This window comes from Halogeometricum pallidum JCM 14848 (genome assembly GCF_000337095.1).
Lineage (GTDB): Archaea > Halobacteriota > Halobacteria > Halobacteriales > Haloferacaceae > Halogeometricum > Halogeometricum pallidum.
The window spans coordinates 108759-165249 of the sequence record NZ_AOIV01000027.1 but is presented as its reverse complement, the minus strand read 5'-3'; the positions used below and the strand labels follow the sequence as shown (position 1 = coordinate 165249).

Below are 56491 nucleotides of genomic sequence, written 5' to 3'. Positions count from 1 at the left end.
TCCACCGCCACGAGGTCGTATTCTCGGGCGTAGTGGTTCGACAACTTGTGCAGGAAGTCGCGGCGTTTCTGTTTCAGGTCGGCGTGACGTTCTGCCACGACACGGCGCTGTTCCTCCCAATTCGCAGAGCCGTGTTTCTTCCGCGAGAGGTCACGTTGGGCGCGTTCCAGTCGCTCGCGTTCGTCCGAGAGGTCGAGCGATTCGACGGCGGTCCCGTCCGTGTCGTGGGCGTACTTGAGAATCCCCACGTCGATACCGACGCATTTCTCGGGATTCTCCGGCTTCTCCGGCGGGTCGTCGGGCGTCTCGACGCCGAGAATGGCGTACCACTTGCCGGTGGGTTCTTTCTTGACCGTGACGGTCTTGATTTCGGCGTTGTCGGGCAGGTCACGGTGGAAGGTGAGCGGGATTTCTCCGAGTTTCGAGAGCCACAATCTCGTCCGACCGCTCGTGTTCTTGAGATTGAAGCCGTCACCAGAAAGCGGAGCTTTCTGGTTGCTAACCAGAAGCCGAAGGCTTCTGGTGACCGGATTGACTGTCGGTGACACTGCGGTACTCGCCCGGTGCTTTCCACTTGAGCGACCCCACGCGGTAGCCGTTCTCTTTGCGTCCGCGAACCGTCGAGAGATTGTCGTACAACCGTTGAACGACTTTCTGAAGGACTTTCGAGTGAACGCTCTTCAGGTCGTTCCACCACTTCTTGAGGCTCGGAAGGAGTTTCTGTTCGCTGTATGCCGACGTGCCGTCAGTGCGGTTGAGTCGGTGGAGGAAGTGGTTGTAGACCTGCCTACAGGTATCGACAGTCCACGCTAACTGTTCTTCGAGAGCGTCGGACGGTCGAAGCCGATACCTGTAGTTGTAGTTCATCTACGAGCGTTCTTCGATGAGTTCGTCAAGTTTCTCTTGGACGAACGACGAGAGGTTGAGGTGNAGCCGATACCTGTAGTTGTAGTTCATCTACGAGCGTTCTTCGATGAGTTCGTCAAGTTTCTCTTGGACGAACGACGAGAGGTTGAGGTGGTTCTGCTCGACCCACTCGGCTTGGTCGTCGCGGATAGAGATGTTCTTGCGCGTTGCTACACACAATATACACAAACTACACAAACGAGAGTTACGATTGCATGGGCCTGTGGGCCGAGCGCCGGTCGTGTTTGATACTCATGCGGCGTTCACGAGAGCTTTACTCTCGTGTGCGGACGAGACGCAGCGCGTCTCGTCAACGCTGTATCCCCACCCTACTCGCTCCCTTCGGTTGCTCGTTGAGGAAGGGGGCCTTAGCGCCTTAATTCAGGTAAGAGTCCAGAAAGCGCTCTCGGAAGCGGCGGACCGGCGGCGGCCGTGACCGTACTCGCAGTTAACGGGTCGAGCGGATCGCTTCGGCCGCCTCGGCCGCCGTCTCCGGCGTCGCCAGCGCCGTCGCTTCGACGACCACGTACCCGCTCAGCCCGTCCGTCAACCACGTGACGGACACCTCCTCCTGCTCGTCGTACCTGTGCAGTCGGTCCGCGACGTAGTCGAATCCCCCCGTCCGGAGGGCGCTCCGGACGAGAAGCGGATTCGCTGCGGAGTCGAGGGCGTTCCCGACAGCCTCGACCGCCGCCTCGCGGATAGCGCGGACGTCCGCGGCGTTCTCGACGGTCACGTACGCTTCGTTCTCGACGCGTTCGCGGAGCGACTCGAACGCCCGGATGCGAGTCAGCGTGCGGAGCGCCGAGACGACGACCCGCGCGCGCTGACCCGTCTTTCGTTCGTCTTCGATATCGTCGGCGTACTCGACGCTCCGTCGGAGGTCCGCGAGCGCGTGGGCGACGGGCGTCAGTTCGGCGTCCCCCTCGACGTACGAGGCGGCCTCCGACTCCGGGCCGGGGGCCGAGAGCGCGTCGCGCCGCGCCGCGAGCGTCGACGACAGCCTCTCACCCGCGGCGGTCAGCTCTTCGCGGACCGAGCGCGGACTCGCCAGCGACGACTCGAAGCGATCGAACAGGTAGCCGGCCTGCTCTACCGCCGCGCGCGCCGCTTCGAGGTCGGCCGCGAACTCGCCGACGCCAAGCGCGCTCTCTCCGGGATGGCGCGTTCGACCCGGCGCCCGGTCCAGCCTCCGGCCGGCGTCCGCGACCAGTTCCTCCAGTTTCGCGTGGACCAGCACGGCCCGGACGGGGTCGTCGCCGACGTACCGCCACCGCTCGCGAAACGACTCGTATGCCTCGCGGACGGTCGGAACTGACGCTTCGAGATCGGCGGCGGTGAGGCCCGAGTCGACCGCCGCCCACGCGGCTTCGACCTCCCGGATAGAGCGGCGGGCGTACCGGAGCGCCTCAAGCGCGTCGGCCGGCGACGCCGCATCGGACACCCGGTCGAGCGACTCGGTCGCCCGGTCGTACAGCCTCCCGAACTCCTCTCTGATCATCCCGTTCGGTACCTCCCCGGCGTCGAAGGGCGCGGGAATCGACGAGAGCGACTCGCGCGACTCGGCGACCCGCCGGTCGACGTAGGCGGCCTCCACGTCCACCGGGAGTGGCTCGGGTACCGTCGGCGTCTCCCCCGAGAGCGCTTCTTCGAGCGCCGAGGCGTCTATCGTCGGCGGGTCGTCCTCACCGAACGGGTTCACGCCGTCCAGTCCGCTGCACCCGGCGAGACCCGCGAGAGCCGCACTGCTCGCGAGGGCGAGGACGCCGCGGCGCGAGCGGGTCGGCCTGTGCGGCACGTCGTCGTTCATCGGTCGGCCTCCGTCGTTCGGGTCGACGTCCGTGGCGGCGTAGCCCGCGTCGACGCACGGGTCGACGTCCGTGTCGACCGTCCGTCGTCGGCCGTCTTCGGACCGAAGTTCGGCGGTTCGGTCGTCCGTTCGTCGTCCCCTGGCGGCCGCCGCAGACGACATCCCCTGCTGTTCAACCCGGAACCGTAGCTGTTGACGGCATCCGGGTCGAGCGCCTCGGGGACGCGTATCAGCGTCGAGACGCCGTCCCTCGCGTCGGCCTCGCAGGCGACGTCGGCGTCGCGGTAGGTGAGTCCGTAGTCCGTGTGGATGCTCGAATCGGTCCACGAGACGCCGCACAGCGACAGCGTTCGACACTCCGGGATCGATTCGGTCTCGACGTACACCGTCTCGTTCTCGAAGTCGGTCGCGGCGACGAACTCCCGAACCGCGTCGGCGCCGTCGACGTCGGCGAACCGGAGGCGGTCGGCCGTCGCCTCGTCGGCGACGAATCCGCGCGTCTCGCGCATCCGGTCCGATACCGTCCCCCGTTCCGCCGTCGACGCCGCGTCGGAGTCGGCGAACCACACCGGCGGTTCGTTCCCGGCGTTCCTGAGCGTGTGGTGTTCGGGGACGGGCCCGGCGTCGAAGCGGTTCGATTCGTCGCTCGCCGTCGAGGTTCCGTACGCCTCGCCGTTGCATCCGGCGAGACCCGCGAGGAGGGTCGCGGCCGCACCGAGGAGGAATCGTCTGCGCGTGGAGGGCATCGTGTAATTGTCTCTCGCTGACATTCCTAAATGCTTGGTGGTCCGCTGGCGGCGACCGTAGCGAGGAATTCATTTCGTATCGCGTCATGTAGTTTACCGACCCCGACTCGCGGCCCTTTTAGGCGTCGCGGGCGTCGGTCGGGTATGGTGCGGAACGTCGCGGGTGTGATGGCGGAACTCGAAGCCGAGGATTTCTACCTCCTGTCGGGCGTCGAACAGGGGATGCGCTTCGGCGAGTGGGTGAACCGCGGCAAACTCCCCGAGCTCTCGGGTCTGACGGCCGAGAACGTGGAGTACCGACTGAACCGCTGTATGCGCCGCGACCTGGTCGAACGCAAGACCATCCAGTACGAGGGGTACAAACTCGCCGTGGAGGGGTACGACGCCCTGGCGCTTCGAACGTTCTCGAAGCGGGATACGATACAGGGCGTCGGCGCCCCACTCGGCGTCGGCAAGGAGAGCGACGTGTTCGAGGTGCAGTCGTACAAACCCTTGGCGCTGAAGTTCCACCGCGAGGGTTACACTAACTTCCGCGAGGTGATGCGCGAACGCGAGTACACCTCCGAGAACCAGCACGTCTCGTGGCTCTACACCGCGCGGAAGGCCGCCGAACGGGAGTACGAGGTACTCGAAGACCTCTACCCGGACGTGGCGGTGCCGCGACCCATCGACCAGAACCGCCACGCCATCGTGATGGACAAACTCGCTGGCGTCGAACTCGACCGGGCGAAACTGGAGGCCGACCAGGTGGTCGGCGTCTTCGACCTCGTGGTCGACGAAGTCTCCAAGGCCTACGAGGCGGGGTACGTCCACGCCGACATGAGCGAGTACAACGTCGCCGTCGCGGAGAACGGCGTCACCGTCTTCGACTGGCCGCAGGCGGTCGCCACCGAACACGACAACGCGCGCGAACTGCTCGAACGCGACGTGAAGAACCTCCTCGACTACTTCCGCCGGAAGTACCCCTCCTCGATGCCCGACGACATCGACTCCCCGGCGTTGTGCGACGCGGTGGCCGCCGACGAGTTCGAGACGCTCCGAGCGTTCGCCGAGTAACACCGCGTCTCGACCCGGGCGTTCATCTTCTTTATCGCCTTTCGAGCCCTGTAGATCTCGACTTCGTGAGTTTCGGATGTTGGGCTCGATTCCGTTCGTAAATCTCATACCGCGATATGAAATGGCGAGAGCGGGACTTACGCCCTGAAGGCCGACCGACCGTCGAGTCTCCGCGCGACCGACGCGAACCGTTTCGAGTCGGGAAGATGCATCTGGCCTTGGGCGCCACGTGCTCAGATACCCCCGCTCGCCGTGGACGGGTGCGGCCTCGTCCTCGTCGCTCGGATTCGGTCGCGCAGTCGAGGCTCGAACGGTTTATTCAGCATAGCGGGTTCCTTGTCGAATCAAACGGAAAAGAGTTCGATCAGCCGTACGACCGCTTCCGGACGGTTCTCTCGTCTCGGCTCCCCCGTTAACTCGTCGCGGCGTGGCCGGTACCCGCCTCGCCGCCGAGCCGTCGTTCCGCCAGGGCGAGCAGACCGTCGAGGGTGACGGCGAGCAGTGCACCGCTGACCGCGCCGGCGATGAGTTGGGGCGTGTTGAACAGTTGGATTCCGCCGATCACCCACACGCCCAGCCCCCCGCCGCCGATGAAGAACGCGAGGTATGCGGTACCGACGTTGAGCACCGTGCTGGTCCGGATGCCGGCGAATATCACGGGCAAGGCGAGCGGCAGGCGGATCTTCCGCAGGATCGTCCAGTCGGACATCCCCATTCCGCGTGCCGCCTCGACGGTTCCGCCGTCGACGTTCTCGAGGCCGACGATGGTGTTCGTCAGCACCGGTAGCAGGGCGTAGACGAACAGCCCCACCAACGCGGGGAGAAAGCCCAGCCCCAGAAGCGGGAACATGAGCGCGATAATCGCGAGCGTGGGGACGGTTTGGGCGACGTTTCCGACCGTCTCGACGACGCGCTTCACCCGGTCGTTCCGCGTCGCGAGTATCCCGAGCGGAATCGCGACGGCCACCGCCATCGCCTCGGAGACGAACACGAGCATGAGGTGCTCGCGGAACAGTTCGAGAAAGCGGTCGGAGTTCGCGAGGAGGTACGCCCACGTCGCCGCGAGCAGTCCGAAGACTCCCGTCATGCGCCCTCCGACTGGCGGTTCCTGATTGCCGATTCGGTGACGACGCCGACGACGGTCGAGTCCTCGACGACGGGGAGCGCCTCCACGCCGGCTTGGATGCACCGCGAGAGCGCGACCTGCGCGCTGTCGGTGGGGGCCACCGGCACTATCTCGCCGCCGTCGGCCACCACCGCGTCGTTCCCCTGGAAGGCGTCGACGATATCGGCGTACTCGTCGGGTACTTCGGGCCGCATGACCTCCTCGACGCGGAGCACGCGGAGCCGTTTCAGCGTCCGGTCGGGACCGACGAACTCCTCGACGAACTTCGTCTTCGGTTCGTCGAGCAGCGCCGTCGGCGTGTCGTACTGGACGAGTTTGCCGTCCCTCATGATCGCGATTCGGTCGCCCATCTTCAGCGCCTCGTTGATGTCGTGGGTGACGAAGAGGATGGTCGTGTCGATCTCCCGCTGGATGTCGATGAACTCGTCCTGCAGCTCCTCGCGGGTGATGGGGTCGAGCGCGCCGAACGGCTCGTCCATCAGCATGACGTCGGGGCCGGCCGCGAGCGCCCGGGCGACGCCGACGCGCTGGCGCTGGCCGCCCGAGAGGTCGGAGGGGTGTCGCTCCCGGTACTCCCCGGGCGGGAGTCCCATCAGGTCGAGCAGTTCGTCCACCCGCTCGTCGGTTCGGTCGGCGTCCCAGCCCTTCAGTTCCGGCACCGTGGCGACGTTCTCCCCGACGGTCATGTGGTCGAACAGACCGATGTCCTGAATCACGTAGCCGATCCGCCGGCGGAGTTCGGTCGCTTCGAGCGCTTCGACGTCCGTTCCGTCGTAGTAGACGGTTCCGTCGGTCGGCTCCTCCAGCCGGTTGACGAGCTTCATCGTCGTCGTCTTCCCGCAGCCGGAAGGGCCGACGAGGACGGTCGTCGTGCCCTCCTCGACCTCGAAGTCGAGCCCGTCGACCGCGTGCGTTCCGTCGCTGTACCGTTTGTGGACGTTGTCGAATCTGATCATGAGAGTCGTGCGTGAACCGCGGCGAGCGTTCGAGTCAGGACCGCCCGGTCGACCTCCTCGCCGTTGCGGAGCCTGAGCCACTGTTCGATCACCCCGAAGGCGTAGTCGAACGCGAGTGCGAGCGCCGAGAGGGCGACGGTGGTGACGACGATCATCGCCGTGTCGCCGGCGCTGATGCCGTAGAAGATGAAGTCGCCGAGGCCGCCGGCACCGATGAACGCGCCGATGGCGGCCAGGCCGACGAGGATGACGACGGCGTTCCTGATGCCCGCCATCACGACGGGCAGCGCCACCGGGAGCCGGACGCGTCGGAGGCGTTCGAGCCGGGTCATCCCGAGCCCCGTCCCGGCCTCGATGGCGGCGTCGTCCGCCTGCGTGAGCCCGATGTAGGTGTTCCGGATGACCGGCAACTGCGCGTAGGCGACCAGCGCGGCGATGGTCGGCGGGTTGCCGATTCCGAGCACGGGGACGAGGACGCCGAAGAAGGCGATCGCCGGAATCGTCATCAGCACCCCCGCGACCCAGAGGACGACCGTCGCGGCCCGCTCGTAGTAACTGATGACCACGCCGAGCGAGACGGCGACGGGGAGCGCGATGGCGAGCGTCCAGAGGGTGATGGCGACGTGTTCGTACGACAGTCGCGCGAGGCGGCCGGCGTTCTCCGCGGCGAACGAGAGAAGTTCGCCGAGAAACGACACGGCTGCGAGCATCTCAGATCAACCCCTCCGACCGGAGATACTCGCGCGCGACGGTCTGCGGGTCCCGTCCCTGCAGCGAGACGAGACCGTTGAGCCGCAGAATCGTCTCGGTGTCGAGCGTCGGTCCGATTGCGTTCAACACGTCGCGCATCGCGGGCATCGCCTCGAGGGCCTCGCCGTTCACCAGCGGCGCGGGGTTGTAGATGGGGAAGAACCGCTCGTCGTCCTCGAGCGTCTTCAGCCCGTACTTCCGGATCTTCGGGTTGGTACTGAACCCCATTCCGACCTCGGCGCCCCCCTCGCCGACGATCTGGTAGGTGAGCGACGAACCGACGTTACGGATGTTCAGGTTCCCGCGCATCTTCTCGAAGCCGTAGTGTTTCGCCAGCCCCGGCCAGCCGTCCGATCGCTGCTGGAACTCGGGGCCCATCACGACCGTAAAGTCAGTGTTGCCCCCGTTGACGTAGCTCGCGAAGTCGCTCATCGTCTGGACGCCCGTCCGTTCGACCCACTGAGGGTCCGCGATGAGGACGTACGTGTTGTTGAACGGCGCCCGGTTCAAGTACTGGAGGTCGTAGACGCGTTCGAACTCCCGCTTCACCGCCTGATACAGCTTCTCGGCGTCGGGGATGACGCGGTCGTGTTTCGGCGGAATCGTCGCCCACGCGCCGCCCGAGTACAGCCAGTACAGCGTCACCTCGCCGTTCTTGACGGCGCGGAAGTTCATGGTGACGCCGCCGAGTCCCGTCTCGTCCAGAACGGTGAGGTCGGTGTTCTCGCGCAGCGACTCGAGAGCCATGTATCCGAGGATGATGTCCTCGGTGAAGCGCATCGAACTCACCTTCACCGTGTTCTTCGTCTCGATACCGAGCACGCTCGTGCAACCGGCCGTCGCGGCTATCCCGGCGGCCGCACCACCGCGCTTGAGGAAGGCGCGTCGTGTCCTGGTCACTGTTGTATCTCCGTCCGGAGTTCGGGGTCTCTGCGCGTCGTCCGAATCGGTCCGGCCGACGGTGCCGTTGTCCGCACCGCCGCAAAGATGCGCTCTAATAATGACGGTTATCGCTGAAAAAAACTATGGCCAACGGTACCACGGCTCTCGGCACTCGCGGCCGCACTGCCCGGTCAGAACGGCCGGTGAGGAGTCCGGCTTCCCGAATTTGGACCCTTCGGGATGCCGTCGAACCTCTACATGGTGCTTCCTCGGAGAATCGTCCGCCATCGGACCGCGCCCGTCTCGGCCGGCGGGTGACAGGTGGCAGACGACGGGTGACGGACTACTCCGCGATCCGGAGTTCGACCGTCTCGGCCTCGAAGTCCTCGATGAACGCCCCGCCCCCGCCGACGCTGAACGTGCCGTCGTCCGTCTCGACGATGAGCGCGTTCTCCACGGGGAAGGAGTTGTTCGACGGTTCGAGCAGCCCCTGTCGGATGTCGACGACGACGCCGTCGAGTTCGGTCCGGCCGTCCTTGACGTGGACCGACCGGCCGGTGACGCGGGTGGCCACCTCGCGGCCCGCCCGGACCTGCATGGTCGCCTGCAGCGCCGCGTGGCGGAAATCGTCGTACGTCGTCGGGAGGGAATCGGGTTCGCAGGTGTACGTCTCGGCGGCCATCGGCCAGTAGTTGCCGAGGAACGACCCGACGAGCACCGGCCCGAGTTGCTCCTGCGCGAAGACGATGGCCTGCGCGCCGGTGTTCGACCGCGTGACCATCTCCGTCGGCGCGACGAGGCCGGCGCTCTGGTCGACGGTGAGCATCGTCGGCATCGGCGCCTCCCACGCCCGGGCGACGGACGCCAGCCCCGAGAGTTCGAGTTCGTCGGTCGGCCCGACACCCGTGACGATGAGCAGCACGAGGACGCCGCGGTCGACCGCCGCCCGGAGTTCGTCGGCCACCTCCTCGACCAGCGAGTACGGCATCCCGAGCGTCACCTCCGTCTCCGCCCGGGCGACGAGTTCGGAGACGCGCTTGATGACGGTCACTCGCGATTTTACCACCTCGAACCGCTCGGACCGGGGGGCCGCGCGGGAAAAGCGCGCTTCGAGGGCCGGCCCCATGTCGTCCAGGTCCGACGACAGCGAATCGACCACGTCGGCCGGGGGACGGGCGCGGATGGTCGTCGGCACGGCGTGGTCGTTCACCTCGACGAACCCGCGGCCTTCGAGTTTCTCCGCGATGCTGTAGACGTAGCGCTTCGAGACGTCCGCCTCGTCCGCGATGGTGCTCGCCTTCGCCTCGCCGAGTTCGAGGATGGTGAGGTAGGTGTCGATTTCCTTGTCGGAGAAGCCGAACCGCTTGAGTAGGTCCACGAGAGCCGCGTCGTCCATGAGGATACATGCAGAACACGGTCACTTATACTGTGGGCTACGGCCCGGAACGACGGCGTTTCGCCGGGCGAGACGGTCGGCCTCTCGGTTCGATCCCCGGACGTCTCAGTCACACCGGAGGATGAGGGCATCAATCCCTCGAACGTCACCGTCGCGGAGTCGTGCCGAAGTCATCCTGTGCGCTCGACCCCGTCTACGCTCTGGTCTCGGCGCATATCCGACCACGCTTTAGCCCTTGGACGCGTATCGCAAGAGAGTGACTGGCACGGGAGACGGAGACGGGCCGCGGACGTTCGTCCGCCGGCGGGACGAGGGCGAGGCGTACCACGCGCTGGGCGCGTTGGCACTTCGGAAGGTGACGAGCGAGGAGGCTGGCGGGGCGTTCGAGATGGTCGAGCGCCGGGGCGACGAGAACCGGGTGGTGACGCCGCTGCACGTCCACCGGTCGACGGACGAACTCTGGTACGTCCTCGACGGCGCGGTGGAACTGTTCGCGGACGGTGACCTGCTGTCCGCGGGACCGGGCGACACCGTGTTCGCGCCGCGAAACGTCCCCCACGCCTTCCGCATCGCCGCCGACGGCACCCGAGTGCTGCTGTTCGTCTCGCCGGGAGAGACGATGTTCCGCGAGGTGGGAACGCGCGTTTCGGAGGCGACGGTGCCCGCCGACGGCCCGGACGAGGACGAATTGGCCCGCCTCGACGCGTTCGTGGCGAAGTCGGACGTCGAACTGCTCGCCCCGCCGCCGTTCGACGTCTGAGCCCCACCCGACACTGTCACGCCTCGGCACGGCGTCGACCGATTCGAAGTCGTTAAAGGCGAACCGACGGTAGAGTCGGCAACTCGCTGGTCAGACGGGACGCCAGCGGGCACCCGAGCACTCGGGACGACATGTGGAGTGCGGTCGACGGTAGAGCGCCTCCGAATCGCAAGCGCCCGTGGTGAAACTATGGCACGAAGCTTCTATTCCCACATCAAAGACGCGTGGAAGAACCCCGGCGACGGCAAAGTCGCCGAACTACAGTGGCAGCGAAAGCAGGAGTGGCGCGACCAGGGCGCCATCGTCCGCGTCGACCACCCGACGCGCCTCGACAAGGCGCGCGAACTCGGCTACAAGGCCAAGCAGGGCATTATCGTGGCCCGCGTCTCCGTCCGCAAGGGCGGCGCGCGCAAACAGCGCCACAAGGCCGGCCGTCGCTCGAAGCGGCAGGGCGTCAACCGCATCGGTCGCCGCAAGAGCATCCAGCGCATCGCCGAGGAACGCGCCTCGCGCAAGCACCCGAACCTGCGCGTGCTCAACTCCTACTGGGTCGGCGAGGACGGCTCCCAGAAGTGGCACGAAGTGATCATGGTCGACCCCGAACACGCGGCCATCCAGAACGACGACGACCTCAACTGGATCTGCAGCGACGACCACAAGGGACGCGCCTTCCGCGGCCTGACGAACGCCGGCACGTCCAACCGTGGTCTCAAGACCCGCGGCAAGGGCGCCGAGCACACGCGACCCAGCATCGGCAGCGGTCGACGCCGCGGCAAGTAAGCCGCCTCGCGACGGGCCGAGAGCCGATTTTTTTTCTTGCGACGCGACGGCGCGAGCGAAGCGTCCGCTGGTCGCTCGTTCGAAGGCGAAACGAGAACGGAGTTCGGCGTCCGGCGCCTCTCAGGCGTCGTGTCCGGACGCGACGGGGCCGTCCCAGGCGTCGAAGCCGCCGCGGAGGCTGGTCACGTCGGCGTCGAGGTGGGCGTCGAGCATCGACGCGACCCGACGGGAACTCTGTCCGATGTAGCAGGTGACGACGATGTCGTCGCCCCACTCGGAGTCGACGCTCGCCAAGGAGAGGCGGTCGGTCGGAAGGTTCACCGACCCCTCGATATGTTCGGCGGTGTACGAGGACGGGTCACGGATGTCCACGACGGTGATGTCCGCATCCGCGTCTTCGAGTTTCGCCGCCAGCGTATCGGGGGTCGTCTCCGTCACCATGGGTTCGGGTGCCGGGCGACGCCGGAAACCGTCTTCGGTTCGGGAGCCTCCCTCACGGTCGTTCACGGGGACGCCGACGGGAGAGAGCGAGACTACCCGTTCTCCGTGTGGACGCCGTCGCCGGGACCACCCGGCGAGAGGTAGTCGAACTCCTCGGTCGGAATCGACCCCAGGGTCCAGACCATCTTCCCGTTCGTCTCCACGTTCAGCCCCTCGTAGGGGTCGAACCGGTCCGACTCCAGATACGACTCGAAATCGGAGTCCCCCGCGGCCTCGGCGTCGGGGTAGGTGTACGCGAAGGTGAACTCGGTCGTCTCGGACCCGAACAGCCACGACTTGAGGCCACCCGTGATGACGTCCTTCCGGAAGCCGCGCGACGTCGACCCGTCCATCGCCTCGGGGTAACAGGTCAGCGCGTGCGTGTCCTCGACGAGACCGAGCATCGCGTCGACGTACTCGTTGCCGTCGGGGTAGCGGGTCTCCCCGTCGAGTCTCGCGTCGAGGATGGCTCTGGCGCGTTCGAGCGAGTCGCCGTCGCGCATCGTTGAGACCAGGAGGACGACGTCCTCGGAGACGGCGTACACGCGTCGGTCGCCGAACAGTCGGAATCCGCGGTACTGCTCGGGTTCCGGAGGCGGCGTTCTCGTCGCCGTCGTCGGCTGGCCGGTCGGCGTCGGCCGCGCGTTCCACTCCTCGGCGAGACGTTCCTCGAACGCGTCGGGGTCGAACGACCCGAACGCTAGCTTCGCCTCGAAGTCGAGACTGAGCGTCGTCGACACGTCGCCGAGGTCCAGCAGTTCCCTCGCGGGAACGGGTCTGAACATCTCGGCGTGCAACCGTTCGTACGCGTTCTCGTGAATCGCGTCGCGGCGGTCGCGAATCCCCGCAACGTCGTGGTAGACGACGCCGTAGCCGTCTCTGAGCGGGGTGTTCGTCGGATCGATGAGCCACTCGCGGAACGAGTCTCCGGTCCCGTCGGCCCCGTCACCGGTCGATGCTGCGGTGGTCGGGTCGTCGGTGGCCGTCTCGGCGGTACCCGTCGACCCGCCGAGGCATCCGGCGAGCGACGAGAGCGCCGAACCGCCGAGAGCGAGCGCTGTCGTCCGGAGGAGGGTTCGTCGTGTGCGGGACACGCGTGGAACATATCAGACGGCTGTAGTAAGTCTTGTCCGTCGTCTTCCGGACGGGAAACGCGTCGGTTCGAGCGCGCGATTCCCCTGCCGACGGGCGCGGATTTATTCGCGGCAGCGACCAACATCCGGTATGAGTCTCTCTCTCGACGCCACCCAACTGGACCGGTACTCCAGACACATCATCATGGACGAGGTGGGGCCGCCGGGACAGCAGCGATTGCTCGACGCCTCGGTGCTCGTCGTCGGCGCCGGCGGCCTCGGGTCGCCCGCCATCGAGTATCTCGCCGCGGCGGGCGTCGGCCACCTCGGAATCGTCGACGACGACGCCGTCGAACGGAGCAACCTCCAGCGACAGGTGATACACCGCGACAGCGACGTGGGGCGGCCGAAGGTCGACAGCGCCGCCGACTACGTCCGCGGCCTCAATCCCGACGTGGACGTCGACACCCACGAGACGCGACTGCGAAAGGAGAACGTCGGCGTCCTCGGCGACTACGACGTGGTCGTCGACGCCTCGGACAACTTCCCGACGCGGTTTCTGGTCAACGACTTCTGCCGGATTCGGGATATCCCCGTCGCGCACGGCGCCATCTACCGGTTCGAGGGGCAGGCGACGACGCTCGTCCCCGACGGTCCCTGCTATCGGTGTCTGTTCCCCGAGGCGCCCGAACCCGGCACCGTACCCGACTGCGCGACCACGGGCGTCCTCGGCGTCCTCCCCGGGACCGTCGGCTGTGTTCAGGCGACCGAGGCGGTGAAACTCGTCCTCGGCGAGGGCGAACCGCTCGCGGGCCGCCTCCTGTTCTACGACGCGATGGAGATGACGTTCGAGACGGTTCCCTATCGACGGAACCCCGACTGCCCGGTGTGCGGCGAGGACCCCATCGACTCCCTCGCGGGTGTCGAGTACACCGACGCCTGTACGGTGTCGGTCGAATAGACGACTCGTCGGTTCCGGTTCTCGCCGTCGTCGCTAGTCGTCGGTCGGTCGAATCGACTCGAGTCGTGCGGTCTGGGCGGGATCGGATTCACTGACCTCGCGCGCCTCGGGGTCGAACGACGCCTCCACGTCGCCGCCGCAGAGGCGCGCGACGCGGTCGGTCAGTTCGCCGAGCGCCACCGTCTGGTCGGCCGTGGCGTCGGTTACCTCGTTCGACGTGTCTCGGGCGTCGAAGGCGTGCGACTGGGCGCTCTGGATGGTCGTCGTCACCTCCTCGATGTTCGTCGCCTGCCCGTCCGTCGCGCGGGCGACTTCGGCGATGCCGTCGGCGCCGGCGCTCGTCGCCTCGGCTATCTCGTCGAGCGCGGTCAACACGTCCGCTATCTCACCCGAGGCGACCTGAACCTGCTCGTGGGACTGCGTGGAGGCGTCGACGGTCTCGTCGGCCTGTTCGCGTATCTCGGCGATACTCCGGGCGATGTCTTCGGTGTGCTCGTGCGTCTGGTTGGCGAGTTGCTTCACCTCGTCCGCGACGACGGCGAAGCCCGAACCGGCCTCGCCGGCGCGGGCCGCCTCGATGTTGGCGTTCAGGGCGAGGAGGTTCGTCCGGTCGGCCACCTCGGCGATGACCTCGACGACCTCTTCGATGGTGCCCATCTGTTCGTCGAGTTCGGAGACCGTCTCCAGCAGGTCCTCGGAGATGCCGACGACGTTGTCCGTCGCCGCGCGGACGGACTCGCCGGCCCCGCGGGCGTCCTCGGCGGCCGCCTGCGCCTGCGCGGCCGAGGTGGCGACCTCGTCGGAGGTGGCGGCTATCTCCTCCATGCTCGCCGAGAGATCCTCCATCTCGGCGGCGCCCGTATCGAGCAGTTCGGCCTGGGCGGTGGCGCGAGAGTCGATGCGCGTCGCGGCGTCCGCGGCGCGTTCGATGGCCTCGCCGAGGCGGACCGCGGTCTCGTCCACCTCGTCGGCCAGTCGCTCGAAGCGGTCGGCCATCGAGTTGAACTCCGGTACGACGCAGAGCGTCGTCTCGGGGAGGTGCCCGCCGTCGTCCTCGAACTCGATGCGCGCCGACAGGTCGCCGTCCGCGAGTGCGCCGACGGTGTCGAGCAGTTCGTCGACGAGTCGCGTCGACGCACGCTCGCGGGCGACCACGTCGGTGCGGTCGTAGATGGTCTCGATCACGGCGGCGAGTTCGCCCCGCTCGAAGACGGGGCGGGCGACGAACCGGATGTGTCGTTCGACGCCGTCGCCGGTCACCATCGTGCTCGAATCCTCGAACCCGCCGTCGCCCGTGGCCGGCACGCCGAACACCTCGTCGGCGTCGGTCGGCGCTTCGAGCACCTTGTCCGCCAGCGTCTTGGCCCGCCGGCCGTCGGGGTAGAACGCCTCGCTGGCGTGCCGAGAGCCGAGCGCCTCCGACGAGGGCACGGCGGTGAGCGCCGCTATCTGACGGTTCCACGCGACGACGGTTCCCTCGGCGTCGAGCGCGAACGTCGGGGCGCCGATACCGTCGAGCAGTTGTGCGCTGGTCAGCGAACGCGCGACGCCGGCGACCGTCTCCGAGGCGTCGGTAGCGGTTCCGCCGCCGGAGCGGGGGTCACCGCCGCCCACCGGGAGTGCGTCCGAGAGTCGGGTGAGCAACGAATTCGACATTATCTCCGATTCCAACAGAACGTTGATAAGAGTGTCCCACTAATTTTCATTATTGATACTTCGCGGTCACGTCTTCGGAGTGCCCGACGACCACCGACCTCGGTCGCTCTCACCGACGCGACCGATTCTCGTCGGGAGAGAACCGCTTACAGCGGCTATTGCCCGGGGACGCGTCCGTACCAGCATGGAAACAGACGCGATGTCAAAGACAGACACGACGTCGGAGGCGACGCGGACGGACGGCGACCGCGGGGAGACGCGGGTGTGGATGGTCGAACGGACGTACTCCGAGGACTCGCCGAACATCCTCGTCGTGGTGTACGCGACGCCGGACGGAGTACGCGCCCTGCGGAAGGAGTGGGCGTTCAACCGCTACGGGAACAGTCCCGGACCGGAGGTCACGGCGGCCAGAGAGGTACCGACGGCACGCCTCTCCGCGGTCGATGACGCCGAGACGCGGGAGCGGTACCGCACGGAGGCCGAGCGGATGCAGCAGCGACACGACCCGGACGACCCCGTCTAAACGACCTGTTTGACGGACCGCTTCGAACGAGCGAGGCGCGCACGGCTGACGCGAGTGGCGAACACGGCGGCACCACGCGTCCGCGAACAGGTGTGCCGCGCTCCGCGCGCCCGTCCGCGGCGACTATCACATCACGGCGGAGATGGCCCCCTCATCGCGCTTGAACGTTCGGTCGGCGAGAGGGTCTCCGGGTCCCGCAGACCGCAGCGTTTTATCGGCCGCGACGCGGAGAGAGGGATATGACCTCGCAGGGAATCGTCGGGGAGTTTCTCTCTTTGAAGTCCGACACGGAGGCGGATATCCTGACGATGCAATGCGGCGACTTCTACGAATTTTTCGCCGACGACGCGGAGTTGGTGGCCGAGGAGTTGGACCTGAAGGTGTCGAAGAAGTCCTCGCACGGATCGTCGTACCCGATGGCCGGCGTGCCGGTGGACGACCTCACCCCGTACCTGAAGGTGCTCGTCGAACGCGGCTACCGGGTGGCCGTGGCCGACCAGTTCGACGACGACGGCGGCGGCCACTACCGGAAGGTAACGCGCGTCGTCACGCCGGGAACGCTGTTGGAGACGTCCGACGCCGAGGCGCGCTACATCGCCGCCGTCGTCTCCGAGGAGGGCGGCGACGGGGTGGGCCTCGCGTTCGCCGACGTGACCACGGGCCAGTTCTTCGTCACCGAGACGGCCGACGCCGACGCGGCCCACTCGGAGCTGTACCGCTTCGCGCCCGTCGAACTGCTCCCCGGTCCGACGGTCCGGAGCGACGACGAGTTCCTGCGCCGCCTCCGCGAGGAGACGGACGCCTCGCTGTCGCTGTTCGAGGCGGACGCCTTCGCGCCCGGCCGGGCGAGACACGTCGTCCGCGAGCAGTTCGGCCGCGAGACGCTTTCGAGCGTGGGTCTCGACTCCGAGTTGGCCGTCCGCGCCGCGGGCGCCCTCCTCCGGTACGTCGAGGAGACGGGCACGGGGGTCCGCCGGTCGATGACCCGCCTGCGGACCTACGAGACGCGCGACCACCTCGAACTCGACGCGACGACGCAGCGCAACCTCGAACTGACGGAGACGATGCACGGGGGGACGGAGGGAACGCTCGTGGACGCCATCGACCACACGGTGACGAGTCCGGGCGGGCGCCTCCTCCGCGAGTGGGTCACCCGGCCGCACCGCCGACGGGAGGAACTCGAACGCCGACTCGACGCCGTCTCGGCGCTGGCGCGGGAAGCCCTCGCGCGCGAACGCGTCCGCGACGTACTGGACGGCGCCTACGACCTCGAACGCCTCGCCGCACGCGCCGCCTCCGGAAGCGCGGGCGCGAACGACCTGCTTTCGGTGCGCGACACCCTCGCCGTGCTCCCCGCCGTCGCCGAGGCGATAGAGGATGGACCGCTGGCCGACTCCCCCCTCGCGGACGTGGTGGCCCGACCGAACCGCGAGGCGGCGGCGGCCCTGTGCGACGAACTCGCGGCGGCCCTCGCGGAGGACCCGCCGAAGACGGTGCGACAGGGCGGCCTGTTCAAACGAGGCTACGACGACGAACTCGACGAACTCATCGACAGTCACGAGGAGGCCGAACGCTGGATAGACACGCTGGCCGACCGGGAGAAGCGCGAGCACGGCCTCTCGCACGTCACCGTCGACCGAAACAAGACCGACGGCTACTACATCCAGGTCGGCAAGTCCGTGGCCGACGAGGTGCCCGAGCACTACCGCGAGATAAAGACGCTGAAGAACTCCAAGCGGTTCGTCACCGAGGAACTGGAGGAGCGAGAGCGTGACATCCTGCGGCTGGAGGAGTCCCGCGGCGAGTTGGAGTACGAACTCTTCTGTGACCTGCGCGAACGCGTCGCCGAGGCGGCCGAACTCCTGCAGGACGTGGGGCGCGCGCTGGCCGAGATAGACGTGCTCGCCTCGCTGGCGACGCACGCCGCCGGCAACGACTGGGTGCGCCCGACGCTGGTCGAATCGGGGCCGCTCCGCATCGAGGCGGGCCGCCACCCCGTCGTCGAGCGGACGACGGAGTTCGTCCCGAACGACCTCAGTATGGATAGCGAACGCGGCTTCCTCATCGTCACCGGACCGAACATGAGCGGGAAGTCGACGTACATGCGGCAGGCGGCCCTCATCGTCCTGCTCGCGCAGGTGGGGAGCTTCGTCCCCGCGCGGTCGGCCGAGATAGGCGTCGTCGACGGCATCTACACCCGAGTCGGCGCGCTGGACGAACTGGCGCAGGGGCGTTCGACGTTCATGGTGGAGATGCAGGAGCTCTCGAACATCCTCCACTCGGCGACGGAGGACTCGCTGGTCATCCTCGACGAGGTGGGTCGCGGGACGGCGACGTACGACGGTATCTCCATCGCGTGGGCCGCCACGGAGTATCTCCACAACGAGGTGAAGGCGAAGACGCTGTTCGCCACGCACTACCACGAACTCACGTCGCTGGCGGACCACCTCGACCGGGTGGCGAACGTCCACGTCGCCGCGGAAGAGCGAGACGGCGACGTGACGTTCCTGCGGACGGTGCAGGAGGGACCGACCGACCGCTCGTACGGCATCCACGTGGCCGACCTCGCCGGCGTTCCCGACCCCGTCGTCTCCCGCGCGGACGACGTGCTGGCGAAACTCCGCGCCGAGAAGGCCATCGAGGCGAAGGGCGGCGGGAGGAGCGAACCCGTGCAGGCGGTGTTCGACCTCTCCTCCGGCCAGTTCGGCGGGGGCGAAAGCGGCGACGGCGAGAACGGCGAGGCGGCCGCGGTTCAGCGGTCGCGCGGGGCGGCGAACAGCGGGTCGGAGGGCGCACTTCGCGGCGGCGCGGAAGGGGGGTCCGGCGACCCTGCCGACTCCGTCGACCCCGAACTCGACGCGGTTCTCGACGAACTGCGCGGGACGGACGTCAACGACACGTCGCCGCTGGAACTGATGGGGCGCGTGCAGGAGTGGCAGGAGCGGTTGGACGGGCGGGAGTAGTCGCCCGGTCAGCGGGTGGGGTCGGTAGTAGATAGTCGGGGCCGGCAGACAGCCTCACGGCCTGATATCATGGCGAAACTACAAGGGCGACAACGCCGACTGTGTTACAATGACTGAGAGACCACTCCGGGCAACGGTGAGTCTTCGAGGAGTGCTGTTCGCTCCGAACGGCGACGTTCTCGTCGTCCAGCGAACGAGCGACGAGGGCTGGGAACTGCCGGGCGGCCGCCTCGGCGCTAGCGAGGATGCGAAGGAGGGCGTCAAACGCGAGATAGCGGAGGAGACGGGCTTAGAGGTGGACCTCGGACATCCCGTCCACGCAACTGCGTGGCGGAACGACGACGACAACGGGCGCTTCGGCGTCTACTACCACGGTATCGTCACCGAGCGGACGGTGTCGCTGAGCCACGAACACGCCGGGTACGAGTGGCTCTCGCCGCGGAAGGCGGAGCGTCGGTTGAGCGGTCCGCAGGGCGACGCCGTGAGCAACGCCTTGGAGGTGCACGACGAGTGAGCGACGGGGGCCGACCGACGATACGCGCCCTCGACGACCGGACCGTCCGCCAAATCGCCGCCGGTGAGGTGGTCGAACGACCCGCTTCGGTCGTCAAGGAACTCGTCGAGAACAGTCTCGACGCCGACGCCGACCGCGTCTCCGTCGCCGTCGACGCCGGCGGCATCGAGGGCGTCCGCGTCCGCGACGACGGCGTCGGAATGGCCCGCGACGACGTCGAGATGGCCGTCGAGGAACACACCACGAGCAAGATTTCCGACGTCTCGGACCTCGAATCCGGCGTCGGGACGCTCGGGTTCCGCGGGGAGGCGCTGCACACCATCGGCGCCGTCTCCCGCCTCACCGTCCGGTCGAAACCGCGCGGCGGCAAGAGCGCCGGGACCGAACTCCGCGTCGAGGGCGGCGAGGTGACCGACGTCCGCCCCGCCGGATGTCCGGAAGGCACCGTCGTCGAAGTCGAGGACCTCTTCTACAACACGCCGGCGCGCCGGAAGTTCCTGAAGACGACGGCGACGGAGTTCGACCACGTCAACACCGTCGCGACCCAGTACGCCCTCGCCAACCCGGACGTGGCGCTCTCCTTGGAGCACGACGACCGCGAGGTGTTCGCCACCGAGGGCCGCGGCAGTCTGGAGTCGACGGTCCTCTCGGTGTACGGGCGGGAGGTCGCGGAGTCGATGGTCCGCGTCGACCACGAACCCGACGCCGGCCCCGTCGAATCGGTGACGGGTCTCGTCAGCCACCCCGAGACGACCCGGAGCGCGCGCGATTACCTCTCGACGTTCGTCAACGACCGCTACGTGACCGCGCGCGTCCTCCGCGAGGCCGTCCTGGACGCCTACGGCGGCCAACTCGCGACCGACCGCTACCCGTTCGCCGTCCTGTTCGTCGAGGTGCCGCGGGAGACGGTCGACGTGAACGTGCACCCGCGAAAGATGGAGGTCAGATTCGACGACGAATCCGGCGTCAAGCGCGCCGTCGAGTCGGCCGTCGAGGACGCACTCTTGGAGCAGGGACTGGTCCGCTCGTCGGCGCCGCGGGGTCGCTCCGCGCCGGAGGAAGTAGAGCCCGAACCGGAGTCGCCGGAGACGGAGGCCCGCGGCGGGAAGGGACACAGCCCGCAGCCTCCGTCGTCGGACGCCGCGCCGAACCGGTCGCGGGTAACGGAACCCGGCGACGGAAACGGGGTCGGAGCGGCCGAACCCGAGCCGACGGAACCGACGGAGTCGGCGGAGAGAGCCGAATCGACCGAATCAGCGGTCGAACCCGTGGAAAACGACCTCCCCGACGGGGGCGGAGAGACCGACGTGACCGACGACGAGGCGTGGTCCGTCTCGGCCGGTCGGACGCGCTCGCGGCCCGAACGCGCATCGGGAACGCCGAGCGCGTCCGCCGGGGACGAACCGACGACATCGGAAGCGGCGACCGAGACGTCGGCGGCGACCGAAGACGAGTCGACGGCGGCCGAGGCGACGCAGTCGTCGCTGGAGGGCGCGTCGGCCGACGAGGCTGCGACGAGCGAAGCGGGAGCGACGGGCGGAGACGGCCCCCGAGACGAGCGCCAGCGGCGACTCGGCGCGCCGACGGTCCAGCGCGACCTGGCGGGAGAGGCGGCGACGCTGAACCCCGAGTTCGACTCGCTGCCGTCGATGCGCGTGCTCGGTCAACTGCACGACACCTACGTCGTCGCGGAGACGGCCGACGGGATGGTCCTCGTCGACCAGCACGCCGCCGACGAGCGGGTGAACTACGAGCGACTGCGGGCGCGACTCGCCGGCGACGTGGCGACGCAGGCGCTGGCCGACCCGGTCGAGGTGGAACTCACCGCGCGCGAGGCGGCGCTATTCGAGGAGTACCGCGAGGCGCTCTCGGAGGTCGGATTCCGGGCCGAACGGACCGACGAACGAACCGTCGAGGTGCGAAGCGTCCCGGCCGTGTTCGCGGAGGCGCTCCGACCCGAACTCCTGCGCGACGCGCTGACCGCGTTCGTGAGCGAGGGGGAGTCGGGCGGCCGGGAGACGGTCGACGCCGTCGCGGACGAACTGCTGGCGGACCTCGCGTGTTACCCGTCCGTGACGGGCAACACCTCGCTGACCGAGGGGTCGGTCGTGGACCTGCTCTCGGCGCTCGACGACTGCGAGAACCCCTACGCCTGCCCGCACGGCCGGCCCGTCGTCATCGAACTGAGCAACGACGAGATAGCCGACCGATTCGAGCGGGACTACCCGGGTCACGGCGGGCGACGGGCGGAGTGACCGGACTCCCCCGCCGTCGCCGGCGGACCGGCCGGACTTATGTGCCGGGTCGCTGAAGCAGGAGATATGACCGACATCGTAACCTTCGGGGAGACGATGCTACGCCTCTCGCCGCCCCGCGGCGAGCGGTTGGAACGGACGCGAGCGCTGGACGTCCACGCGGGCGGCGCGGAGAGCAACGTCGCCGTCACGGCGTCCCGACTGGGCGTCGACGCCGTCTGGCTCTCGAAGCTCCCGGACTCGCCGCTGGGTCGCCGCGTCGTCTCGGAACTGCGGAGCCACGGCGTGCGTACGGGCGTCGCGTGGGCGGACCCCGAGGCGACGCGGATGGGGACCTACTACGTCGAACACGGCGGGTCGCCGCGCGGGACGAACGTCATCTACGACCGTTCTGACGCCGCCGTGACGACGGCGAAGCCGTCCGAACTGCCGAACGGCGCGGTGCGGAACGCCGGCCTGTTCTACACCAGCGGAATCACCCCCGCGCTCTCCCCGACGCTGGCGGAGACGACGGAGTCGCTGCTGGAGACGGCGACGGCCGCCGACACGACGACGGCGTTCGACCTGAACTACCGGTCGAAGCTGTGGACGCCCGCGGAGGCCGGCGAGACGTACCGGTCGCTGCTCCCGAACGTCGACGTGCTGGTGGGGGCCGAACGCGACATCGCGTCCTGTCTCGGCCGCGACGGCGACCCGGCGAACGTCGCGCGGGAGTTAGCCGCAGAGTACGACTTAGAGACAGTGGTCGTGACGCTGAGCGAGGAGGGGTCGCTCGCGTACCGCAACGGCGAACTGTACGAGCAGGGCGTCTACGAATCGGAGACGTTCGACGCCATCGGCACCGGCGACGCGTTCGTCGGCGGGTTCCTCACGAAGCGACTCCAGGGCGGCGACGTGCCCGAGTCGCTGGCCTACGGCGCGGCGGCGGCGTCGTTGAAGCGGACCGTCGACGGCGACCTGGCCGTCGTCACGCCCGCGGAAGTCGACGCCGTCGTCGAGGAGGACGCGGACGATATCTCGCGGTAGCGACCTTCAGCGCCCCCGATTTCGTGCGGCGACCGCCGATAGATAGCTATTCTTGAAATTAATTAGAAGCCAAAAGATATTCTACGGTGAATTTCTATAGCATCGACTACGATGAAACGCACAGTCGCAGTGTTCGCAGCGATGCTCGTCGTCGCCGCCGTCGTCCCCGCGTCAGGGGCGGCGGCCGCGACGCAGGAACAGAACGACGCGTACGCCGGAACGCACGTCGCGTTCGACGCGCGGGCGGACGCCGTCGCCAACTACACGGTCGGCGGAGTGACGGTGTTCGACTCGCTCCGCGTCGAATCCGCCGGGTCCGGAGACTCGGGCGGGTCGACTGAGGGCGGCCTCGGCACCGACGTCGGCGCCTCGCTATCGACGGCGGCGGACGTCTCCGGGTCGGCCGTCTCCCTCTCCACGTCCGCGAACGCCGAGGCGGCGGCGACGGTGACCGCCGAGAGCGGTGCGACGCTTCGCGTCCACGACACGCCGAACGGGAACCTCGTCGTCGCCAGCGACGACGGGTCGCAGGTGCTCCGCGCGAACGTCAGCGACGGCGCGACGGCGTCCGCGGAGGGCGACTCGCGCGTCGTCGTCGAGAGCGAGAACGCGACGGGCGTCTTCGTCGCCGTCGGTAACGCCTCCGTGACGACGAGCGACGACGGCGACGTCGTCGCCCGCGTCGGCGAGGACGGGCGTATCGTCCTCCGCGCCTACAACGAAGGCGAGGAACGAACCGAGAGTGACCGCGAGGCGGAGGAACTCATCGCCGACGGTACGGCGACGGCGGAACTCTACCTCTCCGGCGAGGCGGGCGAAGAGTCCGCGAGCGTCGTCCGCTACGACGGGAACACGACGGTAACCGTCGCCGAACGCTCCGCCGAGAGCGCGACGTTCGCCGTCGAACGCTCGGTCGATGAGGGCGCCGTCGTCCTCGCCTCCGTCTCCGGCGCGGCGGCGAACGCGAGCGACTCGCTCGACGTGACCGTCGACGGCGAGGCGGCCGCGCGGGTCGAATCCGCGAGCGAACTCCGGACCGCCGCGAACGGCGGCGACCGGCCGGCGTACGCAGTCGCCGACGGCGGCGCCGAGGCCGACGCGTCGACGGACGTGTACGTCGCGCTCAACCACTTCTCCGAGCGGACCGTGACGATGCGGTCGGCGGGGGACGCGTCGTCGACGACGACGGCTGAAACCACGGACGACGCCGCCACCACCGAGACGACGGCCGCGGACGGCGAGAGCGAGGGCGAGACCGGAACCGAAACCGCGTCCTCGATGCCCGGATTCGGCGCGACGGCGACGCTCCTCGCCCTCGCGGGCGCCGCACTGATCGCCGCGCGGCGTCGATAGTCGCCGGCGAGAGCACAGCGAAGAGTCGACCGGTGCAGTCGGTCGATTTCTGAGGAACCCCGAACGACTATTCCTCCGCGGTCCTCCTATCGGATATGACGCACGTGGTCATCGTCGGCGCCTACGGAAGTGCGGGCGTCGCCGCCGCCGAGGGACTCCTCGACGCCGTCGGCTCCGAGATAGACCGGTTGACGCTCGTCGACGACGGCGAACCCGGCGGCGGCCTCTGCATCCTCCGAGGCTGTATGCCGTCGAAAGAGGTGCTATCGGCCGCCGAACACCGCTACCAGGCCCGCCACGACCACCGCCTGCGCGGCGACCCGCCGGAGATAGACCTCGACGCGGTCGTTAAGACGAAGGACGAACACATCTCGAACTTCGCGGCGCACCGCCGCGAGGCGGTTCGGGAGATGACCGAAATCGACGGCGTCGAGTTCCGCCACGAGACGGCGCGGTTCGCGGGCGACCGAACGCTCCGCGTGGGCGACGACGAAATCGAGGCCGACCACGTGGTCGTCGCCACCGGGTCGACGCCGAACGTGCCCGACGTTCCCGGCCTCGACTCGGTCGATTACCGCACCAGCGCCGACGTGTTGGACGCGACCGACCTGCCCGACTCCGGCGTCGTGATGGGGTTCGGTTACGTCGGTCTCGAACTCGTCCCCTACCTCGCGGAGGCGGGCGTGGACCTCACCGTGGTCGAACACGACGAACGGCCGTTGGACGAGGCCGACCCCGTCTTCGGCGACGAGATACTCTCGCTGTACCGCGAGGAGTTCGACGTGGAGGTGCGCACGGAAACGACCGAGAAACGCGTCGAACGGACCGACGACGGGGTTCGGATGCACGTCGACGGGCCGGACGGGTCAGATACGCTCGACGCCGAGTCGCTGTTTTGCTTCACCGGCCGTCGACCCGCGTTGGACGGCCTCGGACTGGCGGAGACGGGCGTCGACCCCGACCTCGACGAGGAGTGGGTTCGGGACACGATGCGGACGCGGGGGAACGACCGGGTGTACGTCGTCGGCGACGCGAACGGGAGAGAGCCGATACTGCACGTGGCCAAAGAGCAGGGGCAGGTGGCGGCCGAGAACGTCCTCGCCGCCGAACGAGGCGAGAGAGCGAGGGCGTACGAGAACGTCCACCACCACGTCGTCTTCTCGGGGGCGGCCGTCTACCCGTACGCGCGCGTCGGTCACTCCGAAGCGTCGGCCGAGGAGGCGGGTCTCGACCACGTCGCCGTTCACCGCGAGGCGGCCCGGGACGGCGTGTTCAAGACGAAATTGGCGCCCCGGGGGCGGGCGACGCTCGTCGTCGGGACGGACGGCACCGTCCTCGGTTATCAGGGACTACACTACCACGCCGACGTGATGGCGAAGACGATGCAGGTGGTCGTGGAGAAGGGGATGGACGTGCGCGAGGTACCCGACAGGGCGTACCACCCGACGACGCCGGAGATACTCGACGGGCTACTCCGACTCGCCGCGGAGCGACTGGAGTAAGGGACCGACGCGCGCCGCGCCGGGGCGGCCGACGGCGTCGGTCGTCGCGAGTCGTCCTCGTGAGATACGTGGTCGCGTGTGACGGGGAACCACGAGAAAGAATGCCTATGGGGCATAGATACGACGAGTACAAATGCTTCATTCGCATATCTGCCGTCGTAATGGCGACACTATCGTTCGAGCCGCTGACGTACGAGGATATCCCGGCGGAGGTGCGCCCGTCCGTCGGGCAGGCCCTCGTCCCCATCGCCGGAATGCTCGTCTTCCTCAGCGTCGGCGCCATCGCCCTGGACCTCGACCCTCAGATACCGCTGCTGTTCGGAATCGCCTTCACCGGTCTCGTGGGTCGGTACTGGTACGGCGTGTCGTGGGAGTCGATGTACGAGGGCGTCGTCGACGGCCTCCGGATGGGCATGCAGGCGATACTCATCATCTTCGTCATCTACATGCTCATCTCGACGTGGACGGGCGCGGGAACCATCCCCTCGCTCATCTACTACGGGCTCGAACTCCTGACTCCGCAAGTGTTCCTGCCCGTGGCTACGATTCTCGCCGCCGTCGTCGCGTTCGCCATCGGGTCGTCGTGGACGACGGCCGGGACCCTCGGCGTCGCGTTCATCGGTATCGGCGCGGGCCTCGGCGTCCCCGAACCGATGACCGCCGGCGCCGTCCTGACCGGCGCGTACACCGGCGACAAGGTCTCGCCGCTGTCGGACACGACGAACCTCGCGGCGGCCGTGACGAACACCGACCTGATGACGCACGTGCGGACGATGCGCGTCGGGACGGGCATCGCGATGCTGATTTCGCTCGGTCTGTACACCTACCTCGGCTTCGCCGCGACGGGACAGATTCCGCCGGGCCGCATCGCCGAGATACAGTCCGCCATCTCGAGTGCGTACGTCGTCTCGCCGCTGACGTTCGCCCCCCTCGTGCTGACGTTCGCGCTGGCCATCCGCGGCTACCCCGCCCTGCCCGCCATCACATCGGGCGTGTTCGCGGGCGTGGCGACGCAGATTCTCGTGCAGGGACCGCGCTCCGTCGAGGGCGTCGTCGCCGCGATGGAGGTGGCGCAGTCGGGCACGACGGCGGACACGGGAGTTGAACTGGTGAACGGGCTGCTGTCGTCGGGCGGTCTCATCGGCTCCTCGTGGACGATCACCGTCGTCGTCGCCGCCCTCTCGCTGGGCGGCATCCTCGAACGGACGGGCGTCCTCGCCGTCGTCGCCCACCGCCTCGGCCAGTCTATCCGCAGCGTCGGCGGTCTGACCGTCGGCACGGCGCTCTCGGCGTTCGGGATGAACGTCCTCGCCGCCGAGCAGTACATGAGCATCGTCGTCCCCGGCATGAGCCTCCGCGGCCTCTACGACGACTTCGGCCTCGACAGCAGGAACCTCTCCAGAGCGGTCGAGGCGTCGGGGACGACGACGAGCGCACTCGTCCCGTGGAACGCCGGCGGCGTCTACATGGCGACGGTGCTCGGCGTGCCGACGCTTCAGTACGCGCCGTACTACTTCCTCGGCTTCCTCTCGCCCGCCATCCTCATCATCATGGGCGTGACGGGGTGGCGCATCACGAAGCAGTCCGAGGAGACGACGGCGGGTCTCAAGGGCGCGGTGAAGTCGCTCGGCGACGACTGAACACTGAACGCCTCCCGGCCGCGACCCGCTCGTCCGGACGCGCTCGGACGGTGGGTCTCTCCCGCCCCCTCGCAGTCGGTGAGGTGCGGCGAAGCGACACGTATTTGTGACACAGAAGTAACGTGTTTGCGTGCCCTCCAGATACGACCGCGCGACCGAGGTGACGGTCGGGTCGCTCCGCCTCGCCGCGGTTCCCGTCGCCGCGACGGTGCTCTCCTTTTCGAAAATCGCTCGCGCGCTCGAAACCGATAGCGTCGGCGGTGTCGTGTTCCCGTTCCCGTCGGGACTGCCGACCCTGTGGACGTACGTCTCCCTGCCGAACGGGCCGGCCGGCGGCGCGGGGGGCGCGCCTCTCGGCGGTCCACTCTCCGTCCCCCTGTTCGTCGTCGCGTTCCTCTCCGGCCTGCTGCTCACGTCCGCGCTCGAAGCCGGCTTCCTCGGGTCGCTGTCGCGGCAAATCGACGGGTCGCGCCCGTCGTTCGTCGAGAGTGCCCGGCGCTTCACCCTCCGAATCGCTGGTGCGAACCTCCTCCGGGCGGCCCTCGTGTTCGCCGCGCTTCCGTTGCTCGTCGTCCCGCCGGTGGCTCTCGCCGTCGTCCTCGTCGTCTCGTATCTCACCTACGGGCTCTCGTTCGTCGTGGTCGTCCGCGACGAACGTCTCTCCGAGGCGATAGCGACCACGCTCGGCCTCGCCCTCGGCGGCGGGTCGTACGCGGCGTACGGACTCGCGCACCTGTTGGTCGGCGCCGCCTGCTCGCTCCTCCTCACCGGTCTCGTCCTGAACGGGGGTCCCGTCGGCATCGTCGTCGGCGCCGCCGTCGTCGCCGTCCCGTGCGTGTTCGTCGCCGCGTACGGACTGCTCGTGGTCCGGGACCTCACCGAGGGCGAGGCACGCGCGGCGGTTCGGGGAACGCGCCCGCGGGCGCCGCCGGGCGGGACGGAGTGACCGCTCGCCCCGCCGAAACCGCCCGTCTTTTCTCGATTCGACCGGAAGCGGTGGCATGGATCTGACAACCGAGGGTCGCTACCGCGTCCTCGGACGCCCCCGCGACCCCGACGAACTCCTCCTCGTGGAACTGTCCGCGGACGCCTCGACCGCGGACGCCCCGACCGCGGGCGGAGAAGGACCGGACGGCGCGGCGCCTCCCGACGAGTCGTACGACCCGACGTACGTCGACGCGACGGGCTACGAGGGCGAACTCGCCGCGACGGTCGACTCGCTCGCCGCGGGCAACGTCGTCGACGCCGACCTGACGTGGCGCGACGGCGACCCGCGGTTCGAGGACGTCTCGGTCGTCGCCGAGACGACGTTCACCTTCGCCGACGGCGTCACCGGGATGTTCGAGGCGGCCAAGCAGGCGTGGATGGTCGCGGAGGCGGAGAACGAGGGGATGAACGGCCGCGTCACCCGCAACACCGACGGCGACCCGAACGGCGCGCTGTACGTCTTCGCCAAGCAGTCCGGCGCGCGCGACCTGTTTGAAGAGTTCCGCGACGGCGTCACGCCGTTGGAACCGCTCGTCCGCCGGGTCGACGTGGGCGAGGGAAGCGTCGACGTGCCGCCGGAGTCCGAGCAACCGCGCGAAGTGTTCGTGCTGCGACCGCTGGACGAACCGTTCCTCGCCGTCTACATCGTCTTCGACCGCGACGGGATGTTGGCGAAGACGGTGCGCGACACGTACGTCCGGGACTGAGCGGGACTCAGTCCCAGTCGGGGTCGACGGCGTGTATCGGCGTCTCACCCGTCAGCACGCGGCGCACGTCCGCGGCGGCCGTCTCGTTCACCTCGGCGCTCGCCTCCCGCGAGTACCACGCGGTGTGGGAGGTGACGACGGCGTCCGCGCGGTCCCTGAGCGGCGACGCCGAGGGGAGGGGTTCGGACTCGAACACGTCGAGGGCCGCGCAGTCTATCTCGCCGGCGTCGAGGGCGTCCACGAGGGCGTCCTCGTCGACGACGGCCCCGCGACCGGTGTTGACGAGGACGCTGTCTTCGCGCATCCGCTCGAACGCCGCGGCGTCGAACATGCCGCGCGTCTCGTCGGTCGCGGGCGCGTTGACGACGACGTAGTGGGACCGCTCCAACAGCGTCTCGAAATCGACGAGGTCGACGTCGAGAGCGCCGTCGAGGTCGTCGGAGTCGAGGTACGGGTCGTAGGTCACCGCGTCGAGGCCGAACCCGGAGACCATCTCGGCGGTCCGACGGGCGATGGCGCCGAAGGAGACGAACCCTATCGTCCGCCCGTCAAGGCGGTGTATCTCGTTGCCGGCCGAACCGGCGTTCGGCCACTCGCCCGCGCCGATGCGCTCGTCCACCTCGGGAACGGCCCGGACTGCCGACAACAGCAGTGCGACGGTGTGGGTCGCCACCTCGTCGGTGCAGTAGCCGGGGACGTTCGTGACGACGACGCCGCGTTCCTCGGCCGCCGCCACGGCGATGTTGTCGAAGCCGACGGCGGCGCGGGCGACCGCCGACAGGTTCAGTGCGTCGAGGGCCTCGGCGGTGACGGGCGTGGCGATGTCGGTGATGACGGCGTCGGCGTCGACGCGCCGGCAGGCGTCGACGAGGCGTTCGGTCGAACCGAGTTCCGCGAGGGTCACCTCGGCGACGCCGTTGAGCGTCTCGCGGAGGATGTCCGGGCGAACCATGTGGTAGTCGCTGGCGACGACTTGGGAGGTCATCTCGGCCGGCGATTCTCCCCCGCGGGACTTAGTTCTGCGTTGAATTCCGAAGAAACGAGAGGAAACGAACTCGTACGTTCGAATACACGACGAACGACGGGGAGGAATACGCAGAGACGAACATCGAATATCGTCCGTACCCCGAGCGTCGGGAACGTCCGGGGTACCGCGGTTACGGCACTGCGCGAGTCGGAACGGTGCGGCCTCGATAACAGAGCTTAATATGATTTCGGCGTTGAGTTAATACATGACCGTTGTCAGCGTCTCCATGCCGGAGGAACTGCTGGAGCGAATCGACACGTTCGCAGAGGAACACGGCTACACGGGACGGAGCGAAGTCGTCCGCGAGGCGGCGCGGAACCTCCTCGGGGAGTTCGAGGACAAGCGACTCGAAGACCGGCGTCTGATGGCCGTCGTCACCGTCATCTTCGACTACGAGACGACCAGCGTCGAAGAGCGGATGATGAAACTGCGCCACGAGTACGAGGGGTTCGTCGCCTCGAACTTCCACAGCCACGTCGGCGAGCACTACTGCATGGAACTGTTCGTCCTCGAAGGACAGTTGGAGGACATCTCCACGTTCGTCGGAAGGATTCGCGCGACGAAGGATACTCTCAGCGTCGACTACTCGGTGATGCCCGTCGACGACTTCACCGCCATCACAGCGAGGGACTGAGACGGCGGCGAACGGCGGAGTCCCGGACCGCCGCCCGCCGCGGACGAACGGCGCGAGACTTTTGTACTCGTTCGCCATCGATGACATATGGAGAGACGGGTGCGGGTGCTGTTCGTCGAGGGTGACGACGATCCGACGCCGGTGTCGGCGGAGCGACTCGCGGACCGGGCCGGGTTCGAGATAGAACGGGCCGCCGGGTGGACGGCCGCCGAACGCGACGCCGAGGCGTACGACTGCGTCGTGACGAACTACGCGCTGGCCGACGGGGACGGGGTCGAGGTGGTGCGAGCGGTTCGCGCCGCTGCGCCGCGGCTACCGGTGGTACTGTACACGGCCGTCGGCGACGAGCGAACGGTGCGGGAGGCCCTGCACGCCGGCGCGGCGGACTACGTCATCGCCGGCGAGGTCGACGACCGATCTGACGGCGGGACCGATGAATCGATGGGGGGAGCGGACACGGGGGCAGGCGGGGTCGCGGAACGAGAGGTGGCGACGCTCGAAGGCCGCGTCCGCGCGGCCGTCTCCGAGTCCGGTCGCACCGCCGAGAGACTTACCCCGACCGAGCGGGTGGCCGAGTTGGAGGCGCTCGACCGACTCTTCCGGCACGACATCCGCAACGACATGGCCGTCATCGTCGGGTGGGCGGACGTCCTCCGCGACCACGTCTCAGAGGGCGGCGAGGACATCCTCGACAGAATTCTCGACAACGGCCGGCACACGCTGGAACTGACCGACGTGGCGGGCGACGCGGCGGCGACCGTCACCGACGAGGCGGCCACCGCCGTCGAACCGACCGACCTCGGCGAGGCGCTTCGGAAGGCGGTGCAGTCGCGGCGCGAGACGTTCCCCGGAGTGACCATCGAACTCGACGCGGTGCCGGCGTGCCGCGTCGCCGCCAACCACCTCCTCGGGTCGGTGTTCCGGAGTTTGCTGAACGAGGCGGTGTCGAACTACCGCGGCGACGCCCCCGCGCTTCGCGTCTCGGCCGAACGCGACGGCGACACCGTTCGCGTCCGCGTGGCGGACGCCGACCCGGACGGCGAGGGCGTCCGCGCGGAACCGGCGTTCGGGACGGGAACCGACCTCGAACGCTCCGACGCCGGCATCGACCGGTATCTCGTCGAACGACTCGTGGACGCCTACGGCGGAGACGTGAAAGTTGACGACGGCGCGTTCGTCGTCGAACTGCGCGTATCGGGCTAACCTCGAGGTAAGCGAGATGCCGACCGGAGGGTTAGCTAAGAGTCTTTTAATAGCCGGGAGTAGAGACAGTCGCCAGTGCGACCGGGTCCTGCCGATACGGACCCCCACTGCGAAGCGTCACTGTGTCGTCTGGCACACGAGAGCGTTCGACACGGCGGGACTCGCATCCACCGTTCATCCGACACCGCGCGAACGCGCGGTGTCTCCCCCCCTTTCGGTGGATGCGACGGCGACGCGCCTTCACTGGCGCACCCCCATCCATCCCCCCTCCGCCACGTTCCGCCGCGCGGCGCTTTTCCCGACACCACGAACGACGAGAGAAATCGTTATCAGTCGGGCTGGCAGATGGGCTGACGATGAGCGACCGAGAACCGCCGCTTCGGGCCGTCCTCGACGGGGCGACCATCGTCGGGAAAAAGTGGCATCCGGCCGTCGTCTACTCGCTGGTGGCTGACGGGCCGGCGGGGTTCTCCGAACTCGAACGCCGACTGGACGTCTCCTCGAAGGTACTCAACGAGACGCTCGCCGACCTCACGGAGTCCGGCGTCGTCGAACGACGCGAACTACAGGAGCGACCGCTCCGCGTCGAGTACGCCCCGACCGAGGCGGGGAGCGCCCTCTCCGAGGTGCTGTTGGACTTGGGCCGGTGGTCCGAGCGTTACCATGCCGACGGCGTGCCCGTCGTGTTGGTCGTCGACGACGATGCGCGCCTGACTGAACTGTACGCGTCGATGCTGGAAGGCTACGAGGTCCGCGCCGCCAACGACGGGAGCGAGGGGCTCGCGATGGTCGACGACTCCGTGGACGTGGTGCTCCTCGACCGAAAGATGCCCGAAGTCGCCGGCGAACGGGTCGCCCGCCGCATCGCCGAGGAGTACCCGTCGGTCCAGGTGGTGCTGCTCGCGTCGGACCGACTGGACGAGGCGGCGCTGACCGTCCCGTTCGACCGCTACCTTCGGAAGCCGGTGACGGCGACGGGGCTGACGGAGACGGTCGAGGACCTGTTGACGCCGCGCGAGGAGACGGTCCGCCGATATCTCTCGGCGCTCGCGAAGACCGCCGCGTTCAACGGCGACAGGGACATCGACGCCTATCAGGAACTCGTGCGACGGCGCGACGAGTTGGCCGACGAACTACAAGACCCCGAGGGCGTCGCCGCCGACGCCGGACTCGACGCCGGGGAGTGACGCGAGGACGGATGCGGTCGAAGGGCCGGAGAGAAACAGGTCAGAGAGACGAAGAAATTTACTCGCGCGCGTCCGGGTTGGAGCCGTCAGGGGGCGAGGCGACCCGAACGTCGTCGAGTTCGCTCGTACACCAGGGGCAGAAGTCGATGTCGCCGTCGAGTTCCTTCCCGCAGTGCGGGCAGTGCGTGACGGTCCCGTCCGCGCCGGCGGTGCGACGCGCCGCCTCGTTCTGCGCGCGGGCGAGGAAGTAGGCGTCGAACAGGCTGGCGAAGCCGACGACGAGTACCGGCAGGACCGGTTCGACGGGTCCCGTCCCCTCGTAGAACGCCTGGAGTGCGGTCGGGTCGACGACCAGCAGCGACGTGGCGAACGAGAGAGTGATCCACCCGACCGCCCGTTTCCACCGGCGGAGGTAGACGTGCCCGGCGCCCGTGACCAACCCGAGAAGGGCGGCGAGCCACGGACGCTTCTGCGAGTTCCGCTCCATGCGGAAGAGTGAACGTTCGGTCAGGATAACTCTTGTGGGGTCGTTCTGACGGCCGAACGGCGCGAATCCCGAGGAAGGGCCGACCGACCGCGTCCCGTCGCACCCGCTACAGTTTTACGTTTCTCCGAGACACAGATAGAGTATGTCTACTTTCGCGGTCTCCGGAGGATATCGAGCGTGGCGTCCGTAGAACAGGCGTTCGTCGACCTGGTCGGAACGAACCCCGTGATACAGGGACTCGCGGGCGGCGTCGTCATCGCCGGGATGAATCTGCTCGGGGCGATGCTGGTGTTAGTGTGGCGGAACCCGACCGAACGCGCGCTGGACGGCGCGTTGGGCGTCGCCGCCGGCGTGATGCTGTCTGCGAGTTTCACGAGTCTGTTGCTGCCCGGCATCGAGTTCGCCTCCGACCCCTCGTACCGCCCCTTCGCGGTCGGCGGGTTCGAGTTTTCCGGCATCGTCCCGGTGCTCGTCGGGTTCGTCCTCGGCGTCGCCCTCCTCGACCAAGCCGAACACTGGGTTCGGTACGTCGGCCCCCTCGTCAGCGGGCGGTTGTCCGAACGCGCCGAGACCGACGGCGGGATGAAGCGGGCCGAGGAGATGGCGCGGGACGCCGACTCGCGCGTCCTCGGCGTCTTGCTGTTCACCGTCGCCATCACGCTCCACAACATGCCCGAGGGGCTGGCCGTCGGCGTCGGATTCGGGTCGGGCGACGTGAGCAACGCCATCGCCCTCATGCTCGCCATCGGCATCCAGAACATCCCCGAAGGGTTAGCCGTCTCGGTCGCGGCCATCAACGCCGGGATGGGCCGGCGGTACTACGCCGCCGTCGCCGGCATCCGCGCGGGCGCCGTGGAGATACCGCTGGCGGTTCTCGGCGCGTGGGCCGTCGTCATCGCCGCCCCCGTCCTTCCGTACGCGATGGGGTTCGCCGCCGGCGGAATGCTGTACGTCATCGGCGACGAGATAATCCCCGAGACGCACATGCACGGCCACGAACGACTCGCGACGCTCGGAATGATGGCCGGCGCCGCCGTCATGCTAACGCTCGACGTGGTGCTCGGATAGCCGGGCGCGCGTCGAACTCGGCAGCCGTTTCCGAGAGTAACGCCCGCGAACGGACGTGCCGACGCGCCCGTGTACGCGTACGCGATACTCGCCGGCCGGGGTCACTCCGACTCGGATGCGAACGTGGCGAACGGGTACACCAGACCGACGGCGAGGAGGAGACAGCACACCGCGGCGACGCCCAACAGCGGGTTCCCCGTCACCACGCCGACGCCGACGGGCAGCAGCGAGAACCCCGCCCCCGCGACCTTCCAATCCAGATGCGACCGATTCGGCGCGTCCATGCGGCGAGTCGGCGAGCGACGGACAAGAGTCTGTCTCCGGAAGACGCGAACGTTCGCAGAGTGCACCAGAACTGGTATCCGCGCTGAATCGCTCTCTCGGATATGAAACGACGACGGTTTCTCGCCGTTGCGGGGGCCGCGACGGCCGGCGCGGTCGGCGGGTGTCTCGGCGGGTCGGACCTGTTCGAGACGAAGCGGGCGTCGACGGGGGCGGGCGGCGAACCGCCCCTCGTCGAGAACCGCCCGGACGCCGTCTACGCCCCGACGCACGTCGAGGGGATGAAGACGGCCGGGACGACCGACGTGGGCGACCTGCGGGCGGGCGTGGCGTACTCGTACCCGCACCGCTTCTGGGTCGTCGAGAAGGAGGAGGACGGCGCGTTCGTCGCGAGGGAGACGGCGATAATCGAGGCGGACAGCGTCCACCTGATGGCGTCGGTGTGGGATCCCGAGACGGGGCGCGTGGTTCCGAACACCGGCCTCTCGCTGGAGATATCGAAGGGAGGGGAACTCGTGAGCCAGGAGGTCATCTACCCGATGCTCTCACAGCGGATGGGTGTCCACTACGGCGCGAACTTCCCGCTGGACGGCGACGGCGCGTACGACGTAGCGGTGAGCGTCGGCGGCGTCGACGCGAACCGCTTCGGGGCTTACGAGGGGAAGTTCGGCACCCCCGCTGAGGGCGCCGTCGGCTTCGAGTTCTCCGCGCGGGCGCTGAACGACGTCAGCTACCGGATGCTCGACGACCGGAAGGGCGAACGCGGCGCGGTGGAGCCCATGGAGATGGAGGCGATACCGGTCGGTCGAGCGCCGGAGCGACTCCCCGGCACCGCACTCGGACGCGGGAGCACGGGCGACGCGGTGTTCCTCGCGTCCATCGTGGAGGCCGCGCGGTTCGGCGAGGACCCGTACCTCGCCGTCTCGCCGCGGACGCCGTACAACCGGCTGGCGATACCGGGGATGGCGCTCGGCGCTTCCGCCGACGGCGGCGCGTCGTTCTCGGGGTCGCTGGCGGCGGGGTTGGACCCCGAACTCGGCTTTCACTACGGCGCCCCGGCCCCCGGTCTGACCGGGTCGGAGACGCTCGAAATTACGGTCGACGTTCCCCCGCAGGTCGCCCGACACGAGGGCTACGAAACGGCGTTTCTCGACATGCCGCCGGTCACACTGACGTAGGTCGTACCAAGGTTGGACAGAACGAAACGGCGGGAGCGCCCGAAACCTCTCTCTGGACGCCCTAGACGCGCCGTCCGCGGTTGAGATGTGATCGTCCGCGCACGCGCGGCGGAGGCGCCGCGGAGGAATCGACACAGAGTTGAGAAAATGCCGTCGAACGGCTCGTACTATCCGTTTTCGAGCCGCGCGCGGATTTCGCGCGCGACGCCGCGTGGCGACTTTTTTGACCACTGGTTGTGACCTTACTGCACGGACAGAATAAGTGAAACGAGTTCGGAATGAAGTTCGTAACCGGGGGTCAAACGGATCGGTCGGCGGGAGATCCGGTCGGGAGAACTCGCTCGAAGTCTACTCCACCCGACCCGTTAATCCCGCCTTCACGGAGGGAGATCTGAAACATCACTGACCGGATAGGACTGCCGACCGGGCCGAACAACCGGTCCTGGCCGTTCCGGTCGCCCGAGCGGAAGTTTCGTCCTAACACTCGTATTCGCGGGAGTTAGCCGCTTACAACCGCGGTTAAAATAGTAGTAAATAGAGAAACTCACGGTGACACGATATTATACCGCGGAGAATTATGCTGAATTATATGTCCTGTGATGGAGTGATTTCAAACAGAATGTCCCGGCTGGCAACACTCCTGGTCGCCCTCCTACTCGTCACGGCGGGCTGCACCGCTGCGGGTACGCAATCGGCACCCTCCGACGGCGATATCGTGAGGAGCAACGAATCGGTGGACAGTTCGACGGCCGAATCGACGCGCGAAGAGGCCGCCGCCTCGGCGGTCTCCGCGACGGCGACGGACGTCCGGTCCGCCACCGCCCCCGCGGCCGACGCGGGTGAAGAGACGGCGACGGACGACAGTGCGGAAACGGAGACGCAGTCGAGCGACGACACCTCGTCCGATTCGAGCGGCGAGTCGGCGGCGTCTGCCGACGACGACTCGTCGGACTCCTCCAGTTCAGACGCTTCCGTCTCGGACACCTCCGCTTCGGACGACGACGAATCGGACGCGAACACCGACGATTCGACTGCCGGCGACGCCTCGACGGCCGACACGGACGGCGACGCGTCCGAGAGCGGACCGACCACCGACGACGAGACGGCGACTGCGTCGTCCGCGTCCGCGAACGAGACCGCTTCGACCGAGGAGCGGACCGAGTGGAACGTGACGGTCACGACGGTCGCTGACGGCGACAGCCTCCTCGTGGAGTTCCCCGACGGCCACCTCGAAAAGGTTGACCTCGTCGGCGTCGACGCCCCCGACGGCGACTACTCCGAGGACGACTACCTCGGCATGGCCACCGAAGACGGCGGCGAGGCCTGGCTGAACGACTGGGGCGGCAAAGCGACCGGCTTCGTGAGCGGCGAAGTCGAGGGACGAGAGGTGAGAATCTACGTCGACTCGGTCGCCGACCGTCGCGACGACTCCGGTACCCTCCAGGTGTACGTCGACGACGGCGACACCGCCACGCTCAACGCCGACCTCATCGAACGCGGCTACGCGGAAGTCGCCGACTATCCCTTCTCGAAGCAAGAGGAGTTCAAGCAGGAAGAGGAGAACGCTTACCAGGGCTACGACGGCCTCTGGCGCTTCTACGAACCAGACCCGCTCGCCGGTCTCCCCGACGCGGACGAGGAGACCGAGACGGCAACCGAGACCGAGGTTGCGACCGAAACCGCGACCGAGACTCCGACGAACGCGAGCGCCTGAAGGCGCGAGCCGCTCTCGACCGATTTCTGTTTTCGCGCGCGACACGCCGGCGAGCGGCGTCGCCGTTCGAGTCGTGCGTGAGTTTCTCAGACAGTATTCTCGCCGAATGGGAGTTACCGCTATCCGATATGTACCGTCCGAAACAACGAGAGAGTGATGAAGGGTGAAATCGGTGCTCCCGGGGACGGAATCTCGCGACGACAGTTCCTCGCCGCGACGGGATCGACGGGCGTGGCCGCCACGGCCGGCTGTCTGACCAGTTCGACGCCGACGGTCACGAACGTGGACCCGGCGGGGTCCGCGGCGCAGGTCGCAAGCGACCTGCCGACGACCGGTCGCCCGGAAGTGGTCGACCTTGAAGAGCGAGACAATCACGTGACGCTGAAGACGGTGAACGCGGTGCACCACGTGCACCCCGGCGAGACGATGAACGGGCCCATCACGCTCCCCGTCGTGTGGGCGTGGCAGGCCGACGACGGGACCCCCTCGGTCCCGGGGCCCATCCTCCGCACCACGGAGGGCCAGGAGTTCAGCGTCACCCTCGACAACACGGGGATGGACATGCCGCACACGTTCCACGTCCACGGCCTGCGGAAGACGTGGGAGAACGACGGCGTGCCGACGACGACGGGCGTCACCGTCGAACCCGGCGAAAAGCACACCTACGAGTTCACGGCGAACGTGGCGGGCACGCACCTGTACCACTGCCACTACCAGACGCCGCGGCACATGGACATGGGGATGTACGGCGTCCTGCGGGTCGAACCCGAGGGATACGAGCGCGCCGACAAGGAGTACTACATGACCGTCAAGGAGTGGGACACTCGCCTCTCGCGGCAGTACGGGGGCGAGGACGCAGCCTACGACATCACCAACCGACAGATGGACACGTTCACCATCAACGGCAAGTCCGCGCCGGCGACGTTCCACCCCGAGACGGGGTCGCCCGTCGTCGTGGACCCGGGCGACACGGTCCGCATCCACTGGGTGAACGGCGGGTTCCACTCGCACCCGTTGCACGTGCACAACCACCGCTTCCGCGTCGTCGAGAAGGACGGGTCGCCGATTCCGGAGGCGATGCAGATAGAACAGGACGTGGTGAACGTCGCGCCCGCGGAGCGCTACACGGTCGAGTTCGAGGCGGACGCCGACCCCGGCATCTACCTCGTTCACTGCCACAAAGTCGACCACGTGCGCAACGGGTCGTCGTACCCCGGCGGGATGCTCTCGGCCGTCGTCTACACGCCCGTCATGGACACCGACCTGTTCAAGCAGGTGATGGCGTACGCGGGGTACGAGGCGTAGCCATGACCGACTGCACGCGACGGGACGTGCTCGCCGGTACCGGCGCGCTGGTGGGGGCCGGACTCGTCGGAGGGCCTCTCCTCGCGCGTCCGGTCAGCGCCGCTGAGGAGACCGACCTGACCGAGTGGTTCGCCAAGACCGACGGCGCCGACGCCGTCGTCGACGCCACCGGTCAAACGGAGGTGAGCGTGGAGGTTGGCGCCCCGGGCAACGGCGGCGACTTCGGGTTCTCGCCGCCCGTCGTCCGCGTCGACCCCGGAACGACCGTGACCTGGGAGTGGACGGGCAACGGCGGTAGCCACAACGTCGTCGCCGAAGACGGGTCGTTCGAGTCCGACTACCACTCCGAGGCGGGGGCGACGTTCTCCGCCGAGGCGCCCGAGTCGGGCGTCGTTTCGTACGCCTGCGCGCCCCACTCGGCGATGGGGATGCGGGGTGCACTCGTCGTCGGCGACGCCGCGGTGACGCTCCCCGGCGGACCCGGGGGCGAAGGCGGGTCCGGCGCCGGCGGCGATGGAGGGGGTGACGCGGAGAACCCCTCCTTCGACGGCTGGTTGGACGGCACGGACAACTACGACGGCGTCGCGGACCGCCGCGGCGAGTCGGAGGTGACGGTGAAGGTGGGCGCGATGGGCAACGGCGGAGAGTTCGCCTTCGAACCGGCCGCAATACGCGTAGACCCCGGCACGACCGTCGTCTGGGAGTGGGTCGGCACGGCCGGAGCCTACGACGTGGTCGACGACACGGTGGGCTACGCGAGCGAGCAGGTCCGCGGCACAGGCCACGAGTTCGCCCTCGCCTTCGACGGCGACGGCCTCTCGAAGTACGGGTGCACGAACTACGGCGACCGCGGGATGCGCGGCGTCGTCCTCGTCGGCGAGGGACCGGTGGACGTGCTCACGCCGACGGGCGTCGCCGCCGTCACCGGGGCGACCGGACTGCTCGCGGTGGTCGGAGCCGCCGGGCTCAGACTCCACTTGCAGACGTCGTCACAGTACGACCCGGACGCCGACGCCCGCTGAGCGGTACGGCCCGGCGTCGGTTCGCGTCGGTCGGCAGAAGAAGAATCGGTGCGTTCAGTCGACGTCGGGGGCCTTCTCGTCGGTCCGGCCCGGCAGTTCTATCTCGATTTCGAGTTCGGGTTCGCCGACGCCCTCGTAGTCTATCTCCACTCCGACGGGCTCGCCGAAGGAGAAGGGAAGCTCCCACTCGTCGGTCGAGAGGGTGAGTTCGTCGCCGTCGCGGAGTTGCTCGCCGAGTGCGACGAGGAACTCCCCGGCCTCGCGCGCGTCGAGGCGGAACTCCTGCTCGAAGTCGCGCCCCGAGCGAATCACGGTCCGTTCGGCGTCCGTCTCGTCGCTCATCGTTCCTCGCTCACGGAGACGGACAGGTCGGTGGCTATCCACCCGTCGGCGTTCCCCGATTCGAGGAAGACCGACCGGCCGGGACGGCTCTCGCAGACGGACACCTGCGGCGTAGCGACCGATTCGGACTTCGGCGAACTCTCCTCGGACGGTCGTCGTTCGACGCTCATCACGAGTGTTTAGGTGGGCCTAAAGTGAAAAAGGAAGCGGTTCGAGTCGGGCGGGACGGGACGGGAGAACAGCGCGGTCACCGAGCGTTGGAACCGGGGCTCGTCCGCCCGCCGCGAGCGTCCGCTCGGCTCCGGCTACCCCCGCCGACGTGCTGACAGACGACGAGGTCGTAGAAGCGCAGTTGCGGGTCGTAGCGGCGGAGCACCGCGCGGTACTGTTCGGTCGCCCGCGCGGCGGTCCGCGCGACGGCGCGGGTCTCGAAGCGCTCGCCCGCGACCGGAATCGGCCGCTCGCCGGTGCGTCCGCAGACGACGGCGAACTCCCCGTCGTCGCCCGCCAGCGCCTCGATATGTTCGCGTATCTCGATCAGCGTCGTTCCCGCCATCGGGACGCTACCTCCGCCCCGTCTCGGAACGTCGCGTCGGTCCCGCTCCGTCCGTCGCTTCGCCGGGCATGCTGTTTAGGCTAGCCTAAAACAACAAAACGTTTTCGTCCGGGCGGTCCGTGACCGATGAAGGGCGGAGCCGACGGGAGGGGAGACGAGTGCTCCGGATGGTCCGCCGGGTCAGTCGCTCACGGTGGGTTCGTTCGTCCGATTCGACGACTTGACGCGTCCGATGCGCCATCGGAGGACGAGCACCGTGACGAGTCCGACGACGAGGGCGGCGTTCATCACGTACAGTGCGCTGGTGTAGTTGCCCGTCGCTTCGAGGACGAACGAGGCGAGTTGCGGGCCGGCGACGCCGGCGAAGCCCCACGCGGTGAGGGCGTAGCCGTGAATCGCGCTGACCTCGTCGGTGCCGAAGAGGTCGCTGAGGTACGCCGGGAGACAGGCGAATCCGCCGCCGTAGCAGGTGATGACGAGGAACATGACCGCCGCGAGCGTCCAGACGGCGGTAATCTGCGGCATCACGAAGAAGGCGACGATCTGAATGGCCATGAACGCCCCGTACGTGGTCGTCCGACCGATGTAATCGGAGAGCGTCGACCAGAAGATGCGACCGCCGCCGTTGAAGATGCCGATGTAGCCGGTGATGAACGCCGCGGTCGTCGCCGTCGCACCGCCGACCTGTTGGAGCATGGGCGAGGCGAACGCGAGCAGCATGATGCCCGCGGAGACGTTGATGAAGATGATGAGCCACACCATCCAGAAGCGCGGCGTCGTGCGCGCCTGCGCCGCGGTGAGGTTATCCAGTCCCGACAGCGCGCTCTTGGCTTTCTCGTGGGCGTTCTCCTCGCCCTCCATCCCCTCCGGGAGCCACCCCTCCGGCGGCTTCGCGAGGTAACTCGCGCCGAGCGACATCAGGACGAAGTACAGCACGCCGAGGGCGAAGAACGTCGTCGCGACGCCGACGCTCTGGATCAGATAGTTCCCGAGCGGACCGGTCAGAAGCGCGCCGGCGCCGAATCCCATGACCGCGAGGCCCGTCGCCATCCCGCGGCGGTCGGGGAACCACTCGACGAGGGTCCCGATGGGGGAGATGTAGCCGAGTCCGAGCCCCATCCCGCCGACCACGCCGAACGTGGCGAGAAACAGCGGGAGGCTCCCGATGAGGACGCTGACCCCCGAGCCGACCATCCCGAGACCGTACAGGACGGCCGCGGCCAACCCGGCCAGCCGCGGGCCGTACTCCTCGACGTACTTGCCGAGGAAGGCGGCGGTGATTCCGAGCACGAAGATGGCGATGGAGAACGCGAGCGTCACGCTCGAGGTTCCCCACCCCTGCGTCTCGTTCAGGGGTATCTGATAGATGCTGTACGCGTAGATGCTCCCGATGGACAGGTGAATCGCGACCGCCGAGAGCGCGATGAGCCACCGGTTCTTGTCCGCCGACGTTCGAGACACGCTCTACAGTCACAATTTGTCATTTCAAAAGTCTGCTGGCAGTTCTCCAAATTATACTGAAAATGTTGGGATATAATTTTGTCGCTCGAAAGAGGATAGTTCACAGAAGTCGGTCCGGGAGACGGCGACCGGCGCCTCACCGAATCAGGTGAATCGCCGCGGGCGGGACGACGGCCTCCACGGCGGCGCCGTCGCGTATCCCCGCCCGTTCGAAGCGGTGCGGCGTCGCCCGCGCCGTCAGCGGAACGGGGGCGTCGCGGAGGTCGACGACGACCCGGTAGCCGTCTCCCTCGTTCAACCACCGGCGGACAGTCCCCCTGAGGACGTTCCCGCCGTCGCCGGAGTCGGCTTCCCCGATGCGCGCGTCGCCCGGCGATCCGAGTCGGACGCGCGAGGGGCGGACGCACGCCGTGACGTCGTCACCAACTGACGAATCCGCCGAAGCCGCCGCCCGGAGTCGGAGGTCACCCACGCGAAGACGGACGACGGCGTCCTCGGAGTCGCCTCCCTCACCCCGCCGTGTCACCGTCGCGTCGAACAGGTTGTCGGTGCCGGTGAACCGGGCGACGAACTCGCTGTCCGGACGGTCGAGCACGTCCTCGGGCGACCCCACCTGCTCGACCGTTCCGTCGCGAAGGATGGCGATTCGGTCGCCGAGCGCCGTCGCGGTGCGCTGGTCGTGCGTGACGTAGACGACGGGGATGTCGAGCGAGTCGAACAGGTCGTGGAGTTCGTCGCGGAGGCGGTTGCGGATGGGGGCGTCGAGGCTCGACAGCGGTTCGTCCAACAGCAACGCGCCCGGGTCGGCGGCGAGGGTGCGAGCGAGGGCGACGCGCTGTCGCTCCCCGCCCGAGAGCGCCGCCGGCTTGCGGTCCAGCGCGTCGCGTATCTCGAGGAGGTCCGCGAGTGTCTCGACGGCGTCGCCGTCGTCCGCCGCGTAGGCGACGTTCTCGCGGGCGGTCATGTGGGGGAACAGCGCGCCGTCCTGAAACACCAGCCCCGTGCGGCGTCGCTCCGGCGGCACTCCGTCGAGTCGCGCGCCGTCGAGCGCGATACGCCCCGCGTCGGGCGAGAGGATGCCCGCGACCAGGGAGAGCAGCGTCGTCTTCCCGCTCCCCGAGGGGCCGAGCACGCAGAGCACCTCCGAGTCGACGGCGAGGTCCGCCGGCCCGAACGCGAACCCGGCGTAGGACTTCCGCAGTCCGGTCAGTTCCAACATTTCACTCCAAGGGATTCGTGCCGAGGGCGTTCAGCGCGACGAGCGTGGCGACGGCGACGCCGAGGAGGACGACGGCGACGGGGAAGGCGTTCTCCAGTCCGAGCGTCGAGAAGGAGACCCATATCTGGACCGGCATCGTCCGCGGGTAGTACGCGAGCATGATGGTCGCGCCGAACTCGCCCATCGAACGGGCGAACGCGAGGGTGATGCCGGCGACGACGCCCGGCCACGCGAGCGGGAGCGTCACGCGCCGGACCGTCGAGAGGCGGCTCTTCCCGAGCGACCGCGAGGCGTGCTCTAAGCTCCGGTCGACGCCCTCGAACGCCGACTTGGCGGTGACGACGACGAACGGCGAGGCGACGAACGTCTGGGCCAACACGACGCCGGCGAGCGAGCGGGTGAGGGGGACGCCGACCGACTCGCCGAGGTCACCGAGGAAGGTGCCGGGGCCGACGACGGTGAGAAGCACCATGCCGCTGACGACGGGCGGGAGGACGAGCGGCAGAACCACCACGGCGGTGACGAGCGTCGCGGGACGCCCGTCGGCCCGCGCCAGCCAGTAGGCGAGGGGAAGGCCGAAGACGGTGGCGACTGCGGCGCTCGCTGTCGAGGCGAGAAGCGACGTGGTCGCCGCGGAGACGACGGCGGGGCTGGACAGGCGGCCGAGGACGGCCGCGGGCGACTGGCTGACCAGGAGCGACAGCAGGGGGACGAGATAGTAACACAGCAGCACCGCGCCGAGGAGGAGCGTGGCTGACAGCCAGTCAAACCGGCCGGCGGCGTCAATCCGCGACGGCGTCGGGAACATCTCCGGTGTACCGCGGGTACTCGTCGGGGATAACGAACCCGAAATCGGTCAGGTAGTCGCCGGAGACGTGCGCGTCGAACACCGCTCGGGTCGCGGGCGAGTGGTGCCGGAGCGTCGACCCGTAGCTGATGAGTCCCCCTTCGACCACCTTGCCGGTCGGCAGTTCGTAGTCGGCCGTCGCGTACGCCTCGGCGCGCGCGGGGTCGCTCAGGTCCACCGCGGGCGGGAGTTCGACGTAGTCGTAGCCGCGTTCGACGGCCATGTTTCGGTACGTGAACGCGGCGTCTATCGCCCCCGTCTCGAACTGGCTGACGAGTTGCGTCTCCGGGTATATCTGGTCCGTCCGGGGAATCGCCTCCCGGAGGTTCTCCTCGGTGCCGTAGTGGTCGGTGGCGAGTTCGAGGGCGAACAGTGTCCGGTAGCCGAGGGGGTCGAGGTCCGGGTCGGTCCGGCCGAGCGACACCGCCCCGGCGAGAAGCGGCCGGTACCAGCCCTCGGTGCCGGCGTCAGCGACGCGTCGGCCCCCTTCGGTGTCGGCGTTGTAGGCGACGACGACGGAGTTCGTGGCGAACTCGGTGTACCAGTCGGGACGGAGCGGCGAGTCGAACAGCGCCACGTCCGCGACGGAGACGATATCGGGGTCCTTCTGTCCGTCGGCGACGAGGCGTGCGACGCGGGCGGAGCCGTGCGCTTCCACCTCCACCGTCGCGTCGACGGCGGGCTTGAGTCCGTTCTCAAGGGCGTTGTTCAGACTCCCGGCCGCGAGCATCGACACCGCTTCCGACCCGCCGCCGCCCGCCCCGCCGGCCGCCGCGTCCTCATCGCCGGCACCGCTCGTTCCCTCGCCGGTGTAACCGAGGACACGAGTACAACCGGCGAGGCCGCTCATCGCCGTCGCCGCGCCCGCGAGGACGGCGCGACGGCGGACCGACGAGTCAGCGTCAGGCATGGACTCAAAGAGAGTCGTTCGACCAATAAGGCTATCTCAAACGGTTCTGTTTGAGTTTCCATGGTGGCGACCGAGGCGACGATACTGACCGACCGCCAGCGAGAGGTGCTCGAACTCCGGGAGAAGGGCCGCACGCAGAAGGAGGTGGCCGAGCAGTTGGGGACGACGGACGCGAACGTGAGCGCCGTCGAACGCGCCGCCGAGAAGAACGTCGAGAAGGCGCGCCGAACGCTCGAACTCGTGCGAACGCTCCGCGCGCCCGTGCGCTTCACCGTCCCGGCGGGCACGTCGTTCGACGCCCTCGTGGACGAGGTGTACGCCCGCGGCGACGACGCCGGCGTCAAGGTGGCCTACTGCCGCCCGGAACTGTACGCGCACCTGTACGGGATGCTCGAAGGTCACTCCAGTCAGAACCACCTCGACACGTCCGTCGAGATGGGCCTCACCGAGGGCGGCGAGGCGAAGGTGTTCACCGCCGAGCCCTGAGGACGGGACTCACTCCGTCGACGCGTCAGCGTCCGCGTTTGCGTCCGTGTCCGCGTTCGCATCCACGTCCACCCGGTCGTGAATGGGACCGGCGCGCCGGCTGAGATGCTTCGGCGTCCGGTCGTTCGCGACGGCCAGCAGTTCGGCGACGATGCTGTACCCGATTTGGTACGGCGAGTCGCCGCCGAGACTCAGCCCGATGGGGGTGTATATCCGCTCGCGTTCGTCCTCGGTGAGCGTCCGGCCGTCGTCGGCCATGTCCTCGCGCATCTCCTCGAAGCGGTCGTGCGGGCCCATCAGGCCGACGTACGGCACGGGCGTCTCCAGCAGTTCTTCGAGCGCGATTCGATCGTCGAGGAAGTTGTGCGTCATCACGACGGCGTAGGTGTCCCCGTCCCACTCGCGCAGGTCGCTCACGTCTGCGGGCGAGGACGACACCACCTCGTCGGCGCGGGGGAACCGCTCGGCGCCCGCCTTCCCGCCGCGGAAGGAGGCGACGGTCACGCGGAAGTCGACGAGTTTCGCCAACTCCACGACGGGCGCGACGTCCGGGCCGGACCCGAAGACGACGAGTTCCGGCGGCGGACGGACGCCTTCGAGGAACACCTCGACGGTCCCGCCGTCCGTCTCGACGGCGACCGTCTCGGCCTTCCCGCTCTCGTACAGCGTCGCCATCGCGGGTTCGAGTTCCGCAAGGGCGTCCGAGAGGGCGCCGTCGGCGGCCCCCGCGGAGAAGTCGTTCCCGTCGTAGTACGCGCGGGACCCGAGCGCGCGGTCCGCCCCGCTCTCGTCGCCGACGACGGTGGCGACGCCGATGGGTGCGCCGTCCGTCCGGGCCTCGACGACCGGTCGGTAGCTGTCTCCAAGCGGTTCCAACAGGACGGTTATCACGCCGTTACAGCCGACGCCGAGGCCCCACACGTCGTCCTCGCCGGTGAGGTCCCACGTCTCCACGCGCGGGTCGCCGTCGGCCAGCACCTCCGCCGCGAGGGCGCGCACCTCGTCCTCCAGACAGCCGGCGGTGATGCTGCCCGCGCCGCTACCGTCCGGTCTGAGTATCATCTTCGCGCCCGGTCTGCGGTAGGCGCTCCCTTCCACGTCGATTACGGTCGCCAGGACGGCGTCCGCGTCGTCGTCGAGCGCTGCGCGTATCTGGTCGAAAACGTCGGTCTCGGGGAGGCTCCAGTCGGTCGTGCTCATTGGTCGTTCGTCCTCGTTCCGCGCGTCGGCCGCGCGGTCGTTCGTCGGTCCGTCTCCGTCCGCTCTGTCTCCGTCCGCTCCGCCTTCGCCGGTTCCGCCCGCCTCGCGTCGAACTCGTAGCCGACGCGGCCGCCCGCCCCCTGCCGGCGCAGTTGCCGCGCCATCTCGCGGACGTCGCGTTCGTCGGCGAACGCGAACAGGCCGTCGACGAAGGGGAGGGCGGCGGCCATCCCCCGAGCGGTCGGTTCGTACGCCGCCGCCGTCGCCAGCGGATTCAGCCACAGCACCCGGTCGGCGCGCCGTCGCAGCCACGACAGTTCGCGTTCGAGGCCCGCCACGTCGCCCATCTCCAGTCCGTCGCTGACGACGAAGACGACCGTGTGACGGTCGACGGACTCGGGGGCCGTCTCGCGCAGACGCGAGAGCGAGTGACCGATGCGCGTGCCGCCGCCCCACGCCGCCTCCGCCGCGTCGAGGGCGTCCATCGCCGCCGAGGCGGTGGGGGCGTCCACCGCGTCGGTCACCTCGCGTACGTCCTCGTCGAAGAAGAACACTCGGCTGTCGCGCCACTCCTCGCGGGCGCGGCGCAGGAAGTCGAGCAGGAACCCCCGGTCGACGGCGTCCAGCACGGACCGGCTCACGTCGACTAAGAGGAGCGCTCTGACGGCCGTCCGGCGTCGCTCCCGTCGCGGCACCGAGAGGACGGCACCGCCGGTAGCGACGCTCGTTCTGAGCGCGCGGCGGACGTCCGGGTCGTCGTCGCCGGGTCCGAAGCGCCGCCCCCGCACGTCGGCTAACGCGCGCGTCAGCGAGGCGAACGCGTCGTCGAAGTCGGCGGAGTCGAGGGGGAAGCCGCCGCCGACAGACTCGGCCGCGCCGGTGGGGCTGTACCGCGCCGCCGTCGCCTCCTCCTCGTCGGCGTCGGGGCTCTCGTCGGTGACCGCCGCGGCGAACGACTCGGTCAGCGAGCGGGCGGGGTCGCCGCCCGCCTCGTCGCCGTCGTCGTCCGCCTCGCTTCCGTCCGCGTCTCCCGTCTCGTCGGCCGAGTCGGCGAACGGCGCGAGCGCTCCCTCAACGTCGTCGAGCGGAGAGGAGCCGTCGGCGGGGCCGGCGGCGAGCCGCCGCCAGAACTCCTCGAACAGGCGGTCGAACGTCTCGAAGTCCGCGCGGTCGGTGAGGAGGGCGGCTCGGAGCGCCGCGCGGATGCGGTCGCGGTCACCGAAGCCGACGGCCGCCAGCGAGCGACCGGCCGTCGTCGCCGCGTTCGCCGGGACGGCGGCCCCCGCCCGTCGGAGCGCCCTGACGAACCGGACGAGTTCGGCCCGGAGGTGGTCGGCTACCGCCGCCTCGAGTCGCGTCCCCGCGTCGGAACCGCCGTCGGGTCGGGTCACGCTTCGGACCTCGCTCGCTCGGCGGCCGCCAGCAGTTCGTCCAACAGGCGGTCGTCCACCCGTTCGACGTCTTCGACCTCCTTCAGCAGACAGCCGAGCGTGTTTCGGACCGTCTCGGGCGTCAGTTCACTGTCGCCGTCGATATCGGCGTCTTCGGCCTCGGCACCGGCACCGTCACCGGCGGCGCCGGCGTCGCTCGCCCCGTCTCGGAGGGCGGCGACGGCCCGCGCCCAGTCGATGGTCTCGGCCGCGCCCGGCGGCTTCCGGAGCGGTTCCTCGCGGAGTCGCGCGACCATCGCCGCGAGTTCGGTCGCCACCAGTCCGTCCAGTTCGGGCACCTTCCGCTCGAGGATGGCCGTCTCCTTCTCGAACGACGGCGGCGCGACGTGCAGGTACAGACAGCGCCGCTTGAGCGCGTCGCTCAGCGCTCGGGTGCGGTTCGAGGTGACGACGACGACGGGCGGACGGTCGGCCCCGACGGTGCCGAGTTCCGGCACCGACACCTGAAAGTCCGACAGCACCTCCAAGAGGAGCGCCTCGAACTCGTCGTCCGCGCGGTCTATCTCGTCGACGAGGAGCACCGGGGGGCGGTCTGCGTCGGAGCGGAGCGCCCGCAGCAGGGGGCGTTCGAGCAGGTACTCCTCGGTGAAGACGGACGCGCCGCCGCCCGCGTCGGTATCGAGGCCGGCGCCCGTCGCGTCGGCGCCCTCGCCGCCCGGACCGGCGCCGCCGGCCTGAACCGCGAGCAACTGCTTCGCGTAGTTCCACTCGTAGAGGGCGTGCTCGGCCGTCAACCCCTCGTAGCACTGGAGTCTGACGAGTTCGGAGCCGAAGCGCGCGGCCAGCACCTTGGCGAGTTCCGTCTTCCCCGCGCCGGGTTCGCCCTCGACTAAGAGGGGTTTTCCGAGGCGGAGCGCCAACAGCACCGTCGTGACGATGTCGTCCTCGGCGACGTAGTCCTCCGCCTCGAACGCCGCGCGTATCTCCTCGTCGGTCACGTCGGCGAACGCCGTCGTCGGTCGGTCCGTCATCTCGTCGGTTCGTCGGTGGTCATAGTCGTGGCGTCATAGTGGCTTCGTCGCTCGTCCTGTGCTCCGCGCCGGCGCCGGACCGCGTGTCCGCGGCGACGCTTCTCGCGGGAGGCGGGTCGCCGCGGCGGCCGCGGGAAGGACGCGAGAGTCCCCGTCCCGCCCGCGTCGGTTCGGCCCGTCCGTTCAGTCGGCCGCGGCGGACGCCGAGACGCGTTCGCTCGCGTCCTGAAGCGCCCGCTTCGTGTACACCTCCAGCAGTTGGGCGCGGAACGCCGCCGAGGCCTGCAGGTCGTCCATCATCATCGCCTCGTCCAAGTCGTCCGCGGCGTAGCTCGCGGCCGCCTCGATGGCGTCGTCGCCGAGCGTTTCGCCCGTCAGGGCGTCCTCGACCGGTTCGAGTCGGACGCCGTGGTCCATCACGCCGTTGGCGGCGACGCGAACCGAGGAGACGGCGTCGCCGTCCGTCGCGACGAGCGCCGAGACGCCGACCATCGGGTAGCCCGACGCCGGACTCGGCTTCTTCGCGTACGTCCCGACGGCGCCGTCCGCCGACGGCAGTTCCACGCGCACCAGCAGTTCGCTCGGACCGATGTCCGTCGCGTACATGCCGAAGAAGAACTCCTCGGCGGGCACGGAGCGTTCGCCGTCCGGGCCGTGGACGACGAGCGTCGCGTCCGAGACGAGCGCCGGCCCCGGCAGGTCCGACGCCGGGTCGGCGTGCGAGAGGTTGCCGCCGACGGTGCCGCGGTTGCGGACCTGCCGGTCCCCGAGTTGCTCGATGGCGGCGGTCAGCGCCGGCGCGTGTTCGTGCGCAGCGTCGTCGTCGAGCACCTCGCTGTAGCGCGTCATCGCGCCGACGGAGAGGGTATCTCCGTCGACGGAGACGCCGCGGAGTTCGTCGACGCCGCTGATGTCGATGAGCACGTCGGGGCTTGACAGCCCCGTCTTCATCGCCGGGAGCAGGCTGTGCCCGCCCGCCAGCAGTTCCGTCTCCTCCATTGCGTGCGCTTCGAGCAGGTCGACCGCCTCGGACACCGACTCCGCCTCGTGGTAGTCGAACTCGTCGGGGAACATCAGTTCTCACCTCCCGTATCCGCGTCCGCATCTGTCGCTGTATCCGCGTCCGTCGCGTCGGCGGCGTCGCCGCCGTCCGCCGTCGCCTGTTCGTTGACCGCGTTCCACACTCGTTCGGCGGTCATCGGCATCTCGACGGTGTCGACGCCGAACGGTTCGAGGGCGTCGGTCACCGCGTTGACGACGGCCTGCGGCGCGGCGATGGTGCCCGCCTCGCCGACTCCCTTCACGCCTAACGGATTGTGCGGGCAGGGAGTGACCGTCGATTCGGTCTCCATGTCGGGGATGTGCAGCGACTTCGGCACCGCGTAATCCTGCATCGACCCCGTCAGCAGTTGCGCGTTGCCGTCGTAGACGGCGCCCTCGTAGAGCGCCTGTCCGATGCCCTGCGCGACGCCGCCGTGGATCTGTCCCTCGACGATTTTCGGGTTGATCTGGTTGCCCACGTCGTCGACGGCGACGTAGTTCTCGAACTCTATCTCGCCGGACTCGGGGTCGACCTCCACGACGGCGACGTGCGTGCCGAACGGGAAGACGAAGTTGTCCGGGTCGTAAAAGGAGGTGGCCTCCAGTCCGGGTTCCATGTCGTCGGGCATGTCGTGTGCGAGGTAGGACTGCTGGGCTATCTCCTTGATGCCGAGAGAGCGGTCCGTCCCGGAGACGCCGAACTCGCCGCCTTCGAACTCCACGTCGGCCGGGTCGGCCTCCAGTTGGTGGGCGGCTATCTCGCGGGCCTTCTCGACCAGTTTCTGCGAACTCTTCACGAGGGCACTACCGCCGACCGCGGCGGAGCGAGAGCCGTACGTGCCCATCCCCTGCGGTATCTCGTCGGTGTCGCCCTCGACGACTTCCACGTCCTCGTACGGGATGCCGAGTTCGTTAGCGACGATTTGGGCGTAGGTCGTCCCGTGGCCCTGCCCGTGTCCGGACGTCCCGCAGAAGGCGGTGACGGTGCCGGAGGGATGGAACCGGACGAGGCTGGACTCCCAGAGGCCCGCCTGCGCGCCGAGTTGGCCGGCGAGTTCCGAGGGCGCGAGACCGCACGCCTCGATGTAACAGGAGAAGCCGATACCGAGGTAGCGGCCCTCTTCGCGCGCTTCTTCCTGACGCTCGCGGAAGGCGTCGTAATCGACCGTCTCCAGCGCCTTCTCCATCGGCTTGCCGTACTCGCCGCTGTCGTACTCGACGGCCACCTGCGTCTGGTAGGGGAAGGCGTTGTCGGGGACGAAGTTTTTCTTCCGGAACTCCGCCGGGTCGATGCCCGCCTCCCGCGCCCCCAGCGAGGCGAGTCGCTCCACGAGGAACGACGCCTCGGGGCGGCCGGCGCCGCGGTAGGCGTCGACCGGCGGGACGTTCGTGTACGCGCCCGTCACCGAGGCGTGGATGGCAGGGATGTCGTACTGCCCGGAGAGGAGCGTCCCGTACAGGTACGTCGGGACCGCGGGGGCGAACGTCGAGAGGTACGCGCCGAGGTTTGCCTTCGTGTCCACGCGCAGGCCCGTGATGTTGCCGTCGTCGTCCATCGCCAACTCCGCCGTCGTGACGTGGCCGCGACCGGGGGCGTCCGTCTTGTACCCCTCCGTCCGCGTCGACGTCCACTTGACGGGCCGTTCGAGGTCCCGAGCGACGAGGGCGACGAGGGCCTCGTCGGCGTAGTGGTGTATCTTACAGCCGAACCCGCCGCCCACGTCGGGCGCCTTCACCCGCAGTTTGTGCTCGGGGTGACCGATGACCCCCGACATGAGCAGGCGGTGCAGGTGGGGGTTCTGCGAGGTCATGAACACGTCCAGTTCGTCCGTACCGGGGTGGTAGTCGGCCACCGCGGCGCGGGGTTCCATCGCGTTGGCGATGAGGAGTTGGTTCTCCAGGTCGAGCGAGACGGTGTGGGCGGCGTCGTCGAACGCTTCTTCGGTTCGCTCCTCGTCGCCTATCTCCCAGTCGAAGGCGACGTTGCCCTCGGCGTCGTCGTGCAGTTGCCCCGCCTCCCCGTCCAGCGCCGCGTCCGGGTCGGCCGAGGCGTCGAGGCGTTCGTAGTCCACGTCGATGGCGTTCGTCGCGTCGTGGGCGACGTAGCGGTCCTCGGCGACGACGACGGCGATGGCGTCGCCCTGATAGCGCACCTTGTCTTTCGCGAGTACCGGGTGGTCGACCTGCCGGAGGCTATCGAGGAGCCACCCCGTCGGGATGAGGAGCGACCCGTCGCGGGATACCGCCTCGTCCGCCACGTCGTCGTGCGTGTAGACGGCGACGACGCCGTCCATCTCCTCGGCGGCGCCGGTGTCGACGTCGCTGATCTCCGCGTGGCCGTGCTGGCTCCGGAGGATGGCCATGTGGAGCATCTCCGGCAGTTGGATGTCGTCGGTGTACTCGGCCTCGCCGGTGATGAGCGCCGGGTCCTCCCGGCGTTCGATGGCCGAGCCGAGAATGTCCGCGGCGTCGACGTCGTCGGGGTCGAGCGATTCGATGCTCATTCGCTCTCACCCTCGTCGGGCCAGCGCACTTCGCAGCGGTCGGTCGTCTCCGCGCCGGCGTTCGGGTCGGAGGCGCACGCGTCACCACCCGCCAGTTCTTCGACGGAACCGCCGTCGGCGACGGCGCCAGAACCCATCGTCTCGGCGGCGTTCTCGACGGCGTTGACGATGTTTTGATAGCCCGTACAGCGACAGAGGTTGCCTTCGAGGCCCTCCCGAATCTCCTCCCGGGAGGGGTCGGGATTCTCTTCGAGGAGGTCCGTCGCGGTCATCATCATCCCCGGCGTGCAGTAGCCGCACTGGAGGCCGTGCTCCTCCTGGAAGCCGGTCTGGATGGGGTGGAACTCGCCGTGGTCCGCGAGGCCCTCCACCGTGTCGACCGTCGCGCCGTCGGCCTGGACGGCCAAGAGCGTGCAGGATTTGACCGCGTCGCCGTCGAGGTGGACCGTGCACGCGCCGCACGTGCTGGTCTCGCACCCGACGTTCGTCCCGGTGTAGCCCAGTTCGTCCCGCAGGGCGTGGACGAGTAGCGTCCGAGACTCGACTTCGAGTTCGTGTTCTGTCCCGTTTACCGTCAGCGTGATGTCGTGTTCTGCCATGACTAGTCTGAGTCGTTCGACCGACCGAGCACTCGGTCGACGAGTCCGCGGTCGCTCTCCGTTCCGCCCGATTCCGCCCCGTCGCCTTCGACGTCGGCGTCGGACAGTCGCTGTTCGTCCAGTTTATCCTCCACCGACGAGAAGAACCGCTTGACGACGCGGTTGGCCACGGGGTTGACGACGCGCTGACCCATCTGCGCCACCTTGCCGAACACGTCGGCTTCCGTCTCCCAGTCGACGGCGGTGCCGCCGTCCGTCTCCGAGAGCGTCATCCCGGAGGACATCTCGAAGGAACTGTTACTGGAGGAGCCCTCGCCGACGGCGGACATCTTCGGATAGTCCCGGTCGTCGATGGTGACCACCGTCTCGAACGTCGGGTTCACCGGTCCGACGCTTATCTGCATGAGGGCGGCGTAGTGGTTCTCCTCCTCGAACGCCCGTTCGGCGATGACCTCCGGGTCGCCGGTCAGTTCGACCTCCCGGTCGGCCGTCTCCTCGCGCAGGGCGTCGAAGTCGGGGTCCGGGTCGTCGACTTCGACCAAGAACTGACATCCGGGGAGCGACTGTTCGACCAAGACAGGATCCGAGAGAGCGAGCCACACCTCCTCGACGGACGAACCCTCGAGTTCGAACGTCCCGCTAAACTCCATACCGCCACCTCTTGGCGCGTGTCATCATAGTCCACGAAAACGGTTCGAGCGTGTATTTATAATGCTTTGCCCTTATGATTATATAAGGTCATATGGACTCCCGAACTCGGGGACGTGACGGCGACGCGAACGAGCGACGGCCTCCCGGACGGGTCGCGTCCGGGCGGACGCGCGGGGAGCGATGAACGACTCCGAACCGATTCGGCGGTCGGCCGCCGTCGAACGACTGCTCGAACTACGCGCCGCGCGGGCCGACGCGCCGACGGAGCGAGTCGAACTCGCCGCGGCCGCCGGCCGAACGCTCGCCGAACCGGTCGCCGCCGGGCGCGACGTGCCCTCGCACGACCGGGCGACGATGGACGGGTTCGCCTTCGCGGCCGACGACGACTACCCGCTGACCGTCGTGGGCAGGGTGTTCCCCGAGGACGACCCGCCGACGATACGGCGGGGCGAGGCCGTCGAAATCGCCACCGGCGCGCCGCTTCCCCCGGAAGCCGACGCGGTGTTGATGCGCGAGGACGCGACGGTCGAGGACGGTCGACTGTCGGGGGCGTCACTCGCGCCCGAGACGAACGTCTACCCGGCGGGCGCGACGGCCGCCGCCGGCGAGCGACTGCTCTCGGCGGGTGCGACCTTCGAACCGCGACACGCCGCGCTCCTCCGAGACGTGGGCGTCGACGCCGTGACCGCCGAGCGACCCCGGACCGTCGGTATCCTCGCCACCGGGACGGAGATTCACGAGGGGCGGCAACCGGACCGCGACTCGGAGATGCTCGCCGGCCTCGTCGGTCGGTGGGGCCACCGCGCGGAGATTCTCGACGCCGTCCCCGACGAGGAGACGGCCGTCCGCGAGGCGATAGAAGCCGCCGCGGCGGAGCACGACGCCGTCCTGACGACGGGCGGCACGAGCGTCGGCCGCGCGGACCACGTCGTCGGGGTCCTCGCGGCGCACGAGATGTCGTTCCGCGGCGTCGCGCTCAGACCCGGCCGACCGGTCGCCGCGGCGGTAGTGGGAGAGACGCCCGTCTTCGCCCTGCCGGGCAAGCCCGTCGCCGCCCATACGGCGGCGACGCTGGTCCTCCGGCCGTACTTCGTCGGACGCGACCGACTGCCGACGGTCGGGGCGACGTCCGCCGCGCGGGTGACCCTGCCGGGGGGTGACGGAGACGGGACGGGGAGCGTGGAGTACGCGATTCCGGTGACGTTGGACGGGGAAGGGGGGTCGACGGACCCGCCGACGGCGACCCCCCTCGGACACGCCGCCTCGTCGCTCTCGCTGTACGAGGAGCGGTTCGCGCCGGGGCGCGTCGCGTCGAGCACGCGAATCGCGCTGGCCGACGGCGTCGTCCTCACCCGGGAAGCGCTCTCGGCCGGCGAACGCGTCGCCGTGGTCCCGTACGAAGCCGTGGAGTGAGTGGGCGGGGGAACGCCGGATTAGAGCGCTTCGCGCCGGCTGAACGCGTTAGCGTGCCAGCGGAACACGGCGCCGTACGCTTCCCACCGGTCGGTCTCTCTCAGCACGTACGACGCGAACTGCGGGTTCCGAACGAGTTCGAGTTCGGCGAGAGCCATGCGGAGGGGTTCGAACAGGTCGCCGAACGCCCGGTGGTCGCGCTCGGTCGCTTCAGTTCCCTCGTCCGGGACGAAGTCGGCGACGACGCCGTCGTGCGTGACGGTCCCGCGCTGGCTCCGGTGCCACGTGTGATACGTGTCGAACGGGACCGTCTCGGTCGGGGACGCCTCGCGGGTGACCTGCGATTGGAACCGGTACGCGTTCGGAGCCGGACCGGCTTCCTGCCAGAGATAGCCCCGAACGTGCAGCTTGAGCGTCCGGTCGCGCGTGACGCCACCAACGACAGTCACCTCGGCGGAGGTGTACGCCCGCCCGTCGATTTCGAGGTCGGCGAGCGTCTCGTAGTACGTCCGCGTCTCCGAGAAGCGGTAGGGGAGCGTGACCGCGTGCGCCCGTTCGAGCGTCGGCGCGACGGGATCCGGGCGGGCCGGTTCGTCCGCGACGCCGCCCCACGCGGCGTCGTCCCGCGGATCGAGCCATGTAGACATATTAAACATTCACTTCTAATATGTAATAATTATTTCTGAAGCGCATCACAGAGGATAACGCACCCCGAACCGACCCAGTGCTTTCGACGCGGACGCCGTGGAGGGAGTCGCGCGCGGTCAGTCGTCCGCCGTCGCCCCCGGCGCCTCCGTGTCGGCCTGCCGGCCCCAGAGGTCGGCGTACGCCCCGTCGGCGGCGACGAGTTCGTCGTGGGTGCCTCGCTCCGTGATTTCGCCCTCCTCCAGCACGACCACCTGGTCGGCGTCTCGGATGGTCGAGA

At 68.6% G+C, this 56491-nt stretch carries 54 protein-coding genes and 1 pseudogene (2 of these 55 only partly in view); 24 read left to right on the top strand and 31 right to left on the bottom strand.

Translation table 11 applies throughout. The features are described 5' to 3' along the window. The 4 genes and pseudogenes from C474_RS12685 to C474_RS12675 form a co-directional block, all read right to left on the bottom strand. Positions 1–867, bottom strand: a pseudogene (locus C474_RS12685) (RNA-guided endonuclease InsQ/TnpB family protein); it reaches 536 nt to the left of the window's first position. 90 nt (positions 868–957) lie between these two features. Further along, positions 958–1086 carry a hypothetical protein gene (locus tag C474_RS23335; RefSeq protein WP_008387351.1) on the bottom strand — a complete coding sequence of 43 codons (129 nt, stop codon included), beginning with the start codon at positions 1084–1086 and terminating at the stop codon, positions 958–960. A 268-nt stretch (positions 1087–1354) separates the two neighbouring features. Next, a complete protein-coding gene (locus C474_RS12680; protein ID WP_008387349.1) occupies positions 1355–2716 on the bottom strand; it encodes a hypothetical protein in 1362 nt (453 codons plus the stop codon). Next, a complete protein-coding gene (locus C474_RS12675) occupies positions 2713–3462 on the bottom strand; it encodes a hypothetical protein (RefSeq protein ID WP_008387347.1) in 750 nt (249 codons plus the stop codon). Before C474_RS12675 ends, C474_RS12680 begins: the two co-directional genes overlap by 4 nt. 144 nt (positions 3463–3606) lie before the next feature. Between C474_RS12675 and C474_RS12670 the strand changes: the two genes are divergently transcribed. Then, complete coding sequence (locus C474_RS12670) at positions 3607–4518, top strand: serine/threonine-protein kinase RIO2 (protein WP_008387343.1); 912 nt, start codon at positions 3607–3609, stop codon at positions 4516–4518. A gap of 412 nt (positions 4519–4930) precedes the next feature. Here C474_RS12670 and C474_RS12665 read toward each other — a convergent pair whose 3' ends face one another. From C474_RS12665 to C474_RS12645, 5 genes are all read right to left on the bottom strand, one after another. After that, entirely contained in the window at positions 4931–5605 is a 675-nt protein-coding gene (locus C474_RS12665; protein WP_008387342.1) for an ABC transporter permease, read from the bottom strand. After that, positions 5602–6600, bottom strand: coding sequence for an ABC transporter ATP-binding protein (locus tag C474_RS12660; protein WP_008387340.1), 999 nt, complete (start codon positions 6598–6600; stop codon positions 5602–5604). The genes C474_RS12665 and C474_RS12660 overlap by 4 nt, the downstream gene beginning before the upstream one ends. Beyond that, on the bottom strand, positions 6597–7310 hold the full coding sequence (locus tag C474_RS12655) for an ABC transporter permease (protein WP_008387338.1): 714 nt from the start codon (positions 7308–7310) through the stop codon (positions 6597–6599). The genes C474_RS12660 and C474_RS12655 overlap by 4 nt, the downstream gene beginning before the upstream one ends. Position 7311: 1 nt before the next feature. Then, positions 7312–8250, bottom strand: a complete 939-nt coding sequence (locus tag C474_RS12650; protein ID WP_049916947.1) for a glycine betaine ABC transporter substrate-binding protein — start codon at positions 8248–8250, stop codon at positions 7312–7314. A 325-nt stretch (positions 8251–8575) separates the two neighbouring features. After that, positions 8576–9628 (bottom strand): TrmB family transcriptional regulator, encoded by a 1053-nt coding sequence (locus tag C474_RS12645; RefSeq protein WP_008387334.1) that lies wholly within the window; start codon positions 9626–9628, stop codon positions 8576–8578. Between the two features lie 256 nt (positions 9629–9884). Here C474_RS12645 and C474_RS12640 point away from each other — a divergent pair, with 256 nt between their 5' ends. Next, positions 9885–10388, top strand: a complete 504-nt coding sequence (locus C474_RS12640; protein WP_008387331.1) for a quercetin 2,3-dioxygenase — start codon at positions 9885–9887, stop codon at positions 10386–10388. Between the two features lie 189 nt (positions 10389–10577). Next, on the top strand, positions 10578–11168 hold the full coding sequence (locus C474_RS12635) for a 50S ribosomal protein L15e (RefSeq protein WP_008387329.1): 591 nt from the start codon (positions 10578–10580) through the stop codon (positions 11166–11168). Between the two features lie 120 nt (positions 11169–11288). Here the strand turns inward: C474_RS12635 and C474_RS12630 are convergent, their stop codons facing one another. Both C474_RS12630 and C474_RS12625 read right to left on the bottom strand, forming a co-directional pair. Next, the gene (locus C474_RS12630) at positions 11289–11609 is read right to left on the bottom strand and encodes a rhodanese-like domain-containing protein (RefSeq protein ID WP_008387327.1); all 321 of its coding nucleotides are present in this window, start codon (positions 11607–11609) and stop codon (positions 11289–11291) included. Between the two features lie 92 nt (positions 11610–11701). Further along, positions 11702–12742 carry a hypothetical protein gene (locus C474_RS12625; protein WP_008387325.1) on the bottom strand — a complete coding sequence of 347 codons (1041 nt, stop codon included), beginning with the start codon at positions 12740–12742 and terminating at the stop codon, positions 11702–11704. Positions 12743–12872: 130 nt separating this feature from the next. Between C474_RS12625 and ubaA the strand changes: the two genes are divergently transcribed. Beyond that, the gene (gene ubaA / locus C474_RS12620) at positions 12873–13682 is read left to right on the top strand and encodes an SAMP-activating enzyme E1 (protein WP_008387322.1); all 810 of its coding nucleotides are present in this window, start codon (positions 12873–12875) and stop codon (positions 13680–13682) included. Between the two features lie 33 nt (positions 13683–13715). On the opposite strand, the gene C474_RS12615 is transcribed toward ubaA, so the two are convergent. Continuing rightward, positions 13716–15338, bottom strand: a complete 1623-nt coding sequence (locus C474_RS12615) for a methyl-accepting chemotaxis protein (RefSeq protein ID WP_008387320.1) — start codon at positions 15336–15338, stop codon at positions 13716–13718. Between the two features lie 184 nt (positions 15339–15522). Here C474_RS12615 and C474_RS12610 point away from each other — a divergent pair, with 184 nt between their 5' ends. From C474_RS12610 to C474_RS12565, 10 genes are all read left to right on the top strand, one after another. Continuing rightward, positions 15523–15861, top strand: coding sequence for a hypothetical protein (locus tag C474_RS12610; protein ID WP_239640424.1), 339 nt, complete (start codon positions 15523–15525; stop codon positions 15859–15861). A 239-nt stretch (positions 15862–16100) separates the two neighbouring features. Further along, a complete protein-coding gene (gene mutS / locus C474_RS12605; RefSeq protein WP_008387318.1) occupies positions 16101–18824 on the top strand; it encodes a DNA mismatch repair protein MutS in 2724 nt (907 codons plus the stop codon). Positions 18825–18933: 109 nt separating this feature from the next. After that, positions 18934–19338: an NUDIX hydrolase gene (locus C474_RS12600; protein ID WP_049916946.1), complete on the top strand. Its 405-nt coding sequence runs from the start codon at positions 18934–18936 to the stop codon at positions 19336–19338. Further along, positions 19335–21593 (top strand): DNA mismatch repair endonuclease MutL, encoded by a 2259-nt coding sequence (gene mutL / locus C474_RS12595; protein WP_008387315.1) that lies wholly within the window; start codon positions 19335–19337, stop codon positions 21591–21593. Before C474_RS12600 ends, mutL begins: the two co-directional genes overlap by 4 nt. Before the next feature lie 66 nt (positions 21594–21659). Beyond that, positions 21660–22619, top strand: coding sequence for a bifunctional 2-dehydro-3-deoxygluconokinase/2-dehydro-3-deoxygalactonokinase (gene kdgK1, locus C474_RS12590; protein WP_008387313.1), 960 nt, complete (start codon positions 21660–21662; stop codon positions 22617–22619). 111 nt (positions 22620–22730) lie between these two features. Then, on the top strand, positions 22731–23972 hold the full coding sequence (locus tag C474_RS12585) for a PGF-CTERM sorting domain-containing protein (RefSeq protein WP_008387311.1): 1242 nt from the start codon (positions 22731–22733) through the stop codon (positions 23970–23972). 95 nt (positions 23973–24067) lie between these two features. Next, positions 24068–25474, top strand: a complete 1407-nt coding sequence (locus C474_RS12580) for a dihydrolipoyl dehydrogenase family protein (RefSeq protein ID WP_008387309.1) — start codon at positions 24068–24070, stop codon at positions 25472–25474. Positions 25475–25635: 161 nt separating this feature from the next. Beyond that, entirely contained in the window at positions 25636–27114 is a 1479-nt protein-coding gene (gene arcD, locus C474_RS12575) for an arginine/ornithine antiporter ArcD (RefSeq protein WP_008387307.1), read from the top strand. Between the two features lie 130 nt (positions 27115–27244). After that, positions 27245–28060, top strand: a complete 816-nt coding sequence (locus C474_RS12570) for a hypothetical protein (RefSeq protein ID WP_008387305.1) — start codon at positions 27245–27247, stop codon at positions 28058–28060. A gap of 55 nt (positions 28061–28115) precedes the next feature. Continuing rightward, positions 28116–28808 carry a DUF6663 family protein gene (locus C474_RS12565; protein WP_008387303.1) on the top strand — a complete coding sequence of 231 codons (693 nt, stop codon included), beginning with the start codon at positions 28116–28118 and terminating at the stop codon, positions 28806–28808. A 7-nt stretch (positions 28809–28815) separates the two neighbouring features. Here C474_RS12565 and C474_RS12560 read toward each other — a convergent pair whose 3' ends face one another. Further along, a complete protein-coding gene (locus tag C474_RS12560) occupies positions 28816–29793 on the bottom strand; it encodes a C-terminal binding protein (RefSeq protein ID WP_008387302.1) in 978 nt (325 codons plus the stop codon). 247 nt (positions 29794–30040) lie between these two features. Here C474_RS12560 and C474_RS12555 point away from each other — a divergent pair, with 247 nt between their 5' ends. The 3 genes from C474_RS12555 to C474_RS12545 all read left to right on the top strand — a co-directional run bounded on the left by C474_RS12555 (position 30041) and on the right by C474_RS12545 (position 32859). Beyond that, positions 30041–30469 carry a CopG family ribbon-helix-helix protein gene (locus tag C474_RS12555; protein WP_008387301.1) on the top strand — a complete coding sequence of 143 codons (429 nt, stop codon included), beginning with the start codon at positions 30041–30043 and terminating at the stop codon, positions 30467–30469. Positions 30470–30556: 87 nt separating this feature from the next. Continuing rightward, a complete protein-coding gene (locus tag C474_RS12550; protein ID WP_008387300.1) occupies positions 30557–31672 on the top strand; it encodes a hybrid sensor histidine kinase/response regulator in 1116 nt (371 codons plus the stop codon). A gap of 356 nt (positions 31673–32028) precedes the next feature. Continuing rightward, a complete protein-coding gene (locus tag C474_RS12545; RefSeq protein ID WP_008387299.1) occupies positions 32029–32859 on the top strand; it encodes a winged helix-turn-helix transcriptional regulator in 831 nt (276 codons plus the stop codon). 58 nt (positions 32860–32917) lie between these two features. Here C474_RS12545 and C474_RS12540 read toward each other — a convergent pair whose 3' ends face one another. Then, positions 32918–33346, bottom strand: a complete 429-nt coding sequence (locus C474_RS12540; protein WP_008387298.1) for a DUF7575 domain-containing protein — start codon at positions 33344–33346, stop codon at positions 32918–32920. Between the two features lie 177 nt (positions 33347–33523). On the opposite strand from C474_RS12540, the gene C474_RS12535 reads away from it, so the two are divergent. Continuing rightward, complete coding sequence (locus tag C474_RS12535) at positions 33524–34414, top strand: ZIP family metal transporter (protein ID WP_008387297.1); 891 nt, start codon at positions 33524–33526, stop codon at positions 34412–34414. Positions 34415–34515: 101 nt separating this feature from the next. Here the strand turns inward: C474_RS12535 and C474_RS12530 are convergent, their stop codons facing one another. Further along, positions 34516–34698, bottom strand: a complete 183-nt coding sequence (locus C474_RS12530; protein ID WP_008387296.1) for a hypothetical protein — start codon at positions 34696–34698, stop codon at positions 34516–34518. Between the two features lie 102 nt (positions 34699–34800). Here C474_RS12530 and C474_RS12525 point away from each other — a divergent pair, with 102 nt between their 5' ends. The 4 genes from C474_RS12525 to C474_RS12510 all read left to right on the top strand — a co-directional run bounded on the left by C474_RS12525 (position 34801) and on the right by C474_RS12510 (position 39915). Next, positions 34801–35874: an iron transporter gene (locus C474_RS12525; protein WP_008387295.1), complete on the top strand. Its 1074-nt coding sequence runs from the start codon at positions 34801–34803 to the stop codon at positions 35872–35874. 715 nt (positions 35875–36589) lie between these two features. Continuing rightward, entirely contained in the window at positions 36590–37588 is a 999-nt protein-coding gene (locus C474_RS12520) for a thermonuclease family protein (RefSeq protein WP_160166837.1), read from the top strand. A 156-nt stretch (positions 37589–37744) separates the two neighbouring features. Next, the gene (locus tag C474_RS12515; RefSeq protein ID WP_008387292.1) at positions 37745–38893 is read left to right on the top strand and encodes a multicopper oxidase domain-containing protein; all 1149 of its coding nucleotides are present in this window, start codon (positions 37745–37747) and stop codon (positions 38891–38893) included. A gap of 2 nt (positions 38894–38895) precedes the next feature. After that, the gene (locus C474_RS12510) at positions 38896–39915 is read left to right on the top strand and encodes a halocyanin domain-containing protein (protein WP_008387290.1); all 1020 of its coding nucleotides are present in this window, start codon (positions 38896–38898) and stop codon (positions 39913–39915) included. Between the two features lie 54 nt (positions 39916–39969). Here C474_RS12510 and C474_RS12505 read toward each other — a convergent pair whose 3' ends face one another. The 7 genes from C474_RS12505 to C474_RS12480 form a co-directional block, all read right to left on the bottom strand. After that, the gene (locus C474_RS12505; RefSeq protein WP_008387288.1) at positions 39970–40257 is read right to left on the bottom strand and encodes an amphi-Trp domain-containing protein; all 288 of its coding nucleotides are present in this window, start codon (positions 40255–40257) and stop codon (positions 39970–39972) included. Continuing rightward, the gene (locus C474_RS22640) at positions 40254–40427 is read right to left on the bottom strand and encodes a hypothetical protein (protein ID WP_008387286.1); all 174 of its coding nucleotides are present in this window, start codon (positions 40425–40427) and stop codon (positions 40254–40256) included. The genes C474_RS12505 and C474_RS22640 overlap by 4 nt, the downstream gene beginning before the upstream one ends. 77 nt (positions 40428–40504) lie before the next feature. Then, the gene (locus C474_RS12500; protein ID WP_008387285.1) at positions 40505–40813 is read right to left on the bottom strand and encodes a DUF7552 domain-containing protein; all 309 of its coding nucleotides are present in this window, start codon (positions 40811–40813) and stop codon (positions 40505–40507) included. Between the two features lie 180 nt (positions 40814–40993). Next, positions 40994–42274, bottom strand: coding sequence for an L-lactate MFS transporter (locus tag C474_RS12495; protein WP_008387282.1), 1281 nt, complete (start codon positions 42272–42274; stop codon positions 40994–40996). Positions 42275–42410: 136 nt separating this feature from the next. Next, positions 42411–43493, bottom strand: coding sequence for an ABC transporter ATP-binding protein (locus tag C474_RS12490; protein WP_008387280.1), 1083 nt, complete (start codon positions 43491–43493; stop codon positions 42411–42413). A gap of 1 nt (position 43494) precedes the next feature. Then, positions 43495–44301 carry an ABC transporter permease gene (locus C474_RS12485; RefSeq protein WP_008387278.1) on the bottom strand — a complete coding sequence of 269 codons (807 nt, stop codon included), beginning with the start codon at positions 44299–44301 and terminating at the stop codon, positions 43495–43497. Continuing rightward, on the bottom strand, positions 44276–45250 hold the full coding sequence (locus C474_RS12480) for an extracellular solute-binding protein (RefSeq protein WP_008387275.1): 975 nt from the start codon (positions 45248–45250) through the stop codon (positions 44276–44278). The genes C474_RS12485 and C474_RS12480 overlap by 26 nt, the downstream gene beginning before the upstream one ends. Before the next feature lie 60 nt (positions 45251–45310). Here C474_RS12480 and C474_RS12475 point away from each other — a divergent pair, with 60 nt between their 5' ends. Further along, positions 45311–45736 (top strand): Tfx family DNA-binding protein, encoded by a 426-nt coding sequence (locus C474_RS12475; RefSeq protein ID WP_008387274.1) that lies wholly within the window; start codon positions 45311–45313, stop codon positions 45734–45736. 9 nt (positions 45737–45745) lie between these two features. On the opposite strand, the gene C474_RS12470 is transcribed toward C474_RS12475, so the two are convergent. From C474_RS12470 to C474_RS12440, 7 genes are all read right to left on the bottom strand, one after another. Further along, on the bottom strand, positions 45746–46936 hold the full coding sequence (locus C474_RS12470) for an XdhC family protein (RefSeq protein WP_008387272.1): 1191 nt from the start codon (positions 46934–46936) through the stop codon (positions 45746–45748). Further along, positions 46933–48327, bottom strand: coding sequence for a VWA domain-containing protein (locus C474_RS12465; protein WP_008387270.1), 1395 nt, complete (start codon positions 48325–48327; stop codon positions 46933–46935). Before C474_RS12465 ends, C474_RS12470 begins: the two co-directional genes overlap by 4 nt. Continuing rightward, on the bottom strand, positions 48324–49358 hold the full coding sequence (locus C474_RS12460) for an AAA family ATPase (RefSeq protein ID WP_008387268.1): 1035 nt from the start codon (positions 49356–49358) through the stop codon (positions 48324–48326). The genes C474_RS12465 and C474_RS12460 overlap by 4 nt, the downstream gene beginning before the upstream one ends. 183 nt (positions 49359–49541) lie before the next feature. After that, a complete protein-coding gene (locus C474_RS12455; protein WP_008387266.1) occupies positions 49542–50432 on the bottom strand; it encodes an FAD binding domain-containing protein in 891 nt (296 codons plus the stop codon). Next, a complete protein-coding gene (locus C474_RS12450) occupies positions 50432–52903 on the bottom strand; it encodes a xanthine dehydrogenase family protein molybdopterin-binding subunit (protein WP_008387264.1) in 2472 nt (823 codons plus the stop codon). Before C474_RS12450 ends, C474_RS12455 begins: the two co-directional genes overlap by 1 nt. Beyond that, positions 52900–53502, bottom strand: coding sequence for a (2Fe-2S)-binding protein (locus C474_RS12445; protein ID WP_008387262.1), 603 nt, complete (start codon positions 53500–53502; stop codon positions 52900–52902). Before C474_RS12445 ends, C474_RS12450 begins: the two co-directional genes overlap by 4 nt. 2 nt (positions 53503–53504) lie before the next feature. Continuing rightward, the gene (locus C474_RS12440; protein ID WP_008387261.1) at positions 53505–54152 is read right to left on the bottom strand and encodes a CoxG family protein; all 648 of its coding nucleotides are present in this window, start codon (positions 54150–54152) and stop codon (positions 53505–53507) included. A 181-nt stretch (positions 54153–54333) separates the two neighbouring features. On the opposite strand from C474_RS12440, the gene C474_RS12435 reads away from it, so the two are divergent. Next, the gene (locus C474_RS12435; protein ID WP_008387259.1) at positions 54334–55566 is read left to right on the top strand and encodes a molybdopterin molybdotransferase MoeA; all 1233 of its coding nucleotides are present in this window, start codon (positions 54334–54336) and stop codon (positions 55564–55566) included. 20 nt (positions 55567–55586) lie between these two features. Here C474_RS12435 and C474_RS12430 read toward each other — a convergent pair whose 3' ends face one another. Then, a complete protein-coding gene (locus tag C474_RS12430; RefSeq protein ID WP_008387257.1) occupies positions 55587–56213 on the bottom strand; it encodes a hypothetical protein in 627 nt (208 codons plus the stop codon). A 117-nt stretch (positions 56214–56330) separates the two neighbouring features. Then, positions 56331–56491 carry the 3' portion of an ABC transporter ATP-binding protein gene (locus C474_RS12425; RefSeq protein ID WP_008387255.1) on the bottom strand. 1774 nt of this gene lie beyond the right edge of the window, so the window shows 161 of its 1935 coding nt (coding positions 1775–1935); its start codon lies beyond the right edge, outside the window; the stop codon is at positions 56331–56333.

Coding starts and splice junctions, on each gene's coding strand:
- C474_RS12545 (WP_008387299.1), top strand. CDS start 32,029: ATGAGCGACCGAGAACCGCCGCTTCGGGCCGTCCTCGACGGGGCGACC.
- C474_RS12480 (WP_008387275.1), bottom strand. CDS start 45,250: ATGCCTGACGCTGACTCGTCGGTCCGCCGTCGCGCCGTCCTCGCGGGC.
- C474_RS12585 (WP_008387311.1), top strand. CDS start 22,731: ATGAAACGCACAGTCGCAGTGTTCGCAGCGATGCTCGTCGTCGCCGCC.
- C474_RS12485 (WP_008387278.1), bottom strand. CDS start 44,301: ATGTTCCCGACGCCGTCGCGGATTGACGCCGCCGGCCGGTTTGACTGG.
- mutS (WP_008387318.1), top strand. CDS start 16,101: ATGACCTCGCAGGGAATCGTCGGGGAGTTTCTCTCTTTGAAGTCCGAC.
- C474_RS12600 (WP_049916946.1), top strand. CDS start 18,934: ATGACTGAGAGACCACTCCGGGCAACGGTGAGTCTTCGAGGAGTGCTG.
- C474_RS12530 (WP_008387296.1), bottom strand. CDS start 34,698: ATGGACGCGCCGAATCGGTCGCATCTGGATTGGAAGGTCGCGGGGGCG.
- C474_RS12630 (WP_008387327.1), bottom strand. CDS start 11,609: ATGGTGACGGAGACGACCCCCGATACGCTGGCGGCGAAACTCGAAGAC.
- C474_RS12440 (WP_008387261.1), bottom strand. CDS start 54,152: ATGGAGTTTAGCGGGACGTTCGAACTCGAGGGTTCGTCCGTCGAGGAG.
- C474_RS12580 (WP_008387309.1), top strand. CDS start 24,068: ATGACGCACGTGGTCATCGTCGGCGCCTACGGAAGTGCGGGCGTCGCC.
- C474_RS12445 (WP_008387262.1), bottom strand. CDS start 53,502: ATGGCAGAACACGACATCACGCTGACGGTAAACGGGACAGAACACGAA.
- C474_RS12635 (WP_008387329.1), top strand. CDS start 10,578: ATGGCACGAAGCTTCTATTCCCACATCAAAGACGCGTGGAAGAACCCC.
- ubaA (WP_008387322.1), top strand. CDS start 12,873: ATGAGTCTCTCTCTCGACGCCACCCAACTGGACCGGTACTCCAGACAC.
- kdgK1 (WP_008387313.1), top strand. CDS start 21,660: ATGACCGACATCGTAACCTTCGGGGAGACGATGCTACGCCTCTCGCCG.
- C474_RS12460 (WP_008387268.1), bottom strand. CDS start 49,358: ATGACGGACCGACCGACGACGGCGTTCGCCGACGTGACCGACGAGGAG.
- C474_RS12615 (WP_008387320.1), bottom strand. CDS start 15,338: ATGTCGAATTCGTTGCTCACCCGACTCTCGGACGCACTCCCGGTGGGC.
- C474_RS12665 (WP_008387342.1), bottom strand. CDS start 5,605: ATGACGGGAGTCTTCGGACTGCTCGCGGCGACGTGGGCGTACCTCCTC.
- C474_RS12610 (WP_239640424.1), top strand. CDS start 15,523: ATGGAAACAGACGCGATGTCAAAGACAGACACGACGTCGGAGGCGACG.
- C474_RS12470 (WP_008387272.1), bottom strand. CDS start 46,936: ATGAGCACGACCGACTGGAGCCTCCCCGAGACCGACGTTTTCGACCAG.
- C474_RS12455 (WP_008387266.1), bottom strand. CDS start 50,432: ATGTTCCCCGACGAGTTCGACTACCACGAGGCGGAGTCGGTGTCCGAG.
- C474_RS12645 (WP_008387334.1), bottom strand. CDS start 9,628: ATGGACGACGCGGCTCTCGTGGACCTACTCAAGCGGTTCGGCTTCTCC.
- C474_RS12555 (WP_008387301.1), top strand. CDS start 30,041: ATGACCGTTGTCAGCGTCTCCATGCCGGAGGAACTGCTGGAGCGAATC.
- C474_RS12510 (WP_008387290.1), top strand. CDS start 38,896: ATGACCGACTGCACGCGACGGGACGTGCTCGCCGGTACCGGCGCGCTG.
- C474_RS12670 (WP_008387343.1), top strand. CDS start 3,607: ATGGTGCGGAACGTCGCGGGTGTGATGGCGGAACTCGAAGCCGAGGAT.
- C474_RS12680 (WP_008387349.1), bottom strand. CDS start 2,716: ATGAACGACGACGTGCCGCACAGGCCGACCCGCTCGCGCCGCGGCGTC.
- C474_RS12515 (WP_008387292.1), top strand. CDS start 37,745: ATGAAGGGTGAAATCGGTGCTCCCGGGGACGGAATCTCGCGACGACAG.
- C474_RS12490 (WP_008387280.1), bottom strand. CDS start 43,493: ATGTTGGAACTGACCGGACTGCGGAAGTCCTACGCCGGGTTCGCGTTC.
- C474_RS12450 (WP_008387264.1), bottom strand. CDS start 52,903: ATGAGCATCGAATCGCTCGACCCCGACGACGTCGACGCCGCGGACATT.
- C474_RS12655 (WP_008387338.1), bottom strand. CDS start 7,310: ATGCTCGCAGCCGTGTCGTTTCTCGGCGAACTTCTCTCGTTCGCCGCG.
- C474_RS12525 (WP_008387295.1), top strand. CDS start 34,801: ATGAAACGACGACGGTTTCTCGCCGTTGCGGGGGCCGCGACGGCCGGC.
- C474_RS12475 (WP_008387274.1), top strand. CDS start 45,311: ATGGTGGCGACCGAGGCGACGATACTGACCGACCGCCAGCGAGAGGTG.
- arcD (WP_008387307.1), top strand. CDS start 25,636: ATGGCGACACTATCGTTCGAGCCGCTGACGTACGAGGATATCCCGGCG.
- C474_RS12565 (WP_008387303.1), top strand. CDS start 28,116: ATGGATCTGACAACCGAGGGTCGCTACCGCGTCCTCGGACGCCCCCGC.
- C474_RS12435 (WP_008387259.1), top strand. CDS start 54,334: ATGAACGACTCCGAACCGATTCGGCGGTCGGCCGCCGTCGAACGACTG.
- C474_RS12540 (WP_008387298.1), bottom strand. CDS start 33,346: ATGGAGCGGAACTCGCAGAAGCGTCCGTGGCTCGCCGCCCTTCTCGGG.
- C474_RS22640 (WP_008387286.1), bottom strand. CDS start 40,427: ATGAGCGTCGAACGACGACCGTCCGAGGAGAGTTCGCCGAAGTCCGAA.
- C474_RS12560 (WP_008387302.1), bottom strand. CDS start 29,793: ATGACCTCCCAAGTCGTCGCCAGCGACTACCACATGGTTCGCCCGGAC.
- C474_RS12430 (WP_008387257.1), bottom strand. CDS start 56,213: ATGTCTACATGGCTCGATCCGCGGGACGACGCCGCGTGGGGCGGCGTC.
- C474_RS12505 (WP_008387288.1), bottom strand. CDS start 40,257: ATGAGCGACGAGACGGACGCCGAACGGACCGTGATTCGCTCGGGGCGC.
- C474_RS12675 (WP_008387347.1), bottom strand. CDS start 3,462: ATGCCCTCCACGCGCAGACGATTCCTCCTCGGTGCGGCCGCGACCCTC.
- C474_RS12500 (WP_008387285.1), bottom strand. CDS start 40,813: ATGGCGGGAACGACGCTGATCGAGATACGCGAACATATCGAGGCGCTG.
- C474_RS12660 (WP_008387340.1), bottom strand. CDS start 6,600: ATGATCAGATTCGACAACGTCCACAAACGGTACAGCGACGGAACGCAC.
- C474_RS12550 (WP_008387300.1), top strand. CDS start 30,557: ATGGAGAGACGGGTGCGGGTGCTGTTCGTCGAGGGTGACGACGATCCG.